The organism is Ruegeria sp., assembly GCF_028066395.1.
Taxonomy (GTDB): domain Bacteria; phylum Pseudomonadota; class Alphaproteobacteria; order Rhodobacterales; family Rhodobacteraceae; genus Ruegeria.
Map to the genome: position 1 here is coordinate 9,995 of NZ_JALCBM010000008.1, position 44,119 is coordinate 54,113.

24 protein-coding genes, 1 tRNA gene and 1 pseudogene are annotated in these 44,119 nt (G+C 58.2%); 18 read left to right on the forward strand and 8 right to left on the reverse strand.

Translation table 11 applies throughout. From position 1 onward, the window contains the following. Positions 1–335 (forward strand): DUF1731 domain-containing protein (locus MPJ51_RS04525; RefSeq protein ID WP_298382401.1); only part of this gene is annotated, 335 nt, incomplete at its 5' end. A gap of 188 nt (positions 336–523) precedes the next feature. Here the strand turns inward: MPJ51_RS04525 and MPJ51_RS04530 are convergent. After that, positions 524–718, reverse strand: a complete 195-nt coding sequence (locus MPJ51_RS04530; protein WP_298382404.1) for a SlyX family protein — start codon at positions 716–718, stop codon at positions 524–526. Positions 719–843: 125 nt separating this feature from the next. Between MPJ51_RS04530 and hisS the strand changes: the two genes are divergently transcribed. The 3 genes from hisS to hisG are packed head-to-tail and all read left to right on the forward strand — an operon-like array spanning position 844 to position 4,109. After that, a complete protein-coding gene (gene hisS / locus MPJ51_RS04535; RefSeq protein ID WP_298382407.1) occupies positions 844–2,331 on the forward strand; it encodes a histidine--tRNA ligase in 1,488 nt (495 codons plus the stop codon). A 3-nt stretch (positions 2,332–2,334) separates the two neighbouring features. Then, complete coding sequence (locus tag MPJ51_RS04540; RefSeq protein WP_298382410.1) at positions 2,335–3,423, forward strand: ATP phosphoribosyltransferase regulatory subunit; 1,089 nt, start codon at positions 2,335–2,337, stop codon at positions 3,421–3,423. Beyond that, positions 3,420–4,109, forward strand: coding sequence for an ATP phosphoribosyltransferase (gene hisG / locus MPJ51_RS04545; RefSeq protein ID WP_298382413.1), 690 nt, complete (start codon positions 3,420–3,422; stop codon positions 4,107–4,109). Before MPJ51_RS04540 ends, hisG begins: the two co-directional genes overlap by 4 nt. On the opposite strand, the gene MPJ51_RS04550 is transcribed toward hisG, so the two are convergent. Next, positions 4,106–4,537: a DUF1489 domain-containing protein gene (locus MPJ51_RS04550; protein WP_298382416.1), complete on the reverse strand. Its 432-nt coding sequence runs from the start codon at positions 4,535–4,537 to the stop codon at positions 4,106–4,108. The genes hisG and MPJ51_RS04550 overlap by 4 nt on opposite strands. A gap of 115 nt (positions 4,538–4,652) precedes the next feature. Here MPJ51_RS04550 and MPJ51_RS04555 point away from each other — a divergent pair, with 115 nt between their 5' ends. From MPJ51_RS04555 to MPJ51_RS04585, 7 genes are all read left to right on the forward strand, one after another. Further along, a complete protein-coding gene (locus MPJ51_RS04555) occupies positions 4,653–6,935 on the forward strand; it encodes an adenosylcobalamin-dependent ribonucleoside-diphosphate reductase (RefSeq protein WP_298382419.1) in 2,283 nt (760 codons plus the stop codon). A 549-nt stretch (positions 6,936–7,484) separates the two neighbouring features. Further along, positions 7,485–9,350: a TniQ family protein gene (locus MPJ51_RS04560; protein WP_298382422.1), complete on the forward strand. Its 1,866-nt coding sequence runs from the start codon at positions 7,485–7,487 to the stop codon at positions 9,348–9,350. A 10-nt stretch (positions 9,351–9,360) separates the two neighbouring features. Beyond that, positions 9,361–9,918 carry an RNA 2'-phosphotransferase gene (locus tag MPJ51_RS04565; RefSeq protein WP_298382425.1) on the forward strand — a complete coding sequence of 186 codons (558 nt, stop codon included), beginning with the start codon at positions 9,361–9,363 and terminating at the stop codon, positions 9,916–9,918. A gap of 514 nt (positions 9,919–10,432) precedes the next feature. After that, positions 10,433–11,404 (forward strand): hypothetical protein, encoded by a 972-nt coding sequence (locus tag MPJ51_RS04570; protein ID WP_298382428.1) that lies wholly within the window; start codon positions 10,433–10,435, stop codon positions 11,402–11,404. A 63-nt stretch (positions 11,405–11,467) separates the two neighbouring features. After that, entirely contained in the window at positions 11,468–18,931 is a 7,464-nt protein-coding gene (locus tag MPJ51_RS04575) for a hypothetical protein (RefSeq protein ID WP_298382431.1), read from the forward strand. Further along, positions 18,928–25,101, forward strand: coding sequence for a hypothetical protein (locus MPJ51_RS04580; RefSeq protein WP_298382434.1), 6,174 nt, complete (start codon positions 18,928–18,930; stop codon positions 25,099–25,101). Before MPJ51_RS04575 ends, MPJ51_RS04580 begins: the two co-directional genes overlap by 4 nt. Before the next feature lie 1,172 nt (positions 25,102–26,273). Next, positions 26,274–26,711 (forward strand): VOC family protein, encoded by a 438-nt coding sequence (locus MPJ51_RS04585; RefSeq protein WP_298382436.1) that lies wholly within the window; start codon positions 26,274–26,276, stop codon positions 26,709–26,711. A gap of 397 nt (positions 26,712–27,108) precedes the next feature. On the opposite strand, the gene MPJ51_RS04590 is transcribed toward MPJ51_RS04585, so the two are convergent. The 5 genes from MPJ51_RS04590 to MPJ51_RS04610 all read right to left on the reverse strand — a co-directional run bounded on the left by MPJ51_RS04590 (position 27,109) and on the right by MPJ51_RS04610 (position 35,463). Then, positions 27,109–29,616: an FAD-dependent oxidoreductase gene (locus tag MPJ51_RS04590; protein WP_298382439.1), complete on the reverse strand. Its 2,508-nt coding sequence runs from the start codon at positions 29,614–29,616 to the stop codon at positions 27,109–27,111. 136 nt (positions 29,617–29,752) lie between these two features. Further along, positions 29,753–30,982 (reverse strand): hypothetical protein, encoded by a 1,230-nt coding sequence (locus tag MPJ51_RS04595; RefSeq protein ID WP_298382442.1) that lies wholly within the window; start codon positions 30,980–30,982, stop codon positions 29,753–29,755. 95 nt (positions 30,983–31,077) lie between these two features. Next, positions 31,078–32,478: an FAD-linked oxidase C-terminal domain-containing protein gene (locus tag MPJ51_RS04600; protein WP_298382444.1), complete on the reverse strand. Its 1,401-nt coding sequence runs from the start codon at positions 32,476–32,478 to the stop codon at positions 31,078–31,080. 82 nt (positions 32,479–32,560) lie between these two features. Next, positions 32,561–34,354 (reverse strand): gamma-glutamyltransferase, encoded by a 1,794-nt coding sequence (ggt, locus tag MPJ51_RS04605; RefSeq protein WP_298382446.1) that lies wholly within the window; start codon positions 34,352–34,354, stop codon positions 32,561–32,563. A gap of 122 nt (positions 34,355–34,476) precedes the next feature. Beyond that, positions 34,477–35,463: a D-glycerate dehydrogenase gene (locus tag MPJ51_RS04610; protein WP_298382449.1), complete on the reverse strand. Its 987-nt coding sequence runs from the start codon at positions 35,461–35,463 to the stop codon at positions 34,477–34,479. Positions 35,464–35,640: 177 nt separating this feature from the next. Here MPJ51_RS04610 and MPJ51_RS04615 point away from each other — a divergent pair, with 177 nt between their 5' ends. The 7 genes from MPJ51_RS04615 (at position 35,641) to MPJ51_RS04645 (ending at position 43,141) form a co-directional block, all read left to right on the forward strand. Then, the gene (locus MPJ51_RS04615; RefSeq protein WP_298382546.1) at positions 35,641–36,123 is read left to right on the forward strand and encodes an SH3 domain-containing protein; all 483 of its coding nucleotides are present in this window, start codon (positions 35,641–35,643) and stop codon (positions 36,121–36,123) included. Positions 36,124–36,295: 172 nt separating this feature from the next. After that, positions 36,296–36,370, forward strand: a tRNA-Gln gene (locus tag MPJ51_RS04620). 463 nt (positions 36,371–36,833) lie between these two features. Continuing rightward, a complete protein-coding gene (locus MPJ51_RS04625) occupies positions 36,834–37,778 on the forward strand; it encodes a glycosyltransferase (RefSeq protein ID WP_298382451.1) in 945 nt (314 codons plus the stop codon). 1 nt (position 37,779) lies between these two features. Further along, positions 37,780–39,276: a hypothetical protein gene (locus tag MPJ51_RS04630; protein ID WP_298382452.1), complete on the forward strand. Its 1,497-nt coding sequence runs from the start codon at positions 37,780–37,782 to the stop codon at positions 39,274–39,276. 249 nt (positions 39,277–39,525) lie between these two features. Then, positions 39,526–40,524, forward strand: coding sequence for a glycosyltransferase family 2 protein (locus MPJ51_RS04635; RefSeq protein ID WP_298382454.1), 999 nt, complete (start codon positions 39,526–39,528; stop codon positions 40,522–40,524). Between the two features lie 4 nt (positions 40,525–40,528). Then, positions 40,529–41,893: a DUF2142 domain-containing protein gene (locus tag MPJ51_RS04640; protein ID WP_298382456.1), complete on the forward strand. Its 1,365-nt coding sequence runs from the start codon at positions 40,529–40,531 to the stop codon at positions 41,891–41,893. A 273-nt stretch (positions 41,894–42,166) separates the two neighbouring features. Further along, positions 42,167–43,141: a lysylphosphatidylglycerol synthase domain-containing protein gene (locus MPJ51_RS04645; RefSeq protein ID WP_298382458.1), complete on the forward strand. Its 975-nt coding sequence runs from the start codon at positions 42,167–42,169 to the stop codon at positions 43,139–43,141. Positions 43,142–43,430: 289 nt separating this feature from the next. On the opposite strand, the pseudogene MPJ51_RS04650 reads toward MPJ51_RS04645, so the two are convergent. Next, positions 43,431–44,119, reverse strand: a pseudogene (locus tag MPJ51_RS04650) (DNA polymerase III subunit alpha); the annotation flags it as partial.

The following is a 44,119-nucleotide window of genomic DNA, read 5'->3' on the forward strand; positions in this document are numbered from 1 at the left end:
TGATGCGCAAAGACATCGACGGGCCGATCAACGCCACCGCGCCGGAACCGGTACGGAACACTGAATTCACGCAGGCGCTTGCGCAAGCCCTTCACCGTCCAGCCATGATGAAATTCCCCGCGCGGATATTAACGACCCTTTTGGGGGAGATGGGCCGCGAGACAATGGTCAGCGGCCAGCACGTTCTGCCAACTCGGTTGCTGAACCACGGGTTTAGGTTCACCCATCCGGCATTGGCTCCGGCCTTACGTGTGATAACCGGGGCGAAACCTGGCAGGGCAGAAAGGCCAGATCAGGAAAACCCGGCCCAAACCCCGTTACTCCGGAGCAAATGACAGGACGGTCAGGAACAAAAATGCCGAAGGCGGGGTGGGATATTGGCGGTTCACCCTGTTCCTGAAAAGCTTTGATCCAATCCACCAGTTGGCTGGCTAAGCGACGTGAATCCAAACCCGCACGAGACCACAGTCAAATTCGGCATGGCGGGCAAACAATCCGTGATCCCGAGGCAGCAGCAGCCCCCTCAATAATGCGGCGGGCGTTCGTCTCCGAATACAACCCCGCCTGACCCTTCCTGTGCCCGCTCAGCCTCGCGCTGCAACAGCATCTCAACCCGGCGGGTCAGGCGGTCGATCTCGGCCTGTTGGCTTGTGACGACCGTGTTCAGCTCTTCGACTGTGCGGGTCAGATGGGCGATCTGTTCTTCCAGATGCTGCATTGGGTTCTCCTTATACGCTGCTCATAGCGACCCTGTGACGCCGTGGCCAGAGAAACCCCGCCTTGCCCCGATGCGGGGCATGGGATAGACCGCGCGCGGAACACTCAGCCCCAAGGACGCCCCACATGGCCAAGCCCAAGAAACAGCCCCGCCCCAAGGCCGTCACGCCGAAAGGGTTTCGTGACTATTTCGGCCAGGAAGTCACGCAGCGCACCGAGATGCTGCGGACCATTGCGGGTGTCTATCATCGCTATGGGTTCGAGGCGCTGGAAAGCAGCGCGGTCGAAACGGTCGAGGCGCTGGGCAAGTTCCTGCCCGATGTGGACCGCCCGAACGAAGGCGTGTTCGCGTGGCAGGAGTTTGACGAGAACGATCAGGGCGACTGGATGGCCCTGCGCTATGACCTGACCGCACCGCTGGCCCGGGTCTATGCGCAACACCGCAACGATTTGCCCACGCCCTATCGCCGCTATGCGATGGGTCCGGTCTGGCGCAACGAAAAGCCGGGTCCGGGGCGGTTCCGGCAGTTCTATCAATGCGATGCGGATACGGTGGGCACGGCCTCGATGGCCGCTGACGCGGAACTCTGTGCCATGCTGTCCGATGCGCTGGAAACCGTGGGCATTCCGCGCGGCGACTATCTGGTGCGGGTAAATAACCGCAAGGTTCTGAATGGCGTGCTGGAAGCGATGGGGCTGGCCGAGGACGCCGGTGCCCGCGACAACGTGCTGCGCACCATCGACAAGTTCGACAAGGTGGGTGAACAGGGCGTTCGTGAGCTGCTGACCAAGGGCCGTCTGGACGCCTCGGGCGCGTTTATCGACGGCGTGGGCCTCAGCGACGATCAGGCCGAGCCGGTGCTGGCCTTCCTGACCTCTAAGGCCGCTGACACCGGCGGAACGCTGGCCAATCTGCGCGCCGCCGTGGGGGCCAGCAAAATGGGGGCCGAGGGCGTGGCCGAACTGGAACAGATCGGCGCGCTGCTGGACGCAGGCGGGTACGGCTCGGACCGGATCGAGATTGACCCGTCCATCGTGCGTGGTTTGGGGTACTACACTGGCCCGGTTTATGAGGCGGAACTGACTTTTGAAGTGCTTGATGAAAAGGGCCGTAAGCGGCAGTTCGGATCGGTCTCGGGCGGCGGTCGCTATGACGATCTGGTCAAGCGCTTTACCGGGCAAGAGGTTCCGGCCACCGGCGTCTCGATCGGTGTGGATCGCCTGCTGGCCGCGCTGCGCGCCAAGGGACGGCTGAGCGCCGAGGCGACAGGGCCGGTTGTTGTCACCGTCATGGATCGCGACCGGATGGCCGATTATCAGGCAATGGTGGCCGAGCTGCGCAATGCTGGTATCCGGGCCGAGGTCTATCTGGGCAATCCCAAGAACTTTGGCAATCAACTGAAATATGCGGACAAGCGGAACTCTCCCATCGCGGTGATCGAAGGCGGTGACGAAAAGGCCAGCGGGATCGTGCAGATCAAGGATCTGATCCTGGGCGCCAAGATCGCCGAAAGCGCCACGTTGGAGGAATGGAAAGAACGCCCCAGCCAGTTCGAAGTGCCGCGCGGCGATCTGGTCGCCAAGGTGCGCGAGATATTGGACAGTCAGGGCTGACCCATGACGAACACCTCTCAGATACAGGCCCGCGCCGCGATGATGCGTGTCCGGTTCGAGGCCGCAGGCGCGCAGGTCGTGGACCCTCCGCTGTTGCAACCGGCGGAAACGCTGCTGGACCTTTATGGCGAGGATATCCGCGCCCGCGCTTATGTGACATCCGACGCGCTGCGCGGCGAACAGATGCTGCGCCCGGATTTCACCCTGCCCGTGGTGCAGATGCATATGAATGAAGGCGCTGAACCCGCGCGCTATACCTATTCCGGCGAGGTGTTCCGGCGGCAGGAGCATGACCCGGACCGGCCCAATGAGTACATTCAGGTCGGCTATGAAGTGTTCGACCGCAATGATCCCGCTGGCGCGGATGCCGAGGTATTTTCACTGTTTGCGCTGCAATTGCGCGGCCTGCCCTTGCGCGCGGCGACCGGCGATATCGGCATCCTGACGGCGGCGGTTCAGGGTCTGCGCACCACCGACCGGCGCAAGGCGGCGTTGATGCGGCATCTGTGGCGTCCGCGCCGGTTCCGCGTTCTTCTGGACCGGTTCGCAGGGCGCAAACCGGGGCCGGAAGGGCGAGATACTCTGCTGGATGCTGAAAACCCTCTGGGCTTGGATGTCCCGATGATCGGCAAACGCCGCGCCTCCGAAATCGAGGCGCGTATCGAAGCCCTGCGCGAAGACCGTGACACCCCGCCAATTTCGGATAACGAGTTGGCCGGGCTGGAAACGCTGCTGAATGTGCGCGAGACGATGCCGTTTGCCTTGGAACAACTGCGTGATATTGCGGTCGATCTGCCCCAGATCACTCCGGCGCTGGATCGGCTTGAGGCGCGCGTCGCCTCGCTGCAGGCACGGGGTGTCGATGTCGAACGGCTGGATTTCGAGGCCTCGTATGGCCGCACTTCGATGGAATATTACGACGGGTTCGTCTTTGGTTTCTACGCCGAAGGCCGCCCTGATCTGCCACCCATCGCCACCGGCGGGCGCTATGATGCGCTGACGCGGCAATTGGGCAACGGCGCGGAAATCCCTGCCGTGGGCGGCGTGCTGCGGCCTGACCTGATGCTGGAGATTGAGGAGGACGCGCAATGAGCCTGAAACTTGGCGTGCCCTCCAAGGGTCGGTTGATGGAAAAGACCTTCGGCTGGTTCGAAAAGCGCGGCATCACCTTGTCGCGCAGCGGATCGGATCGCGAATATGCGGGCAAGGTCGAAGGGATCGACGGGGTCTCGCTGATCCTGCTGTCCGCCGGGGAAATCCCGCGCGAACTGGCCGCCGGACGTATCCATATGGGCGTCACCGGCATCGATCTGGTGCACGAGAAACTGCCGCGTTGGGAGCAGCAGGTCGAAGAGGTCTCGCGCCTTGGGTTCGGCAAGGCTGACCTGATCATCGCCACACCTGCCTGCTGGGTTGATGTGGACACTCTGGATGATCTGGACGCGGCAGCGGCGGCCTTTCGCAAGACCCACGGGCACCGGCTGCGGATCGCCACCAAGTATCACCGGCTGGTGCGCGAATTCCTGACCGAGGCGGGCGTGGCCGATTACAATCTGGTCGACAGTCAGGGCGCGACCGAGGGCACGGTGGTGAACGAAACCGCCGAGGCCGTGGCCGACATCACCTCGACTGGTGAGACCTTGCGGGCCAATCACCTGAAAATCCTGTCGGACGGGCTGATCCTGCAATCGCAGGCAACGCTGTGGCGCAGCCGGGTAGCGAAATATACCGAACAGGATAAGGCCGCCTTGTCCGCACTGCTGGATCGTCTGGCCTAAAGCACCCCGATTTCCGCCAGCGCCCGGTTCAGATCGTCCGGCAGGGCATCGTCCTGCTCACGGGTCTTGGGCAGGTCGGCGGGCGTGTCTTCGGGTTTCAGATAACGCCAGCCCTGGAACGGACGTTTCAAAGCAGCCTGGGTGCGATGGACCTCGGGGTCCAGCACGATGGCGCAGCGGCGAATGCCGTCCTCGCCGCGCACTTCATCCAGCCGCAGGATGCGCTGGCGACACTGGATCACGCCCTTGATGACCCAATAGATCGACCCGCCGTTCAGAATCTCGGCTTCGCGCTTGGGCCACATGCGGGTCACGTGGCGCGGGCATCCGTCCTCATACAGCGGCTTGCGGCTGTCCTGCCACGCCATCAGCGTGTCGACACTTTCCGAGCCAACCGAGAGTTTTATGAGGTTTACGTACTTATCCACAGCTTTCCCACAGAGTCGTCCAGATGCCCCGCTTGATATTGTAGCTCGGTATTCACTTTCATCAAGGTGTAGTGGGTGCTAGGTTATTAACCTTATTCAATTCAAGGAATCACCAATGAGCCGCTTTGCCGCCCCCATCGCCGAGCAGATCTGGGACATGAAATACCGCTTTAAACAGGCGGATGGCACGCCCATCGATCAGACGATCGAGGACAGCTGGCGGCGTATCGCCCGCGATCTGGCGCGAGTCGAACAAGACCCTGCGCATTGGGAGGAAAAGTTCTATCAGGCGCTGGAGGATTTCAAATACCTGCCCGCCGGACGCATCACCGCGGGCGCGGGCACCGCGCGTCAGGTGACCCTGTTCAACTGCTTTGTCATGGGCACCGTGCCCGACAGCATGGGCGGCATTTTCGACATGCTGAAAGAGGCCGCGCTGACCATGCAGCAGGGCGGCGGCATCGGCTATGATTTCTCGACCATTCGCCCGCGTGGCGCGGATGTGCATGGGGTCGCCGCAGACGCCTCGGGGCCGCTGTCGTTCATGGATGTGTGGGACGCAATGTGCCGCACGATCATGTCCGCAGGCTCGCGCCGGGGGGCGATGATGGCGACCATGCGCTGTGATCACCCGGATATCGAACAGTTCATCACCGCCAAATCCGACCCGGCACGCCTGCGCATGTTCAACATGTCGGTGCTGGTTACCGACCCGTTCATGGAGGCCGTCAAGGCCGATGGCCCGTGGGAACTGGTCTTTGGTGAGAAGGTCTATCAGACGGTTCAGGCACGTGACCTGTGGAACAAGATCATGCAGGCGACCTATGACTACGCCGAACCGGGCGTGATCTTCATCGACCGGATCAACGCGGCCAACAACCTCAGCTATGTCGAAACCATCGCGGCCACCAACCCCTGTGGCGAGCAACCCCTGCCGCCTTATGGGGCGTGTTTGCTGGGGTCTGTGAACCTCGCGCGGCTGGTGGCTCAGCCGTTCGAGGACGCGGCCCATCTGGATGAGGACGCTCTGCAAGAGCTGGTCGCCACTGCGGTGCGCATGATGGACAACGTGGTGGATGCGTCGAGATTTCCGCTGCCGGAACAGGCTGCCGAGGCACAAGCCAAGCGCCGCATTGGGCTGGGCGTGACGGGTCTGGCGGATGCTCTGTTGATGCTGGGCCTGCGCTATGGGTCTGAGGAGGCGGCGCGTCAAACCGAGCGCTGGCTGCACGCGATCGCCCGCGCCGCGTATCTGGCGTCGGTGGATTTGGCGAAGGAAAAAGGGGCCTTCCCACTGTTCGATGCCGAGAAGTACCTGTCTAGCGGCACGATGCAGCAGATGGACGAAGACGTGCGCGACGCGATCCACGAACACGGTATCCGCAACGCCCTGCTGACCTCGATTGCGCCGACGGGAACGATTTCTTTGTACGCCGGAAACGTGTCCTCGGGGATCGAGCCGGTCTTTGCCTATGCCTACACCCGCAAGGTGTTGCAGAAGGACGGCTCGCGGACCGAGGAAGAGGTGGTGGATTACGCCGTTCAAATGTGGCGTGACAAGTTCGGCAACACGGACCTGCCGGACTATTTCGTCAACGCGCAGACGCTGTCCCCGTCCGATCACGTGCGCATGCAGGCGGCGGCGCAGAAATGGATCGACAGTTCGATCTCGAAGACGATCAACTGCCCCGAGGATATTTCCTTCGACGCCTTCAAGGACGTCTACATGCAGGCCTGGGATCATGGCTGCAAAGGCTGCACCACCTATCGCCCGAACGATGTCACCGGCTCGGTCCTGACGGTGTCAGAGAGCGACGACAAAGCCCCCGGAGAAACCGCCAATGCCCCGCATGAAGTGGATGGCGGCGAGGTCGTCTACATGTCCGAACCGCTGGACCGCCCGCAATCTCTGGAGGGATCGACCTACAAACTGAAATGGCCCGACAGCGAGCACGCGATCTACCTGACCATCAACGATATCGTCATCGGCGGACGTCGCCGCCCGTTCGAGGTGTTCATCAACTCGAAGAACATGGAGCATTACGCCTGGACGCTGGCACTGACCCGCATGATCTCGGCCGTGTTCCGGCGGGGTGGGGATGTATCCTTTGTGGTCGAAGAGCTAAAGGCGGTGTTTGATCCCCGCGGTGGGGCTTGGGTCAAGGGCAAGTACATCCCGTCGATCCTGGCCGCGATTGGCGGTGTGATCGAACAACATCTGATCAATATCGGCTTCCTTGAGGGCGAGGGCATGGGTTTGAAATCCGACCCTCAAGCGCAAGTGGTCAACATGGATGGGCCGAGAGGCAAGGCATGCCCGTCTTGCGGCCAGTTTGATATGGCGATGATTGAGGGGTGTATGACTTGTCGCAGTTGTGGATATTCGAAATGTAGTTAGCCGATACGAAGTGTTGTTGTTGTGGCGTTTCACGCGACATGACCTAAACGTTTCAATAGATCATTTTGGCGGGTGATATGAGAAAACGGCCTCGGATTTCACCCGGGGCCGTTCGCATCTTTGATTGTGTCGGTGAAGAACGAATGCGCTGGGCTGGCGGTTCTATCAAGAGCTGAAGCCAAAGGCGGCTAATCGGAAGTTCGCGGCGGTCACAACACCACCAATAACGTTCGGCTATCTCGATGCGGCAAAACTGTCGCGCGGCAAAACGCTTGAGACGTCGGCATTCGCGCGACGGTTGCTACATGCGGCCCGCTACGAGTTCGGGTCGAAAATTGGGCTGATCATATCGGCTATCAAACTAGCATTGCGCGATGGGAACCAAACCCTGGAACAAAGTCACTTCGCGGGCGCCTATCGGAAACAGAAGCGTTGTGTTGATGCGTTGAACCCCTTCATTGTAGAGAATTTCCGCTCCATTAAGACGGGTCAGCTTCTCAGCGGTGCAGAGCTAGAGATAGCGCCAGCAACCAAGAGGGGGGCTGCATAATGCAGGTATTGCCGATCCTCATCTCATTGATGTCGGGGGAGACCCCGGCATCCTTCGCATCCCGCCTGGCCTGGGCGAATGGTCTTTCCTTTGCCTCGGAGTTCTGCACCGATCAGGGCTTTACGCTTCAGGCCATCGCTGACGGCGATGAACGGGCTCTTTCGATCCTCGCCCAGCTCGGCGGAGTGGAACTTGCTCAACTGATGTGTGGTGTTGTTTGCAAAGTGTCGATTGGGCAGTACCGGCTGGCCGGGCAGCTTATCGAGAAACGCTGGATCACGCGCAGGCGCCTGCGGTTCTGCCCGGTGTGTGTCGTAGAAGACATCATGGCAGACACGGCGGGTGGTGCGGCACAGCGATGCGCGTGGCATGTGCCTTCGATCCGGACATGCAGCCACCACCAGGTTAGGCTGTATGACGACGACAGCTATTCACATAGCCGAGGGCCCCATGATTTCGCCGGGCGTATCCGCGATCTCAATTTGGGCACAGATCAGTTGAGAGATCTGGGTGCATCGCAGGTCTCAAACGGTCTGGAAGAATATCTCACCCGCCGATTGGCGGGTGAACAACAGGGCACATGGCTCGACAATATCGGGTTCGGTGCGGTTGCGCTTGGCGCTGAGATCTTCGGAGTTGTCGATCTGTTTGGTATCGATGCTAAGCTGAAGCATTTATCCGACGCAGAAAAGCGTCGCGCAGGTGCAAGGGGTTTTGAGCTCCTGTCCGAAGGTGAAGAAAGAGTGTTTCACCTGCTGCGTCGACTGCATCGTGAGGCCGGTTCCCCCATATCTCTTTCGCGCAGAAACTACGGCTGCCTGTTCAACTGGCTGGAACAATCCCATGCAGAGCAATACGAGCCCTTGCGAGATCTTGTCAGAAAGTTCTTCGTCGAGACTTATCCCATTGGAAAAGGCGAGCCGGTGCTTGGCAAACCCTGTGCAGCCCGTCGTGTCCACAGTGTTGAAACCTTGCGGCGGGATCTGGGGCTGGGGCGTCGTCAGACAGTTGAGCTGCTTGGTGCCAACGGCTTTCTGAAGCCGGAGGGTCAGGTAGGTAACTCTGCGAAAGGTGTTGTGCTCGACGCACAGGCATTGGCGCCACTGGTCAAAAACTTTGCGGGGGCGATCTGTCAGGTAGCGGCTCAGAAAAAAATCAATGCGCCGAGAGCACAGTTTGGCGCTCTTGTTGCAGGTGGGATCATCCGACCCATCGCGGGTTCTCCAGCCGGGCAGCCTTATTATGATGAGAAGCAGCTTGATACGTTCCTCGCCAGTATCGCGCCGCGCACAACGATGGCCAAAGCGGATGGGCTGGTCGGTATTCAGTCGGTCTGCCGCAAAGCTGTTGCTGGTGCAGTCGATGTGGTGCGACTGATCCAGAATGGCGAACTGAAGACTGTGGTCAGGGATGTCGAACAAGATGGATATCTGTCGGTGCTCCTGGACCCAAGGGAGGTCGCTGAAGCGTTGCGCCTGATCAGACCGGACGGGTATCTGCGCTCGACCTTGGCGGAGTTCCTCGGTGTCAATGCATCTACCCTCCGCCATCTGGTGGACAAAAGCCATCTGAAAATGGTTCGAGCGCGTCATCCTGTGTCCCGGAAGTCGGTGCAGGTGGTGCCGTATAGCTCTGTCGACCGTTTTCTGGAGCGCTATATTCCTGCAAAGCACTATGCGGAATTTCTTGGGGGCAGCACCCGGAAAGTCGGCGACCAGCTCATAAAGGAGCGGGTTCCGTTTATCCAAATGCCGGAAGAGTGTGGTGGACGCATATTCAGGCGGAGTGAGGTGACCTCCGGCGTGGAAGAACTGGCCAATCGCCTCCCGCTCTCGCATGATGAAATTGCCTGGCCGGAGTTGTGAAGGTGTTGAGATGAGCAGAGAAAGCAAATTCCTGAGTTTGGTGCTTCGGCACAAACCTGAAGAGATTGGTCTTCAGCTCGACAGGCATGGCTGGGTTCGCGTTGAAGACCTGCTGCGGAAGCTGAAGAAAGCCAACCGCAAGCTAAGCCGCGACGAACTCGTTCAGCTTGTCGAAGGTAACGATAAGAAGCGCTTCACCCTGTCTGATGATGGCCAGCGCATCAGGGCAGCCCAGGGACACTCAATTGATGTGGATCTGGGCCTGGAACCCCAACGCCCACCGGATGAACTATACCATGGCACCGCCAGCGCCAATTTGGATGCAATATTTGCCGACGGGCTAAATCCTGGGCGTCGCAAGCAGGTTCATCTTTCATTGGACCCTGATACAGCCGAGCGCGTCGGTCAGCGGCACGGAAAGCCGGTTGTTCTACGTGTCGAGGCGCAACGCATGTATGAGGACGGTTTTGAGTTCTTTCGTGCTGACAACGGTGTTTGGCTCACAGACAAAGTGCCCGCGACCTATCTGGGGTTCGGTATGATCGCAGAGCAGTGGCAATGCACCTGACCACAAGATAAATGGCCAAGATGCTGCATTCGAGCGTCGCTGCGTAGGCACGCCTTCAAAGTGTTCCTGTAGTGCTCACCTTTCCGCACCAGTGGGCTTCCTCCAGTTTACTCCGCCTCTTCTAATCAATGTGTTTTGTACCGTGCAGGTTGTTTTCCCTTGGCATGTCTCGACATCGCGAGCCATTGCGATTGTCGAAGATAATCTCACCCTGGACACGTTGATTTTCGGCACTCGGTTCGCTAGGGGACTTGGAAAAGATGGGTGCAAGTCGCGCCATTTGCGTGTCCGTAAACCAGATGAACTTAGGCTTGTTAACAGCTCGTTTTTGACGCGTATAATACGCAGTCTTGGCGAAACTAATCGGCTGATACTGGACTGATGGTGGCCATTTTGCTATCGTCAACCCTATTAAAACGACGATTATAGTCCAAAAAATTTAAACAAGTAGGTTTAAGCGACATCCGACGACGGTGCTGATTATGACCTTCACTTGTTGGGAAGGTAGCGATTTATGCGTGGTGGAATCCCGTTCTTTTTCGGCGGATTGATCGCTGTAGCCCTGCTAATGCTATTCGGTTGGTCGGTGTATCAAATGATACAGGAGGTTTTGGCGCATTGCGGCCATGTGGAAGGTCAACCGCCTGTGGATTGCCAGCCTCCCGACACACCGCTAGTACGAGAGGGGCTGATCTATGTTGTCACAACCGTGGGCGGTCTGGTCTCGGCACTAGTTATTGCCGTACTCAGCGTCACTAGACCGGGTGGTGCCCCCGAGATGGCGGGTTTTTCGCCCACCGGTAGATGGACGCGCCGGCTGACGAATGGCGTTGTTTCGCTTTATCTGATCTTATGGCTCATCGCGGGCCTCAGCGCCTTGGTGTACGGTGTGATGTGGTACCCCGGCATCCTGCCGACGTTAGGCGATATCGGTACAACCTGGCTCGGCCTCGCCGTATCAGCAACCTATGCTTATTTCGGGCTGAATCCGCCGGCAAAAACCGAAAGAGCGGACGCAGAAGGACCTCGGACCGAAAGGACGACTGGCGATCTGGTGCTGCATCAGAAAGTTCCCAATGCCAGTGAAGTTGCCAGTTCCGGTGCGCTGGTCAAACGCATCAACAGAACAGACCCTGAATTTGCCCAGCTTGTCAGCAACCAAAACGCGCAGATCATATTCAAGGATGAGGAAGGTACCGGCGCCGACAGGGTGATGTCGGCGCGGCTGATGGAAAAGCTCGACAAGCTGGCTACAGCTGTGGCGGCAGAGTGGAGTGGAGTCAAACTGCGCGTGACAGAAGCGTGGGATGAAGACGGCGAACATGCCAGCACCTCGTTGCACTACGAGGGCCGCGCTGCAGACCTGACGGTGTTTCCGCTGGATGGCGACAAGCTGGGTCGTTTGGGGCGGTTGGCCGTCGAGGCGGGATTTGACTGGGTCTTCTTTGAGGACTCCAGCCACATTCATGTATCCGTCCGCACCTAGTGAGCCATTTTTTTATGATTTTCCGGCTAGCGGCTCGACGCAGGCTAATATGGGGAACATCCGATGACGTTAGTGCAAAGATCTTTCCGCTTGTTTGGCAAGTTCCGGTTCGGACGCCGACCTGATGAGAGCGACGCTCAACCAACTCTTGGTAATCTGTTGGAAATTTTTCATGCGCCGTATCCGGGCGAGCAGGGATTACGCAGTTTTGCGCGAATACGTCGTGTTGGTCCAGATGATCCGCTGCCTGCGCCACCGACGGAGGCCGAACTTCCACTTGTCGAAGACAACATTTTTCTCGATGACGCACGCGATGGGATCGAGGCGGAGCTGAGGACACAAGCCAACGTCACCTTCTGGATCAGTGAACCGCCAGAAAATCACGCCGGAACCGGCGGGCGACGGTTGTTTCTGTTTGACGCCCTCTGTTTGGATCAGTTCGTGCAGAGCACGGCCCAAATCGCGTCGGACCGCTACCCGCTGGTTCCGCGCTTCACTGAGGATTACCGGCGTCGCAGTTCTAGGGTGACGTTCGGCAGTGGACCAAATACTTTCCTGATGCGGCTGGAGCTTGGCTTTGCCATGCCATTGCCGATGGGTAGCCGGGCGGAGATGTCGGACGGACCTGGCGGAGCGTTGTGCCTAGGAGGCACATACAACACGACCCATGCCACTGCGGATGAACTTACTGTCTCACAAACGACTCTGATCGGACCATCGAACGATACGACGACCGTTAGCCGCCGAAGCCGGTTCGGCCGCTACGGCGTCGGGGAAAACCCGCCAGGCAATAGGCCGATTATCCGCATCAGTGAGGCCCGAGGCGCCCCCCAAACGCGAAGCCTGCTGGCCGCGTTAGGGCTTGTGGGTCAGAGTGAGGCGTCAGCCAGCGATCATGTGGTGGAGTTCACATCCGCCTATATTGACGGTCCCAAGGGGCCGCACCACCACTATGCGGTGGCCTGCCGTCGCCGCGTCCAACTGGAACGTGCCACCCATGTCGACATAATTAGCGGCAAGGCACGACTGGATCTGACGAATCAACTGGGCGGGATGCTTGAAATCGACCAGCGCAGTGTGCTGGTTGAATGTCATTGGGGGATTGATCTGAGCGACGACGCGGTGCGCGCCACTCTGCATGGCGGTGCGGACCCTTTGAAAGCCAAGCTGAGGGCCAGTCTGCGCTGGACGTCTACTGCACGGCTGGCCAACGGTACATTGGGACAGGCGGAAACCGGAGAACCACTGGATCGCAGGAATCGTTTGATCCTGCGCGCTGGCGGTTTGGAAGAAGCCGCGCGCATGTCATCGGTGGCGCGCAATGCGTTGACTGCAACCGACCGCCAGCCGCAGTCAATCTTGCCAACCCTGTCAGACTCTTCTAGCAGCTCCAGAAAAGCGGTGCCATTGATCGCCTATGCGCGCCGATTGAGCAGTTCGATGGTGCTGGGCGGAAAGCCCAGCATTCAGCGGGGCAATGCCGACTCTGACGGACTGGCGCGGTTCGGCATCACGCTGGACACCGATGTTTTGGCTGGGGCGCAACAATCGGGCCGCAGCCTCGATTACGTGCACCTGCCATCTATCAAGGAGGGTTGGCCTGAATCGAAGCCTTGGATCTATCCGCCGAGTTTCCCGCCTCCGCTGCCGATGCGCATGGTGTTGGCAGGATTTGACGACAAGGAACCAGACCCGAACCCCACGGTCCATCACAACCACATCCGCCTTGGCCACGATGCGCGAATAATCCACGAGGCCTCGGCAAGTATATTTGACGACGGCTCCGTGAATGACGGTGTTTTCATTGGCATCGGCAATGACAATGACGCCGCGGAAACACCGCATGAGGGCGACGCTCATTTCGCCGGACTGGAGGCTCGACTTGGATCGCTGGCTTTCACACGCGCGGGACCGCTCCTCGTTGCTGACCGGTCCGCCGCACTGGGCAACCAAAGCCGGCTGGTGATCCGCAGGCGCGACCGACGCGCAATCAACCGGCGCGCCGCCGCAGCGCAGATGCCCAGCCTCGATATCGAATGGACGCTTGCGTTCGCCATCGACACCGCGCAGCCGGTCACCACGGATATCCCTCATGGGGACCGAGATGAGCGCCCGAGCGATCTATTAATTCGTGAAACGCCGCTGGATGAATTTGCGGATTTCGGGACGGTTTCGGCCTTTGAATTGACTGTCAAGGAGCGTCTGCAGGACGACCATGACCGGCGTTTGCAAGCCGAACTGCACGAAAACACCAGCGCGGGTGCTGACGGCGTCGCCACTTTCACCGTGCTCAGCCAGGCGCCGTTTGCCGCCTATCGCTTCAGCCGACGTCCGCTATCGGCAAGTGCTGATCCGACAAAACCGGTGGCAACGTATGACAGCGATGCCCGCGAATGGCGCATGCTGAAAGCCGCCGAAACCTATCAGTACACACGCCCTGCTGGCGCGACTGGTGAGGACGCCGACAAGCCCGGCATGTTGGAAATTCACGACCCCGCCCATCGCGAGGGCATCATTTTACCGGCTCTGCCGCCGGAAAACGGTGTCGAGCGTAGGCATGTGCTGGACATGCGTCTGTCGCCACCGAGCACGATCTGGGTAGATCCCAGCGATCTGACCCGAGATTTCTTTCTGCCGGAATACGCCGGGCGGGAGCTGTTCCGCCAGCGCGGTGACTTCGGACTTGGCATGAAATTGACAGCGTTGCGGTCCGAGCTTCTTTACGGCCTGTCGCTTGGCCTTCTGGTGCCGCAAGGTGATGACGGCACGCCGGGGCCGCGCATCGCCGAACTGCAAACCTTGACTGGGCGCATGGTCGGTCGCGCCGATGGCGACACAAATCTTACCTTGCGCCAGCGCTGGCGTGACCTGCGCCGCGCTTTTGAGGAGCGGCCTGAACGGCTGGAGGTCTGGACACTGGATGCGGCGCGGGAAAACCCCTTCGTACCAGCGAAATTTAGTGACGGGCTAAGCTTTTCACTCCGCCACACGGCGCTTTTGGCACCGCCTGTCAAGTCTGGTGACTATGCGCCCCAAAGCGCGACACCAGGCAATGTCGAACCCCCGCGCTTTCATCCACATGGCCTGTCAGGCGGCGCGCTTTGGCCGCTGGAATCCGCCAACATCAACCGCGTCGTCGCCGGTAACCCCGTTGGCAGCGATGGCACGCTTGACGGCGTGGTCTTGTCACCACTGGGCGACAGCGGCAATCAGACGGTCCGGTTTCTGGACGGCTACGTCACCATCATCACGGAGACCCGGGACGGCCATCTTCACAAGCAGCGGGTCGAAATTCTAGGCCGTATTGCCGGGCTTTGGCACCGAGCCAAACATGTGGTGATCTATGAGCGCACCACTGCGCCGTCGCCGCAATTCACCCCCAATCCGCATCAGGAGACCCGCTCCCGGCGACCAGTGCTCCGCAAGGTAGAGGAATTCGTTGAAATCCTGCAGCCGAGCCGCCGCTATCCCGATATGACCGATATCGCCCCGCGGTCGCGAGGCTTTCTGGAAGAGGTACGTTTCAATTCCAAGATCATCCATGTCAACAGCGCCTGGGGGCGCGATGTGGGTACGCAAGGCTGGGAAGTGCCGCTTTGGAACCGGGGTGAGGCAGAGGTGCGTCCGCAGATCTACCCCTATCCAGATGTCGCGTTCCTGACTGTGGGCGAAGGGAACAGCACAGCACCACAGGCCATCCAGGAATGTCTGGATGTTGACAATCTTTATTTCTACACCGATGCCCAAGCCGCCGAGATCACGCCCGATACCGACGCATGGCCGGTAACGCACGGTGTGGACACCTGCAGTCTCGGATCGCCCAGTATCGTCCACAAGATCATGACTGACGCGGCCAAAGCGGCCGAAGATGGTGCAGGAAGTCGGCGCACTGCTGCTTCGCGGATATTGCCGGGACTACGGCGCTTCACTTGGCGGCTCGCACCCTCAGTGACGCGCACGCGGATCAACAATGAACGCGGAACCAAGCCGATTTTCGCGGGGCTGGAATCCGTCACACTGATGCGTGATCCAGGCGGATCTGTTAAAGATCAGGAAAGCGTGACAACAGCACTTGCTAAACGTCCGAATTTCATCAGGTTCTCAGACAATCTGCCCGCCGGTCTGTCGCTGCCGCTGAGCCGTGCCAACCCGCCTACGGACGTGCCCGCCTATCAGAGTGTCGTTGACGCGGTAGAGGCGATCAGCAACGCCGGATCTCCGAGCGTGGACCAACTACGAAACCTGGCAAACGCGCTGGACGCGCTCGCCACAAAGGACACCGTCAAACTCATCGATGAGGTGTTGGATAAGGACAGATCCGGTCTTGTCGAAAAAGCGAAAACCCTGCTCGGCACCGCCGACAAGCTGGTCAGCCGCGCCCGAGATCTCGATGCGGAAGATTGCCAATCGATCGCGGCAAGGGCGGCTGCGACGATCCGCCAACGCGAGCTGTTGGCGATACAGATGGCGCGCCAGGCGGAATCCGAGGCATTGGCGCGTATTCGCGCGCTCGACGTTGTCAGCCGCGAAGATGCCAAGCAGATCCTCTATGACATGCTCGTCGACAACACGCGCGACCTTTTCGATCAGGCGGCACAGGGCCTCGGGGATGTGCGCGGAGGAGTGGCCACAGCCCGCACCGTTGTCGCCGACTGGCGCAACGATGTCATTGCCGCGCTCACCCGCGCGCGCGCGCGGGTTTCCGTTCTGCGAAATAACTATGACGACAGCAAACCCTGGTCGCGCAACCGTATCGATCAGGCCCTGGCGCGTGTCAAAGCCGAGTTCGACGGCGCTGAGAAGGAGGCGCTCGCCGCACTCGATGAAGCTCGGCTGCGCCTTGCCACCGAAATCGACGCCGCGGCCAATGGGGTCGGTGCGCGGGTGACCCAAACCATCGCGCAGGTGTTGCGCACCGAACAGAAACTACTAACGCGATACGCCAGCATCGCGGATGCGGTGATCAATGGCGCGGTTGCCACCTCAGATCAGATCGACAAGCTGCCAAGCCAGGCCAAGCTCGATGCGGCAGTAGCTGAGCTGGATACCAAGGCGAATGGGCTTAGCGACGGCACCATCAAAGACAATGCGCTAGCCACTGTTGCCACGCTGAATTCTGCAATCGTTGCCATCGATATCGACACGCGAAAATCTGATGCGAAAACAATGATCAAAAAAACGCTGGAGGTCACCGAAAGATCGCTCACGGACATCAGCAAGGCCACCACGAAGGCCGCCAGCGATGCCGCCACCGCGCTTCAGGATGTTCAGACGCTGATCTCGGCTGCCCAGACGGCGGCAAATGAGTTCGTCGACGAAGAGACCGGGGAACTCAAAGGCTTTGCCAACCAACTGCACGGTGAAATCTCCGCCGCCGCAGAAGAGGTTGCACAGGCGCTGAAGGACGAGTTGCGCCAGTGGAAAGACGAAACCGATGCGCTCGATCAGGCGGTGGCAGAGGCCGAAGCCTGGGTCGATACCAATAAACGTATTGCCGAAAATGCCGCCAATCAGGCGTTGAGCGCCATCGATCAATGGCTGGCGTTCTTTGACGACCGTCTGGAAGCTGCCGAAGATGTTCTGAACAACCAGTTACGCCAGCAATTCGCAGCGCAGGTGATAAACCCCGCGGTCGATGCGGTTTTTGAAACAACCAACTGGCCGGATCCTTCAGAGGCTGCCGCCGTGAAAGCGCATGCCATTCTGGTGGTTCAGACCCTTGCGGACCGCTTTGAAACCAAGCTTCGGGCGTTCACAGAAATCCCGCTGGCGCAGATCGAAGAGGCGAAACAAGCCTGCATTGCGCTGATGGGTTACAAGGACAAGCTGTTTGAGGGCATCGACGCGCTGGCCACGCAGGCCGAACTCGAGATGAAGGCCGCGCTGGCGCCCTACAAAGAGCTGCTGAACGAAGTAATCGCCACTCCAGCCGACTGGGCGGAGCACGGCGCGGAAATCCTCAAAGGCACCAACAAACTGCTCGACACCACCAACGAGATCGGCAACCAGATTGCCGAGGCAGGCGAAAACGCACGCGCCTATCTTGATCGGGGCGCAGAAATCATCGCACGCGCCGGCGACGCCAAGCCCACCGAGTTACCGGGACTGGCCCTGCAATTGATCTCTGCGGCGACGCAAGCCCCAGAAATCGCAGCCTTCCGCACCAATGCCGACCGCATCCGCGTGCTGATGGATGATGCCAAAGAGGTGTTGGAAACTCCTGCCATTCGAGGGGCTCTTGACCAATTGGGCGATGCACTGAAGGCGTTAGGGCTGGACTTCGATTTCAAGGAATTCGGCGACAGCTTCAATTTGGATGCCAGCAAGGAGGGCCTTCTGCGCCGTCTAATCCCCGATCTGGGCGGGATCAAGCTTTCGGATATGTTGCCGCGCGCCAACATTCCCGGCGGATTGAAGAATGCAGTCAAGGTCACCCACGATCTGGACACAAAGGCGGGCCGCGCATGGGTGCAGGCGGATGTCAATGTGCCGCTGCCCGGGCGTGAAACGCTCTTCACTATCGGTCCTTTCACGCTGTTTTTGAAGAACAGCCGCCTGACGGCTTTTGTCCGCGCCGAAGCCAGCAAGGATCAGAAAGAGGTCGCGCTGTCAGATCAGGCGCTGTTACTGACCAACATCGAGGCAGTGGTGGCCGGTCAGATCATGGTCACGCTGCAAGATGTCTCGATCAGCTATTCCAGCAGAGATCAGCTTGATTTCAACATCGATCCCAAAAAAATCCGCATTCATCAGACCATGCGCTTCATACAGGATACGCTGGGATCCATCTTCGGCGATGAACTGGGCGGGCTGAAATTCATCAAGGAAAGCGGCATCCCGGTTGGTGTCGAACACCAGTTCGCCATCCCGCCGATTTCATTGATGTATGGCACCTCTGGTGTTAGCAACTTGCAGATTTCGAACCGTTTTTCGCTGCGCGCGTATCCCGATTTCATCATCGCCAACCGGTTCAACCTGTCGCGCAGAGAGCTGCCGTTCCTGTTCTCGATCTTTATCATCGGCGGCACTGGCTATATTCAGGTCGACACCGAATACCGGCCCTTCGACAAACAACTCATGGTCGTGGTCGAGGCTGGCGCAGGCGGCTCAGCCGCGCTTGGTTTTGCCTTCGGCCCGGTCTCCGGCAGCGTGTTTATCACGCTTAGCGTGGTGTTGCGCTATCAAAAGCAGCTTGGCAGCGGTCCAAAAACCGATGACGGATTGTCGGTTTCGGTGGTGCTGGTTATCGCGGGCAGCGTGTCGCTTTGGGGGATGGTTTCGATCTATCTCGGGCTGATGCTGTCAATGACCTATCACGAAAGCGGGCGCATTGACGGGCTGGGTCAGCTCTCTGTCGAGCTGCGTATCTCGCGCTGGTTCAAACTGCGGTATTCAACCCAAGTTAAGTACCAGCTACGGAACGGCCGCGCCGCAACCCAGGTGACATCGGAAACCTCAACTTCCGGTAAATACAAGGAAGCGCTGAAAAAATTCGAGACGCTCGAGAAGGCGAGGAAGTCGCTATGAGTGCTATCATTCACATCGCCGCCGAGGCGGAACCGACAGAACTTCATGGTCATGACGACGCATTGGAGATCTTTGGCGCGCATCTTGCGATCGAGATGGACGTGGCGGATGAGGACAGCGCCGAGGCTGCGGTAGAGGCGTTTCTGACAGCACTGCCGCTAGGCAAGTTTTTCCTTTTTGCCATCGACAGTGCAAATGCCGTCACCAACCTCGGCGAACTAGACCGCGCCCACGCGGTTTCGGCCTCTGACGGCGCCGTGATGGCCTGGCTGCGGGACGCGCGCGACGCTTTTCGCGATCTGGCCAATCAGACGAAGGAATTGAGCACCGGCCTGAGATCCGACGACGATATCGCGTTCTTCAACAGCCCGTCACGCACCGACGCGGATATGCGCAACGCACGGGCGGTTGATCTGCTCAGAGCGACCGCGAAGTGGCCCGCTCCCATCGCGCAGAACGCTGGTCTGACCGTGCCGCTGATCTGCAATATCGCGCGTGACGAGACCAGCCACAATGTGGTGGTCTTCATCGACGCGCACCTTGACGTCGATACCCTCACCTTTGCTGCGGAAGTGGATGTAAACGCTGAGATTGCGAGACTGACGGTGACAACGCCCGACGGCTCCACATTCAATATCCACACCGGAATTGTCGAGCGCTACGATGAGAGCACACTTGGCGCGCTTTTTGAAAAAACCGGCAAATTCAAGACGCTGGAAAATGCTGACGCGTTGGCACGCCTGACGTCCCGGATCGAGGAATTGGCACCGTCGCTACTGACAAGCTCTGCGATAATGGACGACATTGCGCTGAACGAAAATCTTGTGCGCACGCTTGCCGGATTGGCCGATGACGATGCCATTCCGCCCGAGACAGAATTGCCGGAGGCGGTGCTTCATTTGCTCATGCAGGCCGGGATTGTCACACTCTTCGACGTGCCGATGATCGCGTTGCAACTTCCGGCACCGGCGCCAAACAACACTGCATTCGCGGTTCCCCGCAGTGCCATTTTACAACGTCTGTCGCGTGGTATTGCAAGCAGGTTTGAGCAGGAAAATCCCGCGCTAGATGTCGACGAGGGACTGCTGTATGCAAGGCTGCATGCCGCCCTCCACTCGATCTTAGGGACCTTGCACACCGCCGGTCCACCACAAACCCTCGAAAGGCTGTGGACCAGCCTTGCACCGGTGATCGCAGATAACGATCGCATGCCATTGCTTGAAAAAGCGGTGGTCGGCGAGATTCCGGAAGCGCGGATCGCATGGTTTGAATGGCGCGAGAAGGTTGAGGATTACTCCGCGCAGCTTGCCGAACTGGCAGTGTTGCTGGAAAGCGAAGCCGGAGCCGAGTCCTGGTTTCTCGGCCTTTGCGACAGCGCGTTTCTGAAGGATGGCGCGTTCGCAATTGATCTGGGTGGAACCGGGATTCCCGAAGACCAGATCGATCCCACGCTGACTGGGCCGGAGCTCGACGAAGCCAGGGCCAATCTGACCGCCAAACTGACCAGCCTGTATCGCGCGTTCCGGGATGATATCGAGGGCCGCTTTAACGCAGCGGAGGCGATGCGGCGTGATTTCGGTGCGCTCGTTCTGGCGGAACTATCCAAGGGCATCACGCTTGACAACCCCGATGATCTTACGTTTGCGCTCAGCGACAGCGACTGGTTCCGTCGCCGTGTGGCCGGAGTCAGCAACCCGCCCCGTGCCCTTGACGGGCTGATTGCGCCATGCATCCCGTTGCCGCTGATCAACCAGCCCGCAATCACCGAACTTCTTGCATCAGCGTTCCATCAGCGCAGCAAAGAGATCCTCGCGAAAACCGAAGCTCTGCAGCGGTTTCGGCCGGATGCCAGCCCGCAACCATTGCCGATCCGCATCACTGACAAAATCGATCCGGAGCAAATCGACAGAGCGAATGCAAGGACCTGCGGCCTTGGATTTCTAATCCGCTCAAAGACAGTCGACGGCTCGGCCAGCGAGGATCATCACATCAATCTTGTCGCTCTTCTCGACCGCAAGACGGATGACGCAGTAATTGCCGACCCAACGGTGCTGCCGACTCGACCAGTGATGACTCCCGGCAGTGCGGGTCTTTTTGTGACCTATGGCGGCGCACCGCTGGCCTCACCAAACCGACCCAAGCCGGGGCAGGGCGGGGCTGATATGGACCCAGTGCAATTTGCGCAAAGCCAAATGGAAAGGCGCGTGCGCGGTTACCGGATTGAGGACTCCGCCGACACGTTACCCTTGCCGGCGCTGGCTTACGGCCGCAGATATGCCGTTGCAGGCTATTGGCTGCCGGGCTCCGGCGTGCTGCCTGCCGGTGTCCGTCGCGCCGGATCCAATCTCTTTGCGCCCGGATCACCCAGTGCGGAGTTTCACGCCCCTGACGACGCCCTGGTACCCTATCTTCGTCGCACAGCCATCGGCGACATGGAGTTGCGGACCAAGACTGATCTCCCCAAGGATGTCCATCCGTTGGCAAACGACGACCCTCGCCTTGTGCTTGAATGTTTCAACAATGGAAGGCGCCAGATAGATCTCAACAGGCGTGCCGACGGCACAGGAGGTCTGAAAGGCGAGAACCGGTTCAACGACGACGGCGTGCAAATCGGGCATGGCGGCGAAATAAGTCTTCACGGCGTGGCCTTCAGCGGCGACCTCGTCACTGATCATCTCGCAGTAAAAGTGCTTGGGGAGGCCGATGCTGAAATCGGGACCGCGACTCTGGCGTTGGATGGCGATATCTTGACGATCGTGGTCGAACTCTCGGTGCAGAGCGCCGCGTATTGGCTGCGTCTGATGTGGAAGACGGATGCGCCTACCGGCGGGTGTCTTAGCTTCAATGACCCGGCACACGAGCAGCAACAAGACAGCGCCGGGCGGCAAAGTCCGGTGGCCGTACTGGCACCGGATTCGAGTGGGTGGACCAGCGCCGCATCGCAAGACGTTACGCTCGACGCTCCGCGCGTGTCATTCGCCGATTTCGAATGCTGGGCGCGCAATATCTCGCTATGGGCGGACAGCGCAGGCAATACCGAAGAGGCGAAAAAGTTGTTTGCCACCCTCAGATGGGCACAGGCCGTTTTCGAGGAAACCGGCGATGCCTATGCCGAAAAGATGAACAGGCTGCCGGACCCGGCGGTCCGCTCACTGGAATTGTTTGCCGCAGGCTCCGATCATTTGGATGGAGATCGGTCACTGGCTGGGCAGGCCCACCTATCATTCGAAATCTCGCCTTATGATCCGGCAACTCTGCCGCTTCCCAGCTCGCCGGGCATCGCTGTTCCGGGAGCGAATAAGCTGACACCGGATCAGTTGAGGCAAGAAGAGGACGAGATTTTTCTAAGGAAGATCCAAGAATTGCGTGATCTGATCGATGCCATTCATGATCGGGCGCGAGTCGTGTTCAAAATCCAGAGCGGAAGCGGCACGCGACCGAGCTTCAGTTTTGATCAGGGCCACATCCTCACCGTTCCCGAAGGCTGGGTGGTGCGTCTTGCCGCACAACCCGCCGTGCCTCGCCGCTACTTTGAGGGTATGGTTGACGGTATAGCGTTTGACAACGGCATGCTACAACTGGCCCAAGGGTCGATCGACGAGATGGTGTTGTTTGACGGTGCAAAGCTTCAGATCGAGGCGATGACCGGCATTCCAAACGAAATGACGGTGCCCGCTTCAACACTGCAGAGCACGACACGCGGGGCTGAGCGCGCCTACGCGCTGGATTTCCTTCCCCGCGGCGAGGATCGGATTTTCGCCGCCGCCCAGTTGATTGTGCAGCAATCGCGCCCTACCGGCCGCCCTATCTATCGCTGGATCGATCCCGTGCCGAAGGGGCGTTTTGCCGAACGCCCGGTGGTTGGTATTACGTCGTCAGCAGATCAAACCGGCGAAGTTGGCCACGTAACTGCCGCTGCACTGGACGCTTTCGAGGCCGACGCCTTTTTTGGCATCGGGCGGGATGACGCTGACCGCAAGTCGGTGATCCGCCTGCAGCCCGCACCGGCTGTCACACGGTTGGGTACACAGGAGTGGCCAGAGCGCTCCGCCGCGTATTTTCGCCACCGGTTGGAACTGCGCAGCCGTTATGTCGGTGCTATGCTCGACCCAACCCTCGCCATCGTCAGTGTCGAAGAAACGGGCGCAGCGAGATGGGCTACCCGGACCGTTATCCTTGCCGACCCACTTGCCGCCGATCTGACACGGCCGCAACTGCGCGCTTTCTTCCCGGTTCAACGAATGGTGCAGAAGGACACAAACACTCCGATCCCACCGGTTGCTTGCGTGCTCGCCGAGCCGCCGTTTGAGCAACTTGGTCTCGCCGACCGGTTGGACGCCGACTTGAAGACTATCAACACCTATCGGATCAACGAGGAACCGTTTGGGGATGAGGGCGAAACACGCGACCGTCTACGCGTTGATGGATTACGTAAGGAATTGGGTCCTGACCCACGGCTTAGCTACTTCCCTGTAGAAGACAAGGAGGCGCGTGCTGCGTTGTTGGCAGTCGAAGGGCCTGTTGGCCTGCATTTTGAGGCCGACACCGTCAGTGCGCCGGCCTTTTCGAACAGCCAGTTCCTGCTTCATGTTGCTGTGGACGACACCGGCGTGGCCCTGCCCGCCGAGTTGGAGGAGAGCTTTGCCGGGGTGTCGCTGTCGCGCTACTCCGACCCTGCCTGGAGCTATGTAAGAGATATTGAAAGCCGATCTGTCCCGGTCGGTAGCTTGCCTGGGTACAGCGCGAGTTGGATTGATCTGGACGCGTCGCTCAAGATCGGGACCGACGAAACAAGCGATGTCGTTCGTATCGAAGAAACCGGCGGGCAATACACGATCAGCGTCAGTGCAACGGCTCTCTTCAAGGAAGGTGGCGAGGGTTTCAAGGAACTGTGCCAGGTCGCGGCCAATTCCGCCACGGCCTCTATTCTGATCAGGCCATTGGGCGACGACCGCTATCTGTTAAGCGTGCACAAAACGTCTGACGCTACATCCCCTGATGAGGTCATGGATCAGGGGCGCATTGATCGCCCGCAACTGATTGCATCGGTTAGTTTCAAGGCTTCAGGGACATTGCAATTCCGCCCTGCCGTCCAGGTTCGCGCCACCCGACAGTCGGACGCGACTTTTGTCGAATGGGTCCGAACGGCACGCGATATGTCCCATGTGGCGCTGCGTGGCGAGGATGATGAAGCACAATCCGATCAGCGGCTCAGACTCGACGAATTGACACCCGTTCTTCCCACATCGGGCCGAGGCAGGCTGGTGTTCCAGAATGCGAATGCCGAGGAATGCCGGATCAGCAGTCCGATCACGCTCCGCCGCTATCCGCTGCACGTGCACCGTCACCTTGCCTTGCTGGTGCGCAAACCATCTGCCCAGATCGGCCATCAGATCGACCTGTTTGATCAGGCTCTTCTGGCTGACGGCTGGGGGCAGGCGGTGCTGGATGTGGCACCGGGAGCTTCAGTCAGTTTGGCAGAGCTTGAAACCCGTGCAGAGATGGTTCGCGTTCAGGGCGGACCCCCCCGCAATGATGGATTGGAACGCTACAATTCGGGACATTTCGATCTCGCCTCGTCTCGCGCCCGGCCCGTCAACGGGCAGGTGCCCAATCCGATCCGTCAAATGCGGTTGCATTTCCGGGCCGCTAACCAGCCTTTGGATCTGCGCCTACTGCGTTTCGATCTTAGGATTCCCGGTGCGCCCCAGCGCGACGAGGTTGTTCTGTCGCTTGATCCAGCCATCGTGTCCAGCCGCCGGGTCTGGTCATTTGATCTATTCTTATTTCAGCAGCCGAATGGCCCCGACGGAAACGAGCACATGCCGCGCTGGAGTATTCGCTGGCCAGGTAGCGACGAGGAACAGAAAGGTGAAATCCCGTCGCTGGCGCAGTTCTTTGGTGCGGAGTCCTTCGATCTGACAGTGGTGGATCAGGCAAATCTAACCGATGATCGCTGGCTGGACGTGTCGTTGCTGCACAGCGTCAAGTTGCGCGGATCAAGCCAGTCGCCGCTTGCTGACAGCTTCGATTTCGACTGGCTTTTCGGGACTGTGTCCGGAGACGAGGCCTTACCTAACGCGCTCACTCCGGTACGGCTCAACCACCTGCCAGAAGCGCAGGCTCGCTTGATCGGGCAATCGGACCCACTGGACATCCAATTCAAGTAGGTTGCGGCTAGATTCGAATTTCAACAGCGAGGCTGAGCCGCTGAGGTAAGGCCTCGATCTACAGCTGGAGGATCAGGCAATTCGCTAGGTTGTAAGAAGAGAACCATGGCTAGCGCACACCCACATTGATCGTGTCTGATAAGGACCAACCGCCCTTGTTTCTTTCTGTTTTTGGGTCCGACGAGAGCGACTTTCATCTCATCACTTAGTGGATTGTCATGTGGCTTTTATCAGATCACTCAACGCCCACTAGCTTCCATATCGGGGTGGGATCACAGCTACCCCCACAACATTCACAGCTCGCCGTTCCGCGGTCGCCTTCAGAACCGCCAAATCCGGTTTCCTTAAGGACCAAAACGGTTCGAGGCGTTCCATCCAGTACGCCAAGCAACTTCAAGTTACCGTCGCGGTCATCGACGGTTCCATCGTCAACGCACAACTCACCGGCCCCATATGTCGTTTCCCAGTCACCCGGCCCTTCGCGAACTTCGATCCTTTTTAGGTTTTGGTCAGAATCGACGATGTCATAGATTAGAGTCGTCATACCCACTCCTTCAGCCACCCTTCTCGTCACGCGTGATTGCGCTCTCCGAAGCCACGCGAGCTACTTTGAAGGGCGCCTCGCACTGGAAAACAATTGTTCCACAGTTGGGAGAGTATCGCACGGGATTCTTTTGCAAGCAATTCTCACATCAGGAATTCAATGCATACTGACCCTAGCTCAATCGAGTGGGTACTTGCTTGCACGGACGTCGGATAGACAATCGGTGACTACAACAAGCGAAGGTAGTTCACTATGAAATTTTTGGTCAACATTCTCGATCCCAGTGATAAAAGGGGAACGAAAATAAAAAGTTTTTGGTGTGCGGATAGGTAATGTCAGTTGGAGCGCCACAGTGTGGAACGGCACATAATGTGACATTTATTGACGCCGAGTTGCCATTTCCCGGCGTCAAACCTGCAACTTTCCTAGCAAATTTTTGCGTGTTCCATTGTTTAAGGCGGAAAGCAGCCGTTCGTTGCACCAACGAGTAGTTTTGTGACGCTATTCAAAGCTGAAGGAGATTCGGGGGATCAGGCCACAGTCAAGGAGTTGACTCCCATCATACCATACCGCGTTTTCCAATGCTACAAACCCAGAAACGCAAACGAGTTTAAGGTGAAGGCGATACATGAAGCTTGAATTTCATCACATCAATTTCGTGGCCGACGATGTGGATCGCATGCACGAATTTTATACCAACGTACTGGGTCTGGACGATATCCCTCAGCAGAACTTCCCACGAACCGAGGCCAATGCGGAAACCGGCTATGATGGCAAGATACGCTTTGCCACCGAAGGCAGCATGCAGATGCACCTGGCCGAGCGTGCCTTCGACGTCGCATTCCGAAACGGCAAGGTCATCAACCCGGTCGAGCGTGGTCATATCGCCTTTCGCACCGATGACCTTGCGGGCTTTCTTAAGCTGCTGGATGAAAAGGGCATCCCCTATTCAGATTACGGCACGGCCTTTGCAAAGGAATGGCATCAGGTGTTCTTTCACGATCCCGAAGGCAATGTGATTGAGGTCCACCAGCAGGTGACTGCGCAGTCAGATTCTGCAACGTGATGAGCGTAAACCAACACTCGCGAGGTTGGGTAGGAGACCGGGGAAACTTGCAGACACCTTAACGACGTCAGAGAGGCTCGGGTCGAAAATTTCAGACTTCGTTTGATAGGTTCCGCCCAGTAGAAACCGGCGCAAAAGCCTGCTTGCGCAGGCTTGCCTCCGGCGGAGGTATTTTTGAACAGAAGAAGAAATGATTCCTTAACCAGAACCGTAGATCGTGGCCGTGCGGTACAGGCGGAGGCGCCGATGACCGCAACAGGAGAAGGCCCCCTGCCACAAGCGGGGGGCTGGATCTTTTTCACATCCCTGGTTTCTTCTGTTTGAAAATACCTCCGCCGGAGGCATGTGCCGCCACAGGCGGCGCATTTCTTGCGCGCCGCCTGCGGAACCGGGTACGTTAACCGTCCTTGCGGATGGTCTCGTTCTTCGGATCATAGGGGCTGTCGCAGGTTACGACCGCATCCCACAGCTTGTCCTGCATTTTGACCTGCAGCTTAGTGCCTTCGACCGCCAATTCGGGTTTGACGTAGCCCATACCGATGGATTTCTCGAACGCCACCGAGTAACCGCCCGAAGTCAGACGACCCACGCGTTCACCTTCTGGCGTATACAGTACCTCGCGGCCCCATGGATCGGCATCGTCCGGACCGTCGATCAGCAAGGTGCAGCATTTGACGCGCACACCGGTCTCTTCCAGCTTGGCCTTGCCGTAGAAATCCTTGGACAGGTCGACAAAACGCGGCAGGTCGGCCTCAAGCGGGGTCGCATCGCGACCTAATTCAGTGCCGAAGGCGCGATAGGATTTCTCCTGACGCAGCCAGTTCTGGGCGCGGGCACCGACCAGTTTCATGCCGTGGCTCTCGCCGGCTTTCTCCAGCAGGTCGAACAGGTAGTTCTGCATCTCGATCGGGTGATGCAGTTCCCAGCCCAGCTCACCGGTATAGGCCACGCGGATCGCGTTGACCGGGCACATTCCCAGTTCGATCTGACGGGCCGACAGCCACGGGAAACGCTTGTTGGACAGGGCGGTTTCCGGATCGGCGTCCTTGATGACCTCTTTCAGAACGTCACGCGACTTGGGTCCGGCGATTGCGAAGACGCCCCACTGGGTGGTTACATCCTGGATCTCGATATACCCGAACTCCTCCATCTTGTCCTCGGCCGCCTTGCGCAGATAGTCGGCGTCGTACTCGGTCCAGGCACCGGCGGAGACGATGTAGTAGTTGTTCTCGCCGTTACGGACGATGGTGTATTCGGTGCGGGTGGTACCATGCGAGGTCAGCGCGTAGGTCAGGTTGATACGACCGACCTTGGGCAGCTTGTTGCAGGTGAACCAATCCAGGAACTGGGTGGCACCGGGGCCTTTGACGACATGCTTGGTGAAGGCCGAGGCGTCGATCAGGCCAACGCCTTCGCGGATCGCTTTCGCCTCTTCAACGGCGTATTGCCACCAGCCGCCACGGCGGAAGCTGCGGCTTTCCTTGTCGAAATTGTCCGGCGCATCCAGCGGGCCGAAATAGTTCGGACGTTCCCAGCCGTTGACCCAGCCGAACTGAGCACCGCGCGCTTTCTGGCGGTCATAGGCCGGAACAGTTCGCAGCGGGCGGCAGGCTTCGCGCTCTTCATCCGGATGGTGCAGGATATAGACATGCTCATAGCATTCTTCGTTCTTGCGGGCCGCGAACTCGGTAGTCATCCAGTTGGATGAGTACCGCTTGGGGTCCAGCGAGGCCATGTCGATCTCGGCCTCGCCATCCACCATCATCTGCGCCAGATAGTAGCCGGTGCCGCCTGCGGCGGTGATGCCGAAGCTGAAGCCTTCGGCCAGCCACATGTTACGCAGGCCCGGAGCCGGGCCAACCAGCGGGTTGCCATCGGGGGTGTAGCAGATTGGGCCGTTGAAATCGTCCTTCAGGCCGGAGTCGGCGCAGGAGGGCACACGTTCGGCCATCGCCATGTACTGACCCGCGATCCGGTCAAGATCCAGCGGGAACAGATCGGCGCGGAAGCTGTCCGGCACGCCATGTTCGAACTGCGCGGGTGCGCCATGTTCATAGATACCCAGAATCCAGCCGCCGCGTTCCTCACGCGCATAGGATTCGTTGTCGGCATCACGGACAACGGGGTGTTCCGGGTTGCCCGCCTCGCGCCATTTGACCAGCTCGGGGTCTTTGTCCATGACGATGAAGGTGTGTTCAACCGGGATCGCGGGCATCTTGATGCCCAGCATCTTGGCGGTGCGCTGCGCGTGGTTGCCCGATGCGGTCACGACATGCTCGGCGGTGATCACCACCTGCTCGTCCGACGGAACAAGGTTGCCACCCTTCTCGACCATCTTGGTGCAGGTGACTTCCCAATGGGTGCCGTTCCAGTGGAACGCATCGGCTTGCATCTTGCGGACGATGTCGACGCCGCGCTGACGGGCACCCTTGGCCATCGCCTGAGTCACATCGGCGGGGTTAATATAGCCGTCCTCGGTGTGATAGATCGCGCCCTTCAGGTCCGAGGTTTCGATCAACGGCCAGCGCTCCTTGATCTGATCCGGGGTCAGCCATTCATAAGCGACATCGCAGGTCTCGGCGGTGGACGCGTAGAGCATATATTCGTCCATGCGGTCCTGCGTCTGCGCCATGCGGAGGTTGCCCACCACGGCGAAACCCGCATTCAGGCCGGTTTCTTCCTCAAGCGTCTTGTAGAAATCGACCGAGTACTTGTGAATATGCGTCGTCGCATAGGACATGTTGAACAGCGGCAGCAGGCCCGCCGCGTGCCAGGTGGAACCGGAGGTCAGCTCATCCCGCTCGATCAGCATCACATCGTCCCAGCCTGCCTTGGCCAGGTGATAGGCAATCGAGGTTCCGACGGCACCACCGCCGACGACCAGTGCTTTGGCTTGGGTTTTCATGTCCGGACGACTCCGCTTGAATTCAGTTGGCACCATATGGCGCAAATCGGCGGGATCACGCGACATTCATCCGACCAGTGATATAAGAAAAACGACCCGCAGGGGCTGCGGGTCGTCAATTTGGGGAATTACCGGGTCAATTACCGACCGAACAGCGCTTGCTGCTGCCGATAGAAGAGCAGGAGGAACTGCCACCGCCCTTGCGCACCCGAACTTCGGTTGGGGCTGGTTCTTCCTCACTGGCAGAGGTCGCCCCGAACTTGGGCAGCATAGCCAGCAATGTGCCGATGACCCCTTTGGTTTCAGACGGGGTGTCCAAGCTGGCCTCTTGCTGGTCGGTCTGCAGCAAAAGTTCTTGCGCGCGACCGTAACCCACCTGCATCAGGTTCTGGTTTTCAAACACCTCTCCGCCGGTGATATTCAGCATGCCTTCAGTATTGAAACCTGAACTGGCCAGCGTGTTGACCATCACTGCACCCATATCCAGGTTTTCGATCTTGTCCTGCGAAATCTTGTCCTGCGCCCGTTGCATCTCGCGGTAGAGGTCATTCATCCTGTCGGCCGTTTCCGGCTGCTGATCCAGTGCGACCGCAACACCTTGTCCCACAGCGGGCGAGGGATGGGCGAGCAACGCATTGAGCCCTGCGTAATCCACCGCGGTCAAAAGCTGGCGAATCGAGGCATCGCTCGCCTTGCCGTGCAGTCGCAGCACAACCTCTTCATCAAACCCGATACGCCCGGTGATCCTCCGGTACTCTGCTGCGTTCGGTTGCCCAAGCAAATCGCCGGTCTCTTCTGCAAAGGCGACGCCGTCGATAACAGCAAAGCCTTCGCTGACTTTCATGGCGTTCGTGAACGCGGCCTGTCGTCCAAGGGCCAGACCGGCCAATGTGTTGCGCGCCGATTTTGGTTTCAGCGAGATATCGAACCAGAGGATTTCAGTCCCGTTTGCGAAAACATACCCGGTCTCATTCAGCTTGCGCAGGGCCGCTTCCCGACCTCCATTTGCCAGACGGGCAAGCTCGACCGGATTGCTGATCGAGCTGATCAGGGGTGTCGGGCCATAATCCGACAAGACGGTCGATACCGCTTGGGCGTCTGTGTCATCGATTGCATACCGGCTCCACCCGTCCGGCGCGTTGGGAATGTAAGATTTGGCGCCAGCCTTCCAGCGGTCTTGCCGTTCACGCTCGGCCTTTTCAGCGACCTTTTCCTGCTGGCGTTCGCTGAAGCGTGACCTGATCGTGTCGATATAGCCTTCTGCCGACAGGATGCCTTCGTGTTTTTTGTCCTGCTGGTAGTAGTCGAGACCGGCAATAACAATCATCGCGACCAGCGCGAAGCCCAGGAACCGCAACGCGTCCATAATAAACCTCGGAATCAATATTCTGCTCTGAGCAGAATGATCACATGAAATTGAGGCGTCGGTATGGCTGGAAAGGGCAGAAGGTTTGGTTGAATTCAGGGCAGGATCTTGCCCGGGTTCATGATGTTGTCGGGGTCCAGCGCTGCCTTGATCGCGGACATATACCGTGTCGCCGCACCCAGTTCGCGTTCCAGATAGGGCCGTTTGCCTTGGCCGATGCCGTGCTCACCGGTGCAGGTGCCCTCCATCGAGATTGCCAGATCGTTCAGCCAGCCAACAAAGGTTTCGGCCTTGGCGACCTCATCCGCGTCGTCCATGTCGATCAGCAGCAGCGAGTGGAAATTGCCATCGCCCACATGCCCCACCATCGGCGCCAGCAGGCCCAGTTCGACGGCCTTGTTCTGCGTCCGGGTCACGCAGTCCGCAAGGCACGAGATCGGGACGCAGACATCGGTTGATATCCCCCGTGCACCGGGGCGCAGTTGCAGGCAGGCCCAATACATGTCGTGCCGCGCCTGCCACAGCTTGTTGCGTTCTTCGGTGGTCGAGGTGGCAGCGAAATCGGTGCCGCCGAATTCGCCGGCGATCTGACCAAAGGTTTCGGCCTGTTCCGCCGCACCACTTTCCGAGCCGTGGAATTCCAGCAACAGCAGCGGGGTTTCCGGCAAGCTTAGCCCGGAATAGGCGTTGGCGGCACGGACGGACATGTCGTCCAGCAGTTCGATCCGGGCGACGGGAATGCCGTATTGGATCGTCATCATCACCGCCTGACAGGCCGCATCGACCGTCGGAAAAGAACACCGGGCCGAGGTGATTGCCTCGGGGATGCCCTGCAGGCGTAGGGTCAGCTCGGTGATGATGCCCAACGTCCCCTCAGCCCCGATCAGCAGGCGGGTCAGGTCGTATCCGGCCGAGGATTTTTTCGCCCTCTGCCCGGTGCGGATGATCTGACCATCGGGCATCACCGCCTCAAGGCTCAGCACATTGTCCTTCATCGTGCCATAGCGCACCGCATTGGTGCCCGAGGCCCGCGTCGCCGCCATCCCACCGAGCGAGGCATTGGCCCCGGGGTCAATAGGGAAGAACAGGCCCTGATCGCGCAGATGAGTGTTCAGATCTTCGCGCGTGACACCGGGTTGCACGACGCAATCCAGATCACCCGCATGAACCGCCAGCACCTTGTTCATCTGCATCAGATCGACCGAGACCCCCCCCGCGGGCGCATTCACATGCCCTTCCAGCGAGGTGCCGGTGCCAAAGGGGATGACCGGCACCTTGTGGGCGGCGCAGGTCCGCACGATCTCGGCCACTTCGTCGGTTGAATGAGGGAAGACCACGGCGTCGGGGCTTTGGTTATCGATCCAGGTGGTCGTATGACCATGCTGTTCCCGGATCGCCGCGCTGGTTTGCAGCCGATCCCCAAAGCGCTGTTTCAGGATACCGATGGCAGTTTCGATCCCGGCCTCGTTTCTTGGCAAAGTCGTCGCCTGCACCATGGTCTGTCCTTCCCCGGCTTGCCCCGATAGGGGCCTTTCAGCCCATGACTAAAAGGCCCGTCCGGTCGGGGCAAGGGTTGCGTCAGTCTCCCAGCGCAATCCCCTCACGCCGATGGTCGGCTGCGCCTTTCAGAACCTCTCCGATCTCGATGGCGTGCAGGCCTGAGGTCAGATCGCGCGGATTGACCTCGAACCCCATGGCGATCAGCGCGTCGGAATGGCCCTCAGCAGCGGTGTCGAGTTCAAGGTCATAGGTGCCGAATCGGTTGACCAGATGTGGCAGCATGACCGCCTCCTGAATGTTCATGCCCCAATCGGCCCAGGCGATGATCGACTTGGCCACATAGCCAATGATCCGGCTGCCGCCCGGCGAGCCAATGGCCAGAACCGGAACCCCGTCCTGCAACACAATCGTCGGGCTCATGGATGAACGCGGGCGCTTGCCAGGCTCCAACCGGTTGGCAATCGGCACGCCATCCGAATGGGTCCGGAACGAGAAATCTGTCAGCTCATTGTTCAGCAGGAAACCGTTGGTCATGAGGCGCGAGCCAAAACCATTCTCGATGGTCGTGGTCATCGACAGCACATTGCCATAGGCATCCACGATTGAGATATGCGAGGTCGAGGGCAATTCCAGCGACACATCATCCGCCCAATTCGAGGCATGGTCGAACTCGGGGTTGCCGGGGGCGATATCAACCAATGCGCCGCCCTCGGACAGCAGCGACCCGCGCTGCGCCAGATAGTCCGGGTCAACCAAGCCTTCGGTGGGCATCGGGACAAAATCGCTGTCGGCCATGTAGCGCCCCCGATCCGCGAAAGCCAGGCGCGAGGCATCGCCGATCAACCGCCACGCCTCGGGGCTGTCCGGTCCCATCGCAGGCAGGTCATAGCCCTGCACCATGCCCAAAATCTGCCCCACGGTCAGCGCACCCGAGGAAGGGGGACCCATGCCGCAAACCTCATAAGCGCGATAAGCGGCGCAAACCGGTTCCCTCTCGATCACCTGATAAAGCGCCAGATCGGTGACGGACAACACGCCGGGATTGCCGGGCGCGGTACGGACTGTGTTGACGATCCCTGCTGCGATATCCCCACCATAGAACCCTGCCGACCCCTCGGTCGCCAGCGTTCGCAGGGTTTCGGCATAGGCCGGATTGGTCAAGCGCTGCCCCTGCGCCAACGGCTGACCGTCGGGCAGGAAATACGCCGCCGTTGCGGGAAATCGCGACAGGCGCTCGGCGTCCCGTTCGACCAGACCGGCAAGGCGGGGCGAGACCAGAAAGCCCTCATCCGCCAGTTGGATACCATCGACAAACAACGACGGCCACGGGCTGCGGCCCCAGCGGCGGTGTGCTTCTTCAAGCAGCGCGGGAGTGCCGGGTGTGCCCACGGACAAACCGCCGACCACGGCATCGAAGAATTTCAGCGGCTCGCCATTTTCGTCCTGAAACAGCCTAGGCGTTGCCTCCAGCGGCGCTGTTTCCCGCCCGTCCAGCGTGGTCAGAGTTTCACTCGCCGCATCATACCAGACCAGAAACGCACCGCCGCCCAGGCCCGAAGATTGCGGCTCAACCAGACCCAGAACCACCTGCACCGCAACCATCGCATCCGCCGCCGAGCCCCCGGCACGCAACACACGCGCGCCAGCCTCGACCGCCAGCGGGTTTGCAGCGGCAACCATCCAGTTTTCAGCTTCGACCGGGACGCCATTCGCCTTCGCCTCCAAGGCGGCGATGACCTGATCGGTCAGGCCCTGAACCTGCCCCTCGGTTGGGGCTTCTGGCGATACGGCATCTGCGGTTTCCTGCGCCAGCGCGGGCGTGGCGGCAATCGCCGTGGTCAGTAAAATTCCTGAAATCCAATTGGCACGCATGTGCTCCTCCCTCTCTCAATAACGTCAAACATGGCCTGCCCGCACGGCAAGACCAAAGGCTCGCGCCGACAGGATGGTAGAATTCGTCACGGGACCGGTGGTCATACGACCGCCGGACATAGCTATAGCATCGCGGGCACGACCTGATCCGGCGGACGGTGACCGTCCTCGAAGGTCTTGATATTGATAATGACTTTCTCACCCATCTCGATCCGCCCTTCCAGCGTGGCCGAGCCCATATGCGGCAACAGCACCACATTCGGCAACTGCCGCAGGCGAGGGTTCACATCCGTCCCATGTTCGTACACATCCAGCCCGGCACCCGCGATCTCTCCGGCGCGGATCATGCGTGTCAGGGCGTTTTCGTCGATCACCTCACCCCGCGAGGTGTTCACGATCACCGCCGAAGGCTTCATCAGCTTCAACCGCCGCGCGTTCATCAGATGAAACGTCGAAGGCGTTGAGGGGCAATTGACCGAGATCACATCCATCCGCGCAACCATCTGGTCCAGGCTTTCCCAATAGGTCGCCTCCAACTCCTCTTCAATCTCGGGGCGCAGCCTGCGGCGGTTGTGGTAATGCACCTGCATGCCAAAGGCGCTGGCGCGGCGGGCAACGGCCTGCCCGATCCGACCCATCCCGAGGATACCCAGACGGCGACCTCCGACCCGACCACCCAGCAGTGCCGTGGGGGCCCAGCCAGACCAGTCGCCCTTCTGCATCACGCCCATGCCTTCGGGCAGGCGCCGTGTGACCGCCAGGATCAGCGACATGGTCATATCCGCCGTGTCATCCGTCAGCACACCGGGCGTGTTCGAGACCAGAATGCCCCGCTGCCGGGCCGTCTGAACATCAATGTTGTCGACCCCGGCCCCGTAATTGGCAATCAGGCGCAGATTGTCCCCGGCCTGGCCCAGAATACCCGCATCAATCGTGTCGGTGATGGTGGGCACCAGCACATCCGCCTCTTTCACGGCGTCCACAAGATCTTCGCGCGACATCGGCGTATCATTGTCGCGCAGGCGCACATCGAAAAGCTCGCTCAGCCGAGTTTCGACGGCTTCGGGCAACCGTCGCGTAACGACAACACTCAGACGTTCTCTTGGCACCTCAGCCCTCCTACCGCTTTGCAAACAGCCGCGCGCCATGTCATCGTGGCGCAGGATCAGGCGGGGCACAAGAACCCCAATGACATAGACTCAACCTTTTTTCGAAACACGATCAACAGGCATAAGAGCAGGCAGGCAGTGAGTGCTATTTTTTCGGTGAAACGCCAGGTTTTGGCGCTGTTGCTGGCGTTTGTGGTCACCTGTGGACCGCTGGCGGCCGCCGCGCAGGACGCGCGCGGGCCGGTGACGCACCTGCCGCTGCCGCGTTACGTCTCGATGAAAGCGGCCGAGGGCAATGTCCGCCGCGGCCCATCCCTGACCCATCGAATCGACTGGGTCTTCAAACGCCGCGGCATGCCCCTGCAGATCACCGCCGAATACGGCAACTGGCGCAAGGTTCAGGATCGGGACGGCGCAGGCGGTTGGGTCCACTATGCCCTGTTGTCCGGCGTACGCACCGTGCTGGTCGAGCCCGAATTGCTGCCGGTCTACGCCACCCCAAATCCCGATGCCCAGATCAACGCGCATTTCGAGGCCGGGGTCGTCGCCCGTCTGGGCAGTTGCACCCCGGACTGGTGCCGAATCTCGGCGGGCGGCTACAAGGGGTGGACGCTGAAATCCAACCTTTGGGGGGTCGAGCCGTCCGAAATCCGCGAATAGCATACGGTTTTGTATCGAGGCGCAGACCTTTTCGACATGCTTAAGACGTTCACTCTGACAGCCCGGATATAGCTACGGAAACGCGCCCTGAATTATTTGCAAGGTGGGGTGATTTTTTGTCCAAAAACCTCTTGAACCCGGAAAGCAACAGTCGTAGACAGCCGCTCACCGTTGGGGTGTAGCCAAGTGGTAAGGCAGCGGTTTTTGGTACCGTGTATCGTAGGTTCGAATCCTACCACCCCAGCCATGATTTTCCCTTTGTGCCGTCCAGCTTGAATTTGGATTTATCCAGCTAGAACACGCAATTCGTCCAAGCAAAATTTAGACTTCGCAACACTTTAGTCTATTGGCGCAGAACAAACCCTCTCGGCTGCCCTGACACATAAACTGAACCGCCCCGGGTTTACCGGAGAGTAAAACAAACGGGCAACCTCAACCTTTAATCCCAAATCGGTACGATGCTCGCCTCAATCTCGACACAAAAGCGGGCAATATCGGAAACGAATTGTTTCCAAGTATCACTTGTCGAGAATTGGGCTCATGAAGAACGAAACCATCTTTGTCGCGGATGTTTTGATTTGGACCAGTGCCATTGTGTCCAGTTGGATCACAGCAGACCACATGAGCCCCAGCGCGGTTTCGACCAAAGGGATCGTCCTGACCGCATCGTTGTTACTTGCTAACCTCCAACTATTTTCGCCGATAGTAACATGACCCAACCCTGGCTTTCTGTGATTATGCCGATCTTCAATGGTCAGGCGACACTGGAAACTGCGCTTTCCTCTCTTGCCGGACAATGCGAAGGGCTTGAGATTATCGCCGTGGATCAAGGTTCGACAGACGGTAGCCGAGAAATCCTGGAAGCCGCACAAGCCCGGTTTCCGCTTCAAATCATCGACAACCCCAACGGTCGCTCGTGGACAGAGAACACGAACTTTGGCCTGCGTCAGGCGCGCGCGCCGCTGGTCACAATGCTGCACCAAGACGATATCTGGTTGCCAGGACGTGCGGCGCTGCTGAAAGACATGAGTACCCGGTTTCACGAAGTCGACATCTGGGTACACGGAGCGGACCTTATAGACTCGCAGGGGAAAACCGTTGGGCAGATGTGCCCGCCTTTTGGGGACACACCGCGCGTTCTGTTTCCCGACGAGGCTCTTTCCCATCTGATCGTGCAAAACACCGTGGCTTTGCCGGCGGTCATGTTCCGACGCGACATTGTGTTGGATCGCGGGGGTCTGGATGAAACGCTTTGGTACACAGCAGATTGGGACCTTTGGCTAAGATTGTCGCGGAATGGATTGGCATGGAATCCCAGACACGCATCTGCATTTCGAATTCATGCGAAGTCCTTAACCATGACCGGATCGCGTGACTTGCAATCCTTCAAACGTCAACTGGAGATACCGCTTGACCGGCATTTGGCGGAGTTGCCGGATCAATTAACGACGCGGGCGCGCAAACGCGCGGAGGCCGCCAACGCGCTCAACGTTTGTCTGGCGGGTCTGCATCATCGTGATCTGCGTGGACTTGGCGCTGCCCTTCGTGCGGCACTCTTGCTTGGTCCATTCGAATGGCGCGGTTTTCTAAGATCCACACAGATTGTGCAAAGACTGACACCTCGGCTCAAGCTGGCAATGCAAAGAGGAGCGTGACATGACGGCGTTCACGCAGATACAGTCCTCCGGTCTCAGCCAGGAACAAAACCTTTCGCGTGCGATCAGCCTGTTCGTGTTTGCGAAAATCGCGATCCTGTTTGTGCTGGCGGTCAATACCCGCTTTGTGATGGACGAGTTCTGGCACTTTACCCAACCGGTTTATCTTTTCGATGGTATCTTTGAGACGATCTGGCCCAAGAAAGCCGTCGGGTACGTTGTGTTCTACGAGCTTTCTCATCTGATTGGCTGGGATGCCACGTCGATGCTGATGGTTGGTCGGCTGACCACGGCTGGTCTGGCGGTGGCGTTGCTCTGGGGTATCTACAAATGCGCCCTCACGCTGAGTCATGAGCGCCTGACAGCGATCCTGGCTGTGGCCCTCTTGCTGACCTTTTCCAACTTTATCGAACGTGGGTTTCGCCTCAGATCCGAACCGCTTGCTACGTTGTTTGCGGTTATGGCGGTGTTGGTTGTGGTCCGATATCAAGCTGACCGTGCTAAAACTCTGATATTGGCTGGCCTGTTGAGCGGGCTTGCCTTTGTGACAACGCAAAAATCAGTCTATTTCAACTTCGCTCTGGGAGCGGCATTGGTGGTCGATGCACTTTGCATGTTGTCCATCACACGCGCGATCAAACGCGGAGTGCTCCTTCTTCTGGGTTGGGCCATTGCCATTGCACTTTATGGTGTTTTGCTAGGCGGCTCTGCGATGCCGCAGGTTCTGGAGGTGCTCTTCCTCGGACCTGCCGAACTGGCACTAAATGGCGGCAGCTACTACGACGGGCTGGACGCATATGTGTGGCAGACGCTTTTTCGCAACCCGTTGCAATATGGATTGGTTGCCTTTGGGCTTATTTTGTCTGCCAAACGGATTTTGAAACTCGACTGTGCCGAACGTATTTTTCTTGTCTTTACGGTTCTGCTGGCCGGGCTGATTTTCTTTCACAATCAGACATGGCCCTATGTTTTCACCATGGTTTTACCGTTTTTAGCGGTCTACGCAGCGTTGGCGGCGACCTATCTTCTGCACCATTCGGAAAGATGGTCTTCTATCATACCCGGGCTCCTGTTGGTTATCGCCGTGCAGAGCATTGTGCGGAATGTGCAGTATCTGGACCATGACAACCGCGCGCAATTGGTGGTTGTCCAACAGGCCGAAGCGCAGCTGGCGGAAAACGATACCTATTTCGATGGAATTGGCATGATCCCCAGCCGTCGAATGGAGCCCCGACTTTGGCTCGATGCCCAAGCCGTGCTCAAGACCAAAGGGGAAGGGCAGAACTCCACCCTTTATAGCGCATTGCTTGAGGCTGAACCTGACCTTGTGATTCCCAGCTATCGCACAGACAATCTGGGGCCTGAATTCAACTCCATACTCAAGTCGGAATATGGTTCGCTATCGCCGCACATCTTGCTGCCGCTGGAAACCAATCCGGACCTTTCACGATCGAAGAGTCAGCGTTTACCACTCTTCAAAGGCATCTACTCGTACTAAAGGACACGTCGCTTCAAAGGGGCCTGTCGCCGCCCGCCAAATCAATGCATCTATCAGCAGAAAGATCGCAGTCATGAAGAAAGCCATTTCAAATCAAAGACATCTACAACGGTCGCGGCCCTTTGTGGGTCTTTTTTGCAACGTGAATGGTTTATCGCAGCAGGCAGTTTTGCGCGGTCATAGTCACTGGCGTACATACTGCTTGAAAGAGCATCAGTAGTTTCCGAGTATCAATAAGGCCGATTTAGTATGCGTATTGCAGTCGTCATTCCCTGTTTCAAGGTTACGCGCCACATCGAAGATGTGATCGCACGTATTGGACCCGAAGTAGAGTTCATATTTGCGGTTGATGATGCCTGCCCGGATGGCTCTGGCGACCACATCGAGAAGACGACAAAGGACCCGCGGGTCAAGGTCTTGAGGCATACGTCGAATACCGGCGTTGGCGGTGCGGTTATCACTGGATATCGGGCGGCACTGGAAGCTGGTGCAGAAATTCTGGTGAAGGTCGACGGTGACGGGCAAATGGCACCCGAACTGTTACCGCAATTTGTTCAGCCAATCGAAGTGGGAGAGGCTGATTACGCAAAGGGAAACCGCTTTTATTCCGGCTCTGCCGTAAGTGATATGCCACGCGTCAGGCTGTTTGGAAACGCGTTTCTCAGCTTCATAACCAAGCTGTCCAGCGGATATTGGAGTATCTTTGACCCAACCAACGGCTACACCGCGATCCACTCCCGCGCGTTGGCCTCCATAGATCTGGACAAGGTTGCCCAGAGGTATTTTTTTGAAAGCGACATGCTCATTCGTCTCGGGGATCTGCGGGCCGTCGTGGTGGATATTCCCATGCGTGCAGTCTACGCAGATGAAGTCAGCGGGTTACGGATCGGTAAAGTTGTAGGTGATTTTCTTTGGCGCCATATCACTGCAACGTTGAAGCGAGTCATCTACATGTACTTTTTACGGGATTTTTCGCTTGCGTCCCTAAACCTTCTGTTTGGTCTCATCCTGTTGACCTTTGGTGTCATTTTCGGAGCCGTGGCTTGGTCAGAATCCATCATAACCGGGGTTCCTGCTGCGACTGGAACGGTAATGCTGTCGGCCTTGCCCATCGTTCTGGGATTCCAAATGCTTTTGTTCTTTGCAAGCTATGATATTGCGTCCGAGCCCAAAGTCCCAATTCAACGCCTTCGGTTCAATTCCCACATCCCAACTCGGACCGACAAGCGCGCCAAGTCAGACAATTAGAAGCATGGTGATTGATCGGAGTTTAGCCGCGTGCTTTGCGATTTTTTGCGCCGCACTGTGGATCGGCGTGCTGACTCCGCCATTCCAGTCACCCGATGAATTCGATCACATCGAGCGCGCGTATCTGCTCTCCAAAGGGCAGCTGTTTCTGGAGTCTCCTGCCGGGCATGCGTCCGGAGGATATGTGGATACAGGTTTGATTGAATACATGTCGTATTTCACGGCATTACCCCATCAATCCGAGGTTCAGATTTCTTCTGAAGAATTGAATGCTGCGAAAGAAATTCAGTGGTCCGGTCAGGGCGCCTATGAAACATTACCTGGGACGGGATACTATTTTCCTCTCATCTATTTGCCTCAAGCGATAGCACTCTCTGTCGGAGAGCTTTTGGGTCAAAGTGTGGATTCAAGCTATAAACTCGCACGTGGTTTTTCGCTTGGCGTGGGAACACTACTTTTATTTGCAGCATTTCGAACCACAGCACCGCCTGCTTTGGTCATCGCGCTTCTGTTCCTGCCGATGACACTGTTTCAGGCCGCGTCCGCAAGTATCGATTTTTTGTCTACTGCGATGCTGCTTCTGATAACTGCTCTCTACTTCGATATGATGAAAGAAAAAGAGCAACCTGGGCTCAGGACCCTATTTGCCATGTCAGCCCTTATATTCTTGCTGGCGGGATGCCGTTTGCACATGGCCCCACTTGTATTATTTCCATTCACGCTTGGCGTGCGCTTTCGAAACGCCCATGCAATTCTTCTTTTTGTCATTTTATGCATAGCGATCATTCTGTGGTACGGCTTTGCGTTAACCACGACCGAGGATATGCGGGTAAATTTGGGGGCAACACCATCTCAGATTATCCAGTACTATCTGCACAATCCGCTGCAATTTCTTGATGCACTTTGGGCTACTCTTTCTGACGGAAAGCACACCCTTTATTATCTACATTCTTTCCTTGGAATTCTGGGATGGTTAGATGTTCCATTTACATCGCTGACATATACCATACTTTACACTTTTATTTTGCTGATACTGCTATTGGCGATACTTCAGGGAAGAATTAATGATAAATTTATTTCTCTTGCGGTGATAGTCTCTGCGTTCAGCGCGGTCTTCATTGTCTTCTTCTCATTACTCGTAACCTGGACCCCTCATCCTGCGTCAACAATATTGGGCGTCCAAGGCCGTTACTTTTTGCTGCCTTGCTTATTGCTGGTCAGTTTGTTTGAAACCGGGAAAACGGTCGAAGGTCGTGCAAGAAAGCTTCAAACGACAGAGAACTTTCTGTTGATCCTCCTGTTTTCGTTCTCGGTCTTCGCAACGGCGGACGCTTTGGAGGCGCGGTATTTTCTTGCGGATGAGCTATGAAAATGTTCGACAGAGTGCAGGTTGTGGACGTGAAAAATTATGTCGAAATACCTGATCGGTCGACATATGAGGCGAATTGGCCGGAAAACTATTGCGCCTCAAATCACGGGTTGGGCTTACGTGGGTATATCTTGCGGGCAACGCACAATTTGTTGGAAAAGACCGTGATCTATGACCTACACCAAATCGTCACGTTTCATTTTCCTGAAAGTCGTGTGATGTGGTTTTCAACGCGTGCGGCAGTTCCGGACGTGATTTACGGAGTCAATTGTTTTGAGTGATGCATCGAACACCACGACTCGCGGAAAACGCATTCGCTGGATGCTTGCCGGACTTTTGTCAGGTTTGGCGCTACTGGTTGTTCTGCTACAGGCAAGCGGTGCCACTCCGTCGGGAATACTGCGCACGCTTGGCGCTATACATTGGCCGTTTTATGCATTGATCATGGCAGGGCAGAGCGTAATGGTCCTCATTGCCGCCTTGAAATGGCGAATAGTGCTGTCTGAAACACTAAATTACAAAGCCATCTCTCTTGGGGCGGCGACTTCGGCCACGGCGACTGGTACTCTTTTAGGGCAGGTGCTCTCTATCCAGATCAGCGTCCCGATTGTCCGCGCCTGGGTTGCGAGAAAGTATGGCATTGGCGCGCACGCCGCTGCTGGCACATCGCTGTTTGAACAATCCCTAGAGCTTTTGACACTGGGGTTGGCGGCCTTGACTGGCGTTTTGCTCGTAACGTTTGGCCCTGTTGTTGCAGGGATTGTTATGTTGGCACTGCTTTTGGTTTGGGTGCCTATTTTGAAGCCGACACTCAGATTCAGTTCACAGGCGGTTCGGGCAATCGGCAAATTTCTCAGAATTGGATCGGCCACTACGATACTGGCTGATGGCTTGAATCAAGCGGCAGATCAAAGCCCCGCAGTTCTACAAAAACTCATCGGCCTAAGCGTATTGCGGTATGCTCTGATTGCAGTTTTCAACGTCGGTATCGTTATGATGCTTTTGCCTGGTCTTGATCCACTGCCACTTTTCGTTGCTTATCCTCTGATCTTGCTTCTTTCTTCTGTCCCATTTTTACCCGCTGGGCTGGGTGTGGCAGAGGTAACGTGGACCAGTGCTTTGCTCCTTCAAGGTATTGATGCAGCCACTGCAGCAGAAACCGCGGTTTCTTTGCGAATTGTTTCATTCGGTGGGTTCCTATTGGCTTACCCGTTTCTCTTGTTGATGGGGCGCAAAACACGACAGTAGCTGCTTTGGCAGGTTGTTGACTGCACATTGGCGCAGACGTTGGCAAATCGCTACCATCGAGCACGTTTCCTTGTGTAGTCAGACAAAAGCCAGAAGCCGCCGTCTATGCCGAGCACCTGAATCTGGTTTGATGTGCCCTCCTGAAGTTCAGGAGTTTGCAACAGCCCCGACGCCTCAGCCACTACCAAGCCAGTGGGTTCAGAGCGTTGTCAATCAGTTCCAGTGCCAAAAGCTAACCGACATTGATTGAACCAATTTTTAGCTCGGAAACACCAGTGACCAAAGAAACCTATATTTCTTCGACCGAGATCACCCCGTCCAGCGACTTGATCGCGCCCTTGATCTGCGGGTTGATCGGGAAGGGTTGGCCCAGGTCCATCTCGACCTCACCGGGCAGGCCGGGGTCCATCAGGCATAGCTGGATTGGGCCTTTCGCAGCGCCCTTGGCCACGCCTGCGGCGTCCTCCAGCACGGTGGCGACTGTGGACAGAACCTGCGGCTCCTGCACGAAAACCCGCAGACCGGTCGCGCCAGCCTCGGCCACAACGGCATCCACGGGGCCAACGGACCGGCCCAGCAGTTTCAGCTGATCGGCTTCCATCGTCGCCTCGGCGGTCAGGACCACCTGCGCGCCGGTTTCCAGAAACGCGCGGCTTTTCTCCAGTGTTTCGGAAAACAGCGTGACCTCATAGGCCCCCGACGGGTCCGAGAGCTGGGCGAAAGCAAACCGGTTGCCACGCGCCGACTTGCGTTCCTGACGACCTGCGACGACCCCAGCCATCTTGGCAATAAACGGGCCAGAGCGCGCCTTTTCCGTCACCTCATCCAACGTCAGCACCTGTTTGCGCCGCAACGCGGGCATGTAGTCGTCCAGCGGGTGGCCCGAGAGATAAAAGCCGATGGCCTTGAATTCCTCGCTCAGGCGTTCGGCGGGCAGCCAATCAGGCGAAGGCGACAGGCGCGGTTCGGGCAGGTCAT

Excerpts from the sequence above, each read along its gene's own strand:
- ggt (WP_298382446.1), bottom strand. The coding sequence starts at position 34,354 with ATGCGTGCCAATTGGATTTCAGGAATTTTACTGACCACGGCGATTGCC.
- MPJ51_RS04625 (WP_298382451.1), top strand. The coding sequence starts at position 36,834 with ATGACCCAACCCTGGCTTTCTGTGATTATGCCGATCTTCAATGGTCAG.
- MPJ51_RS04540 (WP_298382410.1), top strand. The coding sequence starts at position 2,335 with ATGACGAACACCTCTCAGATACAGGCCCGCGCCGCGATGATGCGTGTC.
- MPJ51_RS04635 (WP_298382454.1), top strand. The coding sequence starts at position 39,526 with ATGCGTATTGCAGTCGTCATTCCCTGTTTCAAGGTTACGCGCCACATC.
- MPJ51_RS04630 (WP_298382452.1), top strand. The coding sequence starts at position 37,780 with ATGACGGCGTTCACGCAGATACAGTCCTCCGGTCTCAGCCAGGAACAA.
- MPJ51_RS04580 (WP_298382434.1), top strand. The coding sequence starts at position 18,928 with ATGAGTGCTATCATTCACATCGCCGCCGAGGCGGAACCGACAGAACTT.
- MPJ51_RS04585 (WP_298382436.1), top strand. The coding sequence starts at position 26,274 with ATGAAGCTTGAATTTCATCACATCAATTTCGTGGCCGACGATGTGGAT.
- MPJ51_RS04555 (WP_298382419.1), top strand. The coding sequence starts at position 4,653 with ATGAGCCGCTTTGCCGCCCCCATCGCCGAGCAGATCTGGGACATGAAA.
- MPJ51_RS04565 (WP_298382425.1), top strand. The coding sequence starts at position 9,361 with ATGAGCAGAGAAAGCAAATTCCTGAGTTTGGTGCTTCGGCACAAACCT.
- MPJ51_RS04575 (WP_298382431.1), top strand. The coding sequence starts at position 11,468 with ATGACGTTAGTGCAAAGATCTTTCCGCTTGTTTGGCAAGTTCCGGTTC.
- hisG (WP_298382413.1), top strand. The coding sequence starts at position 3,420 with ATGAGCCTGAAACTTGGCGTGCCCTCCAAGGGTCGGTTGATGGAAAAG.
- MPJ51_RS04640 (WP_298382456.1), top strand. The coding sequence starts at position 40,529 with ATGGTGATTGATCGGAGTTTAGCCGCGTGCTTTGCGATTTTTTGCGCC.
- MPJ51_RS04560 (WP_298382422.1), top strand. The coding sequence starts at position 7,485 with ATGCAGGTATTGCCGATCCTCATCTCATTGATGTCGGGGGAGACCCCG.
- hisS (WP_298382407.1), top strand. The coding sequence starts at position 844 with ATGGCCAAGCCCAAGAAACAGCCCCGCCCCAAGGCCGTCACGCCGAAA.
- MPJ51_RS04570 (WP_298382428.1), top strand. The coding sequence starts at position 10,433 with ATGCGTGGTGGAATCCCGTTCTTTTTCGGCGGATTGATCGCTGTAGCC.
- MPJ51_RS04595 (WP_298382442.1), bottom strand. The coding sequence starts at position 30,982 with ATGGACGCGTTGCGGTTCCTGGGCTTCGCGCTGGTCGCGATGATTGTT.
- MPJ51_RS04530 (WP_298382404.1), bottom strand. The coding sequence starts at position 718 with ATGCAGCATCTGGAAGAACAGATCGCCCATCTGACCCGCACAGTCGAA.
- MPJ51_RS04590 (WP_298382439.1), bottom strand. The coding sequence starts at position 29,616 with ATGAAAACCCAAGCCAAAGCACTGGTCGTCGGCGGTGGTGCCGTCGGA.
- MPJ51_RS04600 (WP_298382444.1), bottom strand. The coding sequence starts at position 32,478 with ATGGTGCAGGCGACGACTTTGCCAAGAAACGAGGCCGGGATCGAAACT.